A 56773-nucleotide genomic window follows, 5' to 3' on the forward strand; every position below is an offset into this window, starting at 1 on the left:
CCTGCTGCTGGTGGGGCGTATCGACGGCAATGAGGAAGTGCGGGAGCGTATCCGCCAGTGCGCCCATCCTGACCGGGTTCATTTTGCCGGCTATCGCGATGACGCGGTGGCGATCATTCGTGGCAGCGATGTGCTCGTATCAGCCTCCGAGAGCGGCGAGGGTCTGCCGCGGGTGGTGATCGAGGCCATGTGTGTCGATACACCGGTGGTCGCCACGGCAGCAGGCGGTACCGATGAGCTGGTGCTGGATGGCGAAACCGGGTTGCTGGTGGCGCAGCGTGATCCCGACGCGCTGGCCTCGGCCATAGCGCGTACCTTGAGGGACACCGCCGCGACGGCGCAGCGAGTTGCCAGCGCCCGACAGAGAATAGATGATGTATTTCATGCTGATCAGACGGTTGAAAATACACTGAACTGGTATCGGCAATTGCTGGCCGAATGACGAGAGCCACTATGTCACAGGAAACCTTCAAGCCCGCTGAAAGTTTTCAGGCGGCGCTGGATCGACACCATGCCACCTTTGCTCGCATGCGTGATTATCTGCCGCAGGCAGAGCAGCTGCTGGTGCTGACCCGCGAATGTCTGGCCTCGGGCGGCAAGGTACTGTGGCTGGGTAATGGTGGCAGCGCGGCGGACTGTCAGCACCTGGCGGCGGAGTTCATGGTGCGTTACAAGCGCGAGCGGGGGCCGTTGTCATCCATTGCATTGACCACGGACACCTCTATTCTGACTGCGCATCCGAATGATTATGCCTTCGAGACGGTGTTCGAGCGCCAGGTGCGTGGTTTGGCGCGTCCCGGTGATCTGGTGATTGGTTTGACCACATCCGGGCAAAGCGAGAACGTGAATCTGGCGCTGGCGGCGGCCAATGACGTCGGCGCCACCAGCGTGGCGCTGACCGGACGCGATGGTGGCAAGGTCAAGGATATCGCCCGGCTGTCGATCATCATTGCCTGTGACGAGACGGCGCGTATTCAGGAGGCGCACATGTTCATCGGTCACTGGCTTTGCGAAGCGCTGGATGCGGCGCTGGCGCAGGAGGCCTGACCGATGGCGGACGTGTCACACCTGAGTCGTCTGGGCGACGCCGCCGTCCTGGTGGTGGGCGATGTCATGCTGGACCGTTACTTTAACGGTGACACGCACCGGATTTCTCCGGAAGCGCCCGTGCCAGTGGTGCATGTGGCGGGCATCGAGGACAAGGCGGGCGGTGCCGCCAACGTGGCGCGCAATATTGCCCACCTGGATGGTCGGGTCGGGCTGCTGGGCCTGATCGGCGAGGACCGTGAGGGTGCGGCCCTGCGCGATATCCTGGTGGCGGAGCGCATCCACTCAGAACTGCTGAGCGACCCTGCGCTGCGCACCATCGCCAAGATGCGCATCATTTCCCGCCACCAGCAGGTGGTGCGCCTGGATATGGAAGCGCCTTTCCCGGCGGCGGCGGCGGAGCGTCTGGCCGCGCGCAGTACTGCGCTGCTGGATGATTACGATACCGTCATTATCAGCGACTACAACAAGGGCGCCCTGCGCCGCGTGGGTGACATCATCCAGGCGGCTCGTGCGGCGGGCAAGACCGTGCTGGTGGATCCCAAACAGGCGGACTTCGCGGTCTATCGTGGCGCCGATGTGATTACGCCGAACCTGTCCGAATTCCGTCTGGCGGGCGGTCTTGTCGGCAATGACACCGAAATGCTGGCCTCGGCCCGGGAGATGTTGGCTCGAGCGGAGATTGCCGCCATGCTGCTGACGCGTAGCGAGCAGGGTATGAGTCTGATCACGGCGGACAGCCATCACCATTTCCCCGCAGAGGTGCTTGAGGTCAGTGATGTGACCGGCGCTGGTGACACAGTCATCGCGACATTGGGAGCGCTGTTGAGTGCTGGGGTGCCGCTGGTCGATGCCGCCGAGCTGGCCAACCTGGCGGCGGGCATCGTGGTCGGCAAGTTGGGGGCGGCCACCGTTTCGCCGGAGGAACTGGCGGCGCGCATCAGCCGCACCCGGCATGCGGCAGGATACACGCCGACCGTGGCCCAGGCGTTGCAGCATATCGCCTTCGCCCGCGCGCAGGGTGAGCGCATCGTCTTCACTAACGGCTGTTTCGATATCCTGCATGCGGGTCATGTGCGTTATCTGGCTCAGGCCCGTGCTCTGGGTGACCGGTTGGTGGTGGGCCTGAACTGTGATGCTTCGGTTCGCCGTCTCAAGGGCGACAGCCGCCCGGTCAATACGCTGGAGGACCGCGCCGAGGTGCTGCGCGCCCTGGCCTGTGTTGATTGGGTGCTGCCGTTTGGCGATGACCTCGCCGAGCAGGACACGCCGGCGCGCCTGATTGAACAGGTGTGCCCACAGGTGCTCGCCAAGGGGGGCGACTACACGGTGGATACCATCGTGGGGGCTGATTTCGTGCGGGCGAACGGCGGTGATGTGCGCGTTCTGCCTTTGCTGGAGGGGCGCTCAAGCAGTGCAATTATCAGCAAGATGAGAGGCTGATCCGCAAGGCGCCCTGCCTAGCGCGCCGGTCTGTACCCTTGTAGCAGTAGGCGCAGGATCCGTATTTTTCGGGCAATTCGAGATGCACGGTTGCGAACCCGATCTGTCAGCGAGCGAGTCTTTTTTTCTCTGGACTGGCTCATATCAATGCGCTCGGCCTCGATAAGGCTGGTGGAGAGGTCTTCCGGGTGGGCCAGCGTATTGCTCAGTAGCATTCTGATGCTGGTGTTGCTGAAGAATGCGCCCCAATCGTCGGCGACGCGAAGCGCGCGCTTCTGTGTGGCGATAATCCTTTCTGCTGCGGGCCTTCCAACAATATAGCAGCATGTCCGGAACATATAGCGGTATGAAAATGGAGCCAGGATATAGGGCTCCTGGCTGTTGTTTCGTTTCCCGAATTGATACTTGCGGTGGCTCAGGCCTTCCTGCCCCCCGCAAATCAATATGTCATTGTCATCCAGGCGCTCAGCGAGATCCGCAAGGTGCTGAATGTCCATGTCATTGCCCAGAATGTCATCCTCGAGCACAAGGGCATGCCTTGCATCCGACGCAAGGAAGGCCTCCAGAGCGGCAATGTGGCTCAGAGAGCAACCGACTTCGGCGGGCGACATCAGGCCTCGGCCTTCCCGCAAAGAGGCAGTGACATATTTGAAGTAGCTGCCAGCATCCAGCTTTCTGCCGTCAACCGCCGAGAGATGGACGGTGTGCGGCCATGTTTCGGGGAAGCGCTCACGAAAGACATCCCTTCGAGCAGTATCCTTGTCCAGGGAGACAAGATAAATGGTCATGGGTGACGTGTTCACTGTTCTGTTTCTCTTGGTGTTGACAGGGTTACCAGAGGGCTTTCCGCCGTCCAGGCGTCGATATAACGCGAATTCTTTCCGTAGCTGTTATCAAGGACTTCGTGGGGCTTGTCCATGAGGCATGCCAGAATATGCGCGTGCAGCCTGTCGGTCCTTACTGACCCATACCGGCTGAAACGCCTTTCGGCCAGTTTGGCGATGTGGCTGGAGTATCTCAGCCAGAGCGCGGCTACGGCGTTCGCTGTGCCGGGCGTTCTTGCGCGTTTGAACAGGCTTCGGAAGAATCGAATGATCCTTCGGTGTCGGCTGCCGAGTATGTCATACCAGTCGACTGTCATGTGGGCGGGGTGCAGCGGGGCTTCGCAAGTGGACTCGATGTCCTTTCTTAATAGAAAAAGCTGGTCTTTGGATGGTTCTGAGCGGGTTCCGATCGGGTACAGATAATGGGCCATGTCAGGTGCCATGGAGCGCCTGTCCTGCAGTGGTTCGGCAAGCTTGTAAGATGCCTTGTCCCTGACAAAAAGGTGGAGGTCGTTATGTGAAGCAAAAAGCGACATACAGCGATCCAGATTTTCCTGATGCAGGAAATGTATGCTCTGAGGAAGAATGATGATGCGATTGCCCGGGAATTTTCGAACAACCTCTTCCCTCAATGTCTGATGAATCGGGTAGATGTCCCCCAGGTTGCCTCCCCCTTGCATGAGGATGACGTCATCGGGACGAATGGCATCAAAACAGGGATTGTATGCAGAGACTGTCAGCGATGGTGGCTGGGCAAACCTTCTGAGGTACGAACAGGTGCCCAGCATGATGAGTAAATCCCCGATGTTGCCGTAAACAGGGATATCCATCAGTACAAGACGATGCCCTTTAATGAGTCGATCCAGTGCCGGATCAGGTGCGCTCAGCTTCGCCATGATTGTCTGATGAGACTGAAGGGCTTCAGCACCATCCTGCAATGATATATTCATCCATTTCCTTGTGGCATAATCGGGAATTATTCTTGGATAATAAGGTAAATGCTGTGAAATTGTTGGTGACTGGAGGGGCAGGCTATATCGGGAGCCACACCGTCGCCAGTCTTCTGACGAACGGGCATGATGTTACCATTCTTGACGACCTGAGTAACAGTACGGCGTCAAGTATCAGGGGGATCGAACAGGTTTCTGGTCGTTCGCCGCACCTGGTCGTTGGTGATATACGGGATGGCGAATGCCTGGACCGTATTCTGCGAGGCGGCGACTTTGGCGGGGTCCTCCATTTTGCCGGCCTCAAGGCTGTTGGCGAAAGTGTTCGCCATCCGGCACGCTACTATTCCGTCAATGTAGGTGGTTCAATCGAGTTGCTTGCCGCCATGCGGCGCCACAACGTCAGGCGCCTGGTCTTCAGTTCTTCAGCCACGGTGTATGACACAGAAGCCGAAATGCCCCTTCAGGAGTCGTCTCCGTCAGGGCATCCGGGCCATGCCTACGGTCGCTCCAAGCAGATGGTAGAGCAAATACTGACGGATGAGGTGGGATCGGATCCCTCGCTGGCAGTAGCGGTGCTACGTTATTTCAATCCGGTAGGCGCCCACCCGGAGGCCGCACTCGGCGAAGCGCCTACGGGCACCCCGAATAATCTGGTTCCTTACATCGCTCAGGTGGCGGCTGGTATTCGCCCGTACCTCGAGGTCTACGGTGGTGACTACCCGACCCCGGATGGTACGGGGATGCGCGATTATGTCCATGTTATGGATCTGGCGCGCGGGCACGTTCTGGCGCTCGATTTTCTATGTGCCCATGGGGGGTTGCACAAATGGAATCTGGGCGCAGGCCGGGCATATAGCGTGCTGGAAGTCGTGAAGGCTTTTGAATTGGCGCGTGGCCAACAGATTCCATACCGGATTACAGGCAGGCGTCCTGGTGATGCAGCAAGTTACTGGGCTGATGTTGGCAAGGCGGCCCGGGAGCTCCGATGGACGCCGCAGTACACACTGGAGGATATGGTCAGACATGCCTGGGCGTGGCAGCAAGTGCTCGCCAGACGGGTTTGAGTGATGCCCGGCGGGATTTGGCCGCAGAGGCCTGCCTGAGAGCTGGTGCTCGGTGTTATGATGCCGTTCGCGTAATTACGACTTCTCAAGCGCATGACCCGGACGTTCCGATGCTGCATCAGCTTCTGTCAGTACTGAAAACATCCGGCGCGACGGACTCATTGAGAGGATGCATACATTGAGCCACCCCGCACCTGACTCCATTTGCATCCTGCGTCTGTCCGCCATTGGTGATGCCTGCAATGCCGCATCGGTAGTTCAGGCGATTCAGCGGCATTATCCGCAGACCCGCATCACCTGGGTGATTGGCCGTGTCGAGGCGGCGTTGCTGGGTCACCTGCCCGGAATCGAGTTCATCATCTTTGACAAGCACCGGGGCTGGCATGCCTATCGAGATCTGTACAAGACTCTGGCAGGGCGGCGCTTCGATGTGTTGTTGCATATGCAGCTGGCCTTGCGCGCCAATATCGCCAGCCTGTGTATCCGTGCGCGTCGGCGCATCGGTTTTGACCGGGCGCGCGCCAAGGAGCTGCATGGGCTGTTTATCAACGAGCGCATCGCGCCCCGGGAGGGCATGCACGTGCTGGACGGGTTTCGTCAGTTCGCCACGGCCATCGGCGTGCCGGTGGCGCCGCCAGAGTGGGCGCTGCCCGTGGCCGAGGCGGATCGCGACTGGGCGCGCGCGCAGCGGGTGGCGGGCGCCCGAGGCCACGTGATTCTGGTGCCTGCCGCCTCGGCGCTGGAGCGCAACTGGCGTGTCGAGCGCTACGCGGCGCTGGCAGCTCATGCGGTGGCTCAGGGGTTTGCGGTGTACCTGTGTGGTGGCCCCACGGATACCGAACGGCGCCTGGCGGCCGAGATCACGGCGCACAGCAGCGTGCCGCTGGTCGATCTGGTAGGGCGTAGCAGCCTGCGCCAGTTGTATGCGCTGTTGCAGCAGGCCAGTCTGGTCGTGGCGCCGGATACCGGGCCGGTGCACATGGCGGTGGCGGCGGGTACGCCGGTGATCGGGCTGTACGGCCACAGCAATCCGGATCGCACTGGCCCTTATCTGTTTCGTGAATATGTGGTGGATACCTACCACAGCGCTCTGGCTGCCCAGCGCGGCAAGACTGCGGAGCAGACGCGTTGGGGCCAGCGTGTCTACGGGGATGATCTGATGGATGCCATCACGGTGGAACAGGTCACGGCGATGTTCGACCGGGTGGTGGCGGAGCGAGGGCTATGAGCGCAGGCCAGGGTGTCCGGGCGGCCTTTCTGGATCGCGATGGCGTGATCAATGTGGATCATGGCTACGTGTACCGGCCGGAGGATGTGACCTTCATCGACGGTGTGTTCGAGGCCTGCCGGCATTTGCAGTCACTGGGCTATCGGCTGATTGTTGTCACCAATCAATCCGGCATTGCCCGGGGATATTTCACCGAAGCAGATTTTCATGCGCTGTGTGACTGGATGCGAGCACGTTTCCAGGAGCAGGGCGTGACACTGGATGCCATTTATTTCTGCCCGCATCACCCGGACAAGGGGCAGGGCGAGTATCGCCAGCAGTGTGATTGCCGCAAACCGGCGCCGGGCATGCTGTTGCAGGCGATTCGTGAGCACGGTATCGACCCGGCGCGCAGTCTGATGCTGGGCGACAAGGGGGCTGACATGCAGGCGGCGGCGGGGGCCGGTGTCGGGCGGCGCATTCTGGTGCGCTCCGGGCAGACCTTCAGCCCCGAGGATGCGGCGCTGGCCGATGAAATCTGGGACAGCGTCGGTGATGCGGTGTCGCGGGTACAGGACGAGGGCTGAGCCATGTATCGCTTGCTCTATTCCGTGCTGCTGATACTGCTGTCGCCGCTGGTGCTGGCACGCATGCTCTGGCCGCGCCGGGGCAAACCGCATTACGGGCGCCGCTGGAACGAATTGCTGGGGGGCGGCCCGGTCACGCCCCCGGGGGGGCTGTGGTTCCATGCGGTCAGCGTAGGGGAAGTGGTGGCTGCAACGCCGGTGATCCGTCGCCTGCGCGAGGCTTTTCCTGCGCAACCGATCCTGTTGACCACCACCACCACCACCGGAGCAGAAGCCGCCCGGGGATTGCTGGCCGATCCCATGATTCGCCATGCCTATGCGCCCCTTGATCTGCCCGGTGCTGTCGCCCGCTTCCTGCGCCGCCACCGTCCGACGGCCCTGCTGCTGATGGAAACTGAGCTCTGGCCCAATCAGCTCGCGGCCTGTGGTCGGCGGGGGTTGCCGGTGGTGCTGCTCAATGCGCGCTTGTCGGAGCGTTCCTGCCAGCGTTATGCGCGCTTCGCCGGTCTGTTTCGCAGCCTCAGCCAGCACCTGACCCTGCTGTTGTGCCAGCACAACGACGATGCGGCGCGATTCGCGCTTCTGGGGGTGGCGCGCGAGCGGCTGCATGTCACCGGGTCGGTGAAGTTTGACATCACGTACGACGATCAGGTGTATGCGGCGGGTGCGGCGTTGCGCCAGCAGTGGGGCGCGCAGCGACCGGTATGGATTGCGGCCAGCACGCATGCGGGCGAGGAAGAGCAGGTGCTGGCGGCCTTCGAGCAGGTTCGCGTGCAGCATCCTGAGGCCTTGCTGGTACTGGTGCCGCGCCATCCGCAGCGCTTTGATGACGTGGCCGGGATATGTCGCAGTCGCGGGCTGGCCATGGTGCGGCGCACCGAGGGGCGGCCGGTCAGTGCGGCGACGCAGGTGTATCTGGGCGACACCATGGGCGAACTGCCGGTGATGTTTGCCGCCGCCGATCTGGCATTTGTGGGCGGCAGCCTGGTGCCTGTAGGCGGGCACAATCTGCTGGAACCCGCTGCGCTGGGGCGGGCGGCGCTGACCGGGCCGCATTACTTCAATTTCAGTGATATTACGGCTCAGCTTTGCGCCCGCGGCGCGGTGCGTGAGGTCGCCGACGCAGTGATGTTGGCGCAGACGGTGTCCGCGCTGCTGGGTGACCCGGCCGCGAGGGCAGCGATGGGCGAGGCGGGGCAAGCCGTAGTGCATGCCAATCAGGGCGCTCTGGAGCGGACGCTCGCAGCCCTGACAGAGGTACTCGGGTAGGCTGTGCTCAGGCGAGAGCCTACAAGGGGAAGGTGTCGGCGTAGCCTTTCAGCAGGTGCGCCACGTCGTCATGCTGAACATGCCAGTGCGCATGCAACCCGGCTTCCTTGCGCAGCGAGCGCTGCAGTCGATCCAGATTGGCCTGTTGCCAGCGCCCGGGGGCGCGCTCACGGCACTTGTCGAAATCGATCAGCCAGACCCGGTCCTGCGCATCCAGCAGAATGTTGTGGGCATTCAGGTCTGCATGCCAGATTCCCGCAGTATGCAGCCGGGCAATGACCCGGCCTGTCTCGGCCCAGACGGCGGCTGGCAAGGGGCCTTCCTGCAGCAGCGCCACCAGATCCCGGGCATCGGGGATGCGCTCGATCATCAGCGCGGCTCGGTAGGTCAGCAGGGTGTCCGGCAGCAGTGCGGCGGCGCAGGGGCGCGGCACGGGCAGACCGGCATCACGCATCATCGCCAGCAAACGGAATTCGCGCATCGCGCGGGTGCTGGCCTCGGGCTGGCGCAGATAGCGGTCGCCCAGCAGCGGCGCCAGCAGCCCGCCGCGACGATAGTGGCGCAGCACCATGTGCCGGTCGCCATCCTGCACGAACCAGGTGGTGCCGCGTCCGGTGGCGGTGCCGGTGACGGCATCGCGGGCGTACCAGTGTTCCGGGTCGAAGCAGGCGGGTGAAAAGTCACTGAAGCAGGCCGGGTCATACAGGAAGCGGTTCCTGCCTGCCGTCAGCCGTTGCAGCGTCGCTGTGGCGGTCATGGCCGCGCTGCCTTGCGATAGGGGTTGTGGCCATCGGGCTGATGCTTGAAGCGTCGATGGACCCACAGATACTGCTCCGGTGCCTTGAGGACTTCAGCTTCGATCAGGGCGTTGATATGAGTCGCGTCGGCCTCATCGTCCCCGCTGGGGAAATCGCTCAGGGGGGCACTGAAACAGATCCGGTAGCGGCCCCCGGGCAAACGGAAGTGCGACACCATCACCACGGGCGAACCGCTCATGCGCGCGAGCCGCGATGTCGCCGTGATCGTGGCGGCGGGCACACCGAAGAAGGGCGCGAAGACGGCATGCTTGAGGCCGTAGTCCTGGTCCGGGGCGTACCAGAGCACGCCGCCGTTGCGCAATGCGCGAACCATGCCGCGAATATCCTTGCGGTCGATATAGGCTTCGGTGGTGCTACCCGCGCCCCGGCCCCGGCTGATCATGCGTTCGAGCACCGGGTTATTGTTGGGCCGGTGGACCGCGCTCAGCGGCACGTACCGGGGAATCAGGCGGCTGCCCACATCAATGGTGTTCATGTGCATGCCCACCAGCAGGACCCCTTTGCCCTGTGCCTTGGCGGCCTGGATGTGCTCCAGCCCCTCGATTTCCAGGCGAGCGTCCAGATCAATGCGGCTGTTGGCGTAGGTACCGGCGATCTCCAGCATGGTTTCGCCGGTGCTGATCACCGCCCGGCGGGCCAGATCACGACGTTCGGCCTCGGGCAGGTCAGGAAAGCACAGATCGATATTGGTGCAGGCGATATGCCGACGGTTGCCGCCGATTCGCCAGACCAGTCGGCCAAGGCCCCGGCCCAGTGCCAGCAGCGCATTCCAGGGGAGTTGCCCGATCAGCCAGATCAGGCCGACAACGCACCAGGTGCCCCAGTAACGCGGGTGGGCCAGTGAGGTGGGGCGAGGGTTCGGCTGCTTCATCAACGGGTTCCGGCATGCAAAGCCTGCAAGTGTACTGACCCGTCTGCGGGGCTGCCACTGGCCGCGTGACGACAGCGCCTGTGCTATCCTTGCGGTCCTGTCATGGATGCAGACGATGGACCGTAATGACCCGCCTTGCCTATAGCCTGCTCTGGTATCTGCTGCTGCCCGCCGTGCTCTGGCGGCTCTGGTGGCGAGGCCGTCGGCAGCCGGCGTACCGGCGTCGCTGGGGCGAGCGCCTGGCGCTGGGGCTGGGCCGCGACCGTTGCCCGGCGTCCATCTGGGTGCATGCCGTGTCGGTGGGTGAAATGCTGGCCGCTGAAGCGCTGGTGGAACAGTTGCAGCGCCGCTACCCGGACATGACGGTGGTGCTGACGACCACCTCCTATGCCGCCTCGGCGCAGGTGCGGGCACGCTTTGGTGATCGCGTGCTGCACGTCTACTGCCCCTGGGATCTGCCTGATGCCCTGCGGCGATTTTTCCGTGCCTTCAATCCGCGCCTTGTCCTGCTCATGGAAACCGAGCTGTGGCCGAACATGATTGCTTTGGCACGCCAGGAAGCGGTGCCGGTGTTGCTGGTCAACGGGCGCCTGTCGGAGCGTGCTTTCCGTGGCTACCGGCGGTTGCCGGGATTGACGGTGCCGATGGTGACCGGGTTGTCCGCCGTGCTGGTGCAATCGTCCGCCGATGCCGCCCGGTTCCGGGTGCTGGGCGCGCACCCCGAGACCATCTCGATCACCGGCAGCATCAAGTTCGATACCGATCTCACCCGTTTGCGACCCGTGTCGGAGGCCCTGCGCGCGGGCTGGGCCGGGCGCCCGGTGTGGATTGCGGCCAGCACTCACAAGGGCGAAGACGAGCAGGTGCTGGCGGCGCATCAGGCGGTGATGCGCACCTGCCCCGAGGCCCTGCTGGTGCTGGTGCCTCGCCACCCCGAGCGCTTCCCGCGTGTGGCGGCGCTGGTGACGGCAGCCGGTTACCGCATGGCCCGGCGCAGCGCGAGTGAGCCGGTCAGCGCGGTCACCCAGGTCTATCTGGGCGATACCATGGGGGACTTGCAGGCCCTGTTCGGAGCGGTGGACGTGGCGTTTGTGGGCGGCTCCCTGGTGCCTGCGGGCGGGCACAACCTGCTCGAGCCAGCGGCCTGGGGCAAGCCGGTACTCAGTGGGCCAGGGCTGGATAATTTCCGCGCCATTGCCGCCTTGCTGGACGAGGCGGGTGCCTTGACCCGGGTGGGTGATGCGCAGACGCTGGCGGCGGCGGTCAGTGCCTTGCTGGCGGATCCGGCGCGCCGTCAGCGCCAGGGCGCCGCCGCAGCGGCCGTGGTGGCCGCCAATACCGGCGCGCTGGCGCAGACGTTACGTGTGGTCAACGAGCAAGCGCAGGATCAGTTGTTGAGCGGGCTCTCGTCGCGAACCCGGTCCAGCTCCACCTGATTCATGGGTTCCAGCCAGTTATTCACCTGCTGAATGTCCTGTTCTTCCAGCACGCCAGCCAGGGCTTTCAGCCCCAGGCTGTCGATGATGTAGTCGTAGCGGGCGTTGGCGTAGTCACGGCGTGCTGCGAACAGGGTCCGCTGGGCATTGAGCACATCCACGATATTCCGCGTACCGACTTCATAACCGGCCTCGGTGGCTTCCAGTGCCGATTCTGCAGACCGGATGGCCTGGGCCCGGGCGGTGATGCGCTGGGCGTTGGCGCTGACCATGCGGTAGGTGGCCAGCGTCTGCTGGCCGACATCGCGCCAGGTCTGCTGGTAGATGTCCTGGCTGGCGGCATGGCGCAGGGCCGCCTGCTTGCGGCGGCTGTTCAGCCCGCCGCCGGCAAACAGCGGCATGTTGACCTCAATGCCGTAGGCGGTGCTGTTGATGTCCTGGCCAGTCGTGCCGAGCCCGCCCGGTAGGTCAAGGTCGGTCCTGTAGCGCTGGTGCTGCGCCACCAGATCCACGGTGGGCGCCATGGCAGCGGTTTCCTGTCGGGCCAGGTACCGGGTGGCCTCGCTCTCGTGCAGGCTGGCCAGAATGCCGGGATTCTGTTGCCGTGCCAGCTCGACCCACTGGCTGGGCTCTGCGGGTTCCGGGCCCGACAGCGGCAGTTCCTCGCGCAGCGCCGCCAGGCTTTGCCAGGTGCGCCCGGTCAGGGCTTCCAGACGGTCACGGGCAATGTCGAACTCGGACTCCAGCACGATCAGTTCCACCCGGGTCAGGTCATAGGCGGCTTCGGCCTCGTAGACATCGGTGATCGGCACCAGGCCGACATCGAAGCGCTCCCGGGTCTGTTCCAGCTGGCGGCCGATGGCACGTTCTTCGGCGCGAATCGAGGTCAGGTTCTCCCAGGCGCGCAGCACACCGAAGTACTGCTCCGACACCCGCAAAAAGAAATCCTGGCGGGCCTGCTGGAAATTGGCGGCGGCCACAGAGGTGGCGGAATCCGCCTGCTTGTAGGCATTCCAGGCGCCCGGGCGGAACAGCGGCTGAGCCAGGGTGAAGGTCAGCGTCTGGTCAGTGGAATCCTGGGAAGGGATGCCCAGGTCGGGGAATTCCCGGCGGCTTTCCAGCCAGCTGTAGGAGGCATTCAGGCTGGGCAGCAGCCCGGCCCGGCCCTGTGTCACGTTCTGTTGCTCGGCTTCCCAGGTGCGCAGCGCGGCGCTCCACTGGGAGTCCGCCTGCCAGGCAGACTCCAGCACATCGGCCAGCGTAGCGGCACGTGCGCCGACGGCGCTGTTCATGAGCACCAGTGCCACGAGGGCAGCAAATAGACGGTATGGACTGCGCATGATTCGTGTTTCCTGTTTTCAGCGACGCGCCAATGGTAGCCTCTGACCGGGGCAAAGGACATCTAATCTGCCCGACCACAAGGTCATTATCTGTACGCCTTTCAATGCCTGTTGGCGCGCCCGTTTGTTGACATTGTCTGTATACATGACCACGGCTTCGGTTGTGGCCCTTCGCGTGGCTGGCGTATAGTGAAGCAGCCGCTGAACCCCGCATTTTTCTGGAGAAAATCCGTGCCGGACGATTACCTGGGCGCCGCATCCGGCGCCATCGAGGAAGCCTGCCAACCCATTACCGGTTCCCGCAAGATCTACGTGACCGGCAGCCGTGCCGATCTGCGCGTGCCCATGCGCGAGATCGCCCAGCATCCGACCCTGCTGGCCAGTGGCGCCAGCGAGGAAAATCCGCCGTTGGCAGTGTATGACACCTCGGGCCCTTATACCGATACAACGGCGCACATCGACATACGCAAGGGGCTGGCGCCGGTGCGCGCTGCCTGGATCGCCGAGCGAGGCGATACGGAGCAACTGGAGGGACTGACGTCCGAATACGGCCGTCGTCGCGCCCGGGATGTGGCCACTGCCGGGCTGCGCTTCCCCGATGAGCGCCGCCCGTTGAAAGCCCGCGCGGGCGCCAATGTCACCCAGATGCACTATGCCCGTCAGGGTATTGTCACGCCGGAAATGGAATACATTGCCATCCGCGAGAACCAGAACCTGGCAGCAGCCCGTGCCGCCGGGCTGCCGGTGAACCAGCATCCGGGCCAGTCGCTGGGCGCGTCCATTCCTGCGGAGATCACGCCGGAGTTCGTGCGCGATGAAGTCGCCCGTGGCCGGGCAGTGATTCCAGCCAACATCAATCATCCGGAAATCGAGCCGATGATCATCGGCCGCAACTTTCTCACCAAGATCAATGCCAATATCGGCAACTCGGCGGTGACCTCGTCCATCGAGGAAGAAGTGGCGAAGATGACCTGGGCCACCCGTTGGGGCGGTGATACGGTGATGGATCTGTCCACGGGCGCCAACATCCACGAGACGCGAGAGTGGATCCTGCGCAATTCGCCCGTGCCGATCGGCACGGTGCCGATCTACCAGGCGCTGGAAAAGGTCAACGGCGTAGCCGAAGACCTGACCTGGGAGATCTTCCGCGACACCCTGATCGAGCAGGCCGAGCAGGGGGTGAGCTACTTCACCATCCATGCTGGTGTGTTGCTGCGCTACGTGCCGCTGACCGCGAAGCGCGTGACTGGCATCGTCTCACGCGGCGGCTCGATCATGGCCAAATGGTGCCTGGCGCACCACAAGGAAAGCTTCCTCTACACCCATTTCGAGGACATCTGCGAGATCATGAAGGCCTATGACGTGACCTTCAGCCTCGGTGACGGCCTGCGTCCCGGGTGTATTGCGGACGCCAACGACGAGGCCCAGTTCGCCGAACTGCGTACCCTGGGTGAACTCACCCAGGTCGCCTGGAAGCACGATGTGCAGGTGATGATCGAAGGGCCGGGCCATGTGCCCATGCACATGATCAAGGCCAACATGGAAGAGCAGTTGAAGTGGTGCCACGAGGCGCCGTTCTACACCCTGGGGCCGCTGACCATTGATATTTCGCCGGGCTACGACCACATCGCCAGCGCCATCGGTGCCGCCATGATCGGCTGGTACGGCACGGCGATGCTCTGCTACGTCACGCCGAAAGAGCACCTGGGTTTGCCGAACCGGGAAGACGTGAAAGAAGGCATTATCGCCTACAAGATCGCTGCCCACGCGGCCGACCTGGCCAAGGGGCACCCGGGCGCCCAGTTGCGCGACAATGCGCTGTCCAAGGCGCGCTTCGAGTTCCGCTGGGAGGATCAGTTCAACCTGTCCCTGGACCCTGACCGCGCCCGCGCCTACCACGACGAAACCATGCCCAAGCAAGCCCATAAGGTGGCGCATTTCTGCTCCATGTGCGGGCCCAAGTTCTGTTCCATGAAGATCAGCCAGGAAGTGCGGGACTACGCTGCGGCTCAGGAAGAGGCAGAAAGCGGCATGCAGGAGAAGGCTGACGAATTCCGCCGCAGCGGCGCGCAGTTGTACCACAAGGCGGATGGCTGAGCGGCCGGGCGCGCACGGCTTCGGCCCGCAGGATGTGGAGATCCTGTCGCGGGAGAGTCCCTTCAGGGGCTTCTTCCGGCTGGATCGCCTGCGCCTGCGGCACCGGCTGTTTGCCGGCGGCTGGAGTCGTGAGCTCACCCGTGAGCTGTTTGTCCGCACCGAGGCCGCCGGGGTGCTGCCCTGGGACCCGGTGCGCGATGAGGTGTTGCTGATCGAGCAGTTCCGCGCCGGGGCGCTGGATTACCGGGATACGCCCTGGTGCCTGGAAGTGATTGCCGGTATTGCGGATCAGCAGGGCGAGTCCCTTGAAGACATGATTCGCCGGGAAGCGCAGGAAGAGGCGGGCCTGACCCTGGAGGCGCTGATCCCGCTGCCGAGCTATCTCGTCAGCCCGGGTGGCAGCAACGAGCGCATGACGCTGTTCTTCGCCGTGACGGATCTGTCTGCAGCAGGCGGCCTGCACGGGAATGCGGCGGAAGGCGAGGATATCCGGGTGCTGCGTGTGCCGCTGGCGGAGATCCCGGCGTTGATGGAGGCCGGCCGGCTGGACAATGCCCCGTGCCTGATTGCCCTGCAGTGGCTGCAGCTCCATCATGCCGCGCTGCGGCGCCAGTACCTGTCCGTGCACGACACTTGCCCTGACTCGCCCCTTGCAGGCGGCCCCCGGGAGAACAGATGAGCACTATGACCCGGCGCCAACGGTATCGCGTCGATCTGCGCGAGATGATGGTGCAGTGCGAGACCAATTACCTGCACCTGATGCGGTTGATGCCGCTGCTGCAGGAGCGGGACGCCGTGCACCTGACCCTGCCGGCGTCAGACCAGTCGCCGCGAGGCGTGGCGGTGCGGGTGCTGGAGCGCTGCCGTTATACCACGGTGCTGGAACTCGAGCCCGAGCGCCTGCATGCCCTGCTGCCGGTGCCCGCCCTCACGATACGGCTCTACCATGATGCACGCAGCGCCGAGGTGACCGGCGCGCGCCCCTGGCAGCGGGTGCCCGCCCGGCACGACTATCCAAATCCGGGCATGCACCAGCAGGACGAGAAGCTGCAATGGAATCGCCACCTGGCGGAATGGTTGCGCCATGTGAACGATCACGGTGGACTCCGGCCTGAGACCCGGAGCACGCGTCAGCAAGCCTGAATCCACCCGGTGGGGGCCGGGTGTGTGGGCTGGTCGCTGGAAATCGGCGCGAGCTTTGGTTTATAAGAAGGCTGAACGAAAAGGGAGCGGGGATATTGACGCACGTGGGTGAAAACAGGCCCCTGCGCGTGGTGCAGTTATCAGACTGTCACCTGTTCGCGGACGAAGCCGGCAAGTTGCTGGGTCTGGAGACACAAGACAGCCTTGAGCGGGTGCTGGCGCTGGTCCGTGCCGAGCAGCCGCACATGGATCTGTTGCTGGCTACCGGGGATCTGTCACAGGATGCCTCGCCGGAATCCTATCGTCGTCTGCGCCGGACCCTGGACGAGAAGCTGGCGCCGCTTGCGGCGCCGATCTACTGGCTGGAGGGCAACCACGACAAGCCGGCCCCGATGCTGTCTGCCTTGCAGGCTGACCCGTCCCATGTCAGCCCCTGCGTGGCCCGTTTTGGTAACTGGACCTTCGTGATGCTGGATTCGACCATTCCCGGTGAAGTGCCCGGTGAGTTGTTCGAGGCCGATCTGGCGTTCCTGGATCAGGCGCTGGCGGCCGCGGGCGAGGACCATGTCATGGTCTGCCTGCATCACCATCCGATTCCCATGGGCTGCGCCTGGCTGGACACCCAGGTGGTGGCCAGCGCGGACCGTTTCTTTGCCGTGCTCGACCGCTACCCCCGGGTGCGGGCGGTGATCTGGGGCCACGTACACCAGGAGTACGCGGGTGAGCGTCACGGCGTGGCCCTGTACTCGGTACCTTCCACCTGTGTGCAGTTCAAACCCGGCAGCGAGGATTTCGCTGTGGACGATACCGCCCCCGGTTACCGCTGGTTCGATCTTTATGCCGATGGTCGTATCGAGACACAGGTGTCCCGTGTCGAAGGCGTGCACTTCGAGGTGGACTTTTCGGTCAAGGGTTACTAGTGTCCGTGGCACCCCTCGCGGGGAGCTGATGCCACCGCACAGGAAACCCGATTATGGCCACCTCATCGCCATCACTGGTCTATATCCACGGCTTCAACAGTTCGCCGGCGTCGCTCAAGGCGCGCCTGCTGGTGGACTGGTTTCGCCGTCATGGCGCCGAAGACCGGATTCATGTGCCCGCGCTGCCGCCGGAACCCAAGCGGGCCATGGCGGTGCTGGAAAGTACCCTCGCCGGGGCCGGGCCTGCCGCGTTGGTGGGGTCCTCCCTGGGCGGCTTCTATGCCACCTGGCTGGCGGCACACCATGACCTGAAAGCCGTACTGATCAATCCCGCCGTGCGTCCCTGGGCCTTGCTGGGGGACTATGTGGGCGACATGGCCAACTACCATACCGGCGAGCCGTTTCACCTGGAGCAACACTGGGTGGATGAGCTGCGTGCCTATGAAGTGCCGCAGGTGGATGACCCGGAGCGTTTGCTGGTGCTGATGCAGACTGGCGACGACACGCTGGACTGGCGTGACACCTGGGACTTTTACGAAGACTGCCATCTGTACCGCGGATTGGGCGGTAGCCACGGATTTGATGACTTCGACGCCTTTATTCCGCTAGTGTTGCGGTTCTGTGGCATTGCCCTGAACTCCTGAGCAGGACATACATGAGCAACAATTATACAGCCGAGAATATCGAGGTCCTTTCGGGCCTGGACCCGGTGCGCAAACGCCCGGGCATGTACACCGACACTACCCGCCCCAACCATCTGGCCCAGGAAGTCATCGACAACAGCGTTGATGAAGCCCTGGCGGGTCATGCCCGCAGCGTCAAGGTGGTGCTCTACAAGGACGGTTCGGTATCGGTGGAAGACGACGGCCGCGGCATGCCCGTGGATATGCACCCGCAGCTGAAGAAACCCGGCGTGGAGGTCATCCTGTCCACGCTGCATTCCGGCGGCAAGTTCTCGAACAAGAACTATCAGTTCTCCGGTGGTTTGCACGGTGTCGGTGTGTCGGTGGTGAATGCGCTGTCGCGGCAACTGGAAATCACCGTGCGTCGCGACGGTCAGGTGCATCGCATGACCTTCGCCCATGGCGAAAAAACCAGCGATCTCGAAGTGATCGACACCTGCGGCAAGCGCAATACCGGCACGCGTCTGCATTTCTGGCCCGATGAACGCTATTTTGATTCGCCAAAAATTGCCGTGCCCCGACTGCGCCACCTGCTGCGCGCCAAGGCCGTGCTGTGCCCCGGTCTGGCGGTCACACTGGAAGACCAGATCAACGGCGAGAACGAAACCTGGCAGTACGCCGATGGCCTGGTGGAATACCTGGATGACGCCACGCGGGGCTGGGAAAAGCTGCCCGAGGCGCCCTTTACCGGCGTCATGCGGGGCGACACCGAAGCGGTAGACTGGGCGGTGCTGTGGTTGCCGGAAGGGGGCGAACTGGTGACCGAGTCCTACGTCAACCTGATTCCCACCCCGCAAGGAGGCACCCACGTCAACGGCCTGCGTGCCGGCTTGCTGGATGCCATGCGCGAGTACTGCGAATTCCGAAACCTGTTGCCGCGTGGCGTCAAACTGTCGCCAGAAGATATCTGGGATCGCGCCTGTCACGTACTCAGCGTCAAGATGCAGGACCCGCAATTTGCCGGGCAGACCAAAGAGCGCCTCAGTTCACGCGCGACGGCGGCGTTTGTTTCCGGTGTCGTCAAGGATGCCTTCAGCTTGTGGCTGAATCAGCACACGGACGAAGCGGGGCGACTGGCGGAGCTGTGCATCAGCAATGCCAACCGGCGCATGCGTGCGGCCAAGAAAGTGGCGCGCAAGAAGATCACCAGCGGCCCGGCGTTGCCTGGCAAGCTGGCGGACTGCGCCAGTGATGATCCGGCACGTACCGAGCTGTTCCTGGTGGAAGGGGATTCTGCAGGCGGTTCGGCCAAACAGGCCCGCAGCCGCGAGTTCCAGGCCATCATGCCGCTGCGCGGCAAGATTCTGAATTCCTGGGAAGTGGACTCCTCGGAAGTGCTCGCCTCGCAGGAAATTCATGACATCGCCGTGGCGCTGGGGATCGAACCCGGTTCGGACGACCTCAACGGTTTGCGTTACGGCAAGGTCTGCATTCTGGCCGACGCCGACTCTGACGGGCTGCACATCGCCACGCTGTTGTGCGCCCTGTTTGTGCGGCATTTTCCGACGCTGGTGCGTGAGGGACATGTGTTCGTGGCCATGCCACCGCTGTACCGCATTGATGTGGGCAAGGATGTCTACTACGCGCTGGACAAGGATGAGCGCCAGGGCATTCTGGATCGCATCACCGCCGAGAAGAAACGCGGCAAGGTGCAGGTGACGCGCTTCAAGGGGCTTGGTGAAATGAATCCGTTGCAGCTGCGTGAAACCACCATGGCGCCGGATACCCGCCGCCTGGTGCAACTGTCCATCGATGGGACCGACGATACCCATCAGATCATGGACATGCTGCTGTCGAAAAAACGGGCCGGGGACCGCAAGACCTGGCTGGAAGAAAAGGGCAATCTGGCCGAGATATAAGCCTCGGTAGCGAGTAATCCATGGCAGACGATTTCGAAAAAGTATCCCTCAAGGACTACACCGAGAAGGCATATCTGGACTACTCCATGTATGTCATTCTCGATCGGGCCTTGCCGCATATCGGTGATGGTCTGAAGCCGGTGCAGCGACGCATTGTCTATGCAATGAGCGAGCTGGGCCTGAAGAATACCTCCAAGTACAAGAAGTCCGCGCGTACCGTGGGTGATGTGCTGGGCAAATACCACCCGCATGGTGATTCGGCCTGTTATGAGGCCATGGTATTGATGGCGCAGCCATTCAGTTACCGCTATCCGCTGGTGGATGGGCAAGGTAACTGGGGCTCCACCGACGATCCCAAATCTTTTGCCGCCATGCGTTACACCGAGTCGCGCCTGGCGCCTTATGCAGAGGTGCTGCTGGCCGAACTGGGTCAGGGCACGGTGGAGTGGGTGCCGAACTTCGATGGCACCATGGATGAGCCCAAACTGCTGCCGGCGCGGTTGCCCAATGTGTTGCTCAACGGCACCACGGGTATTGCTGTGGGCATGAGTACGGATATTCCGCCGCACAACCTGCGCGAAGTGGCGAGCGCCTGTATTCATTTGCTGAAAGACCCCGGCGCGTCGCTGGATGATCTGATGGAGCATATCCAGGGGCCGGATTTCCCCACCCAGGCGGAAATCATCACGCCGCGTAACGACATCATCCGCATGTATGCCGAGGGCAAGGGCTCGGTCAAGCAGCGGGCGGTGTGGGAACGCGAGGAAGGCGACATCGTCATCACTGCGCTGCCGTACCAGGTATCCGGCGCCAAGGTGCTGGAACAGATTGCCGATCAGATGCAGAAGAAGAAGCTGCCGATGGTCAGCGATCTGCGCGATGAGTCCGACCATGAGAACCCGACGCGACTGATTATTACACCGCGCTCCAGCCGGATTGATGTCGAGCAGTTGATGGGGCATCTGTTTGCCACCACCGACCTGGAAAAGAACTACCGCATCAACCTGAACATGATCGGCATCGATGGTCGCCCCCGGGTGAAGTCGCTGGACACCATTCTCAATGAATGGCTCCAGTACCGCATGATCACCGTGCGCCGCCGGTTGCAGCATCGCCTCGACAAGGTGCTGGATCGCCTGCATATCCTGGAAGGTCTGCTGGTGGCCTTCCTGAATATCGATGAAGTGATTCGCATCATCCGTTATGAAGATGAGCCCAAGGCCGTGCTGATGGAACGCTTCGGCATTTCCGACCGGCAGGCCGAAGCGATCCTGGAACTGAAACTGCGTCACCTCGCCAAGCTGGAAGAAATGAAGATTCGCGGCGAGCAGGATGAGTTGCAGAAAGAGCGCGAAGGGCTGGAAGCCACGCTGGGCTCCATGACGAAGATGAAAAATCTGGTGGCGCGCGAGTTGAAGCAGGATGCCGAGACTTTCGGGGACGCGCGTCGCTCGCCTCTGGTATCGCGCGCCGAAGCCCGGGCGCTGGATGAAACCGAGCTGGTATCGGCCGATCCGGTCACGGTGGTGTTGTCAGAGAAGGGCTGGGTGCGTGCCGCCAAAGGGCATGATGTGGATGCGGTGGCCCTGAGTTACAAGACCGGTGACGGCTTCCTGTCTGCGGCACAGGGCAAGTCGAATCAGGCGGTCTGCTTTCTCGATAGCACGGGCCGCAGTTATTCGTTGCCCGCACATACCTTGCCGTCGGCACGTGGTCAGGGCGAACCGCTGTCTGGCCGGCTCAACCCGCCCAGCGGGGCGAGTTTTGTCGCGGCACTGATGGGCCAGGACACGTCGGCCTGGTTGCTGGCCAGCGACGCCGGTTACGGCTTTATTGCCAGGCTGGGTGATATGCAGGCGAACAAGAAGGCGGGCAAGACCGTGCTGACCGTGCCCAAGGGCGCGCGCGTGCTGGCGCCGCAGCCGGTACGCCGTGTCGAGGACGACCTGATTGCAGTCCTGTCCAACGAAGGGCGCCTGCTGGTGTTCCCGGTGAGTGAGCTGCCGGAGATGCCGCGAGGCAAGGGCAACAAGATGATGTCGATCCCGTCGGCGCGGGTGCAGGAGCGGCTGGAGTTTGTGGTGGCAGCGCAGGTGCTGGCGCCGGCGGATACGCTGCTGATCTATGCAGGCAAGCGGCACATCGGTTTGCGAGCGTCGGACCTGGAGCATTACTTCGGTGAGCGGGGTCGGCGTGGTGCCAAGTTGCCACGTGGTTTCCAGAATGTGGACCGCATGGCGGTAGAGCGCAAGGACGACTGAACAAGGAGTGAAACCTGCCGGGCTTCGCGGTGCTCAGCCCGGCAGGTTTCTACTCAGGCAGAACCTGCCTCAGAAGCGGTAGCTCAACTGCGCAGATAACCCGTGCACATCGGTACTGAACGTACCGCTGTACCCGGGCCGCAGGGCCGCAGGGCCGGTGCTGTCTTCCTGTTCCACGGCCGCGTCACTCTCCCACAGATAGGCATAGCCCAGATCCAGTGTCAGGTCCGGATTCGGTGACCAGCCGGCGCCGATGGCCAGCACCTTGCGGTGACCGTAGGGCACGCGCACGCTGCGGTCCTGGCTGGTGGCCGGTGATTCATCCAGTGCAAACCCGGCGCGCAAGATCCACTGTTCGTCGAGCTGATAGGACGCGCCGAACGACACCGCCAGCGTGTCGCGGAAGCGGATTTCTTCAGACGTTACGGCCAGTGCGCCCTGGGCGCCCTCATTTTCCACATCGATACGCTGCAAGCGGCTCCAGCGGGTCCATACTGCGCCACCATGCAGCGTCCAGCGCTCGTCCAGCGCATGGCTGACCGAGGCGGCCACATGCTCTGGTGTGGTGAAATCCAGCTGCGCGTCGTAGCGGCCGTTGACCAGGCCGAAAGCGGCTGCGGCAGGGTCCATGTCTTCCAGCGTGGTGTGGCCTTCGAGGGTGTAATCCACCTTGGAATAGTAGGTGAGGCCTACCGTGGTGCCGTCGAGGACGTCGGCCATCACGCCCAGGTTGTAGCCGTAACCGTAGTCGTCACCTTCGCTGGTCAGTGTAGCGTCCGTCAGATTGGTGCCGCCCGAGATCGTGGCGTTGCTGAAATTATTGCTCAGCGTGCCGTCGATGCGATTGAAAGTAATCCCCGCACCGACGGAAATACGATCATTGAAGCGATAGCTGATGGTGGGCTGCACGGTGATGACACGGACTTCGGTCTCCAGCCCCTGGTAGCGGCCCTGGAAGGTGTCTTCGTAATCCGCATGGCCGCCAAACGGGGCATAGGCACCAATGCCGAAGTGCCAGTTGTCGTCGATCGGCGTGACGTAATAGCCGAACGGAATGGTCGAGGTGGGCACCATGTTGCCCTGATTGGTGCCGGGCGCGTCGCCTTGTGCGTCCTTGATATCGACATTCGGTGCCAGCACGGCGAGGCCGCCGCTGACCTGGGCACGGTTGAGGCGCGACATGCCGGCCGGGTTGCCGTACAGGGTGCTGGCGTCCAGTGCGGAGGACGCTCGGCCCGCATAGGCGGTGCCCATGCCGCTGGCGCTTTGCTCATTCAGCGACAGGCCGCCAGCGAGACTCTGGCCACTGGCCAGGATCAGGGCGCCGGTCAGCGCGGACAGGGAAAAAGGATAAATTCTGGACATAAGGCTCTCCCAGCGCCTGCCTGCGAGCAGGCGCACTTCTGGTCATTATCTAGAGACGACATCGCGAGATACCGCGAAAAAAATGTCGATGTGACGTGCAGAAACAGGCTGCACAAGAATCACAAGGCACTCCGGCCTTAAAACGTTGTAGCGCTCCAGCATGGCATTGTTCTACGACTCAGTCCCTGAGTGTTTCACATTGTAACCGACCAAGCGCATGACCGGGCGGTTTCCTGAGGGGTAACTGTAAAAAACAGGGAAATGTGAACCGTGTCTGACTTACCGGAACGCGTCGATTTCGCTGCGGCCGAGCGCGCGCCAATGGCCTTCCGGCAATTCGGCATCCAGCTCGACCGCCCCGATGGCCTCGCGGTGCAACGCCACCACGTGGTTGCCCACGGCGGCCAGCATGCGTTTCACCTGGTGATAGCGGCCCTCGCTGATGGTCAGGCTCAGCCGGGTGTCATTCAGCGGTGTGACCACGGCAGGCCGGGTCGGGGTGGGGTCATCGCGCAGCACAACGCCGGCAGCGAGCTGCGCCAGTGCTTCGGCGGTCAGTGGCCGTGCGGTATCCACGCGGTAGCGCTTCGGGCAATGGCTGTTGGGGGAGGTGATGCGATGCGACCACTGGCCATCGCTGGTCAGCAGCACCAGCCCGGTGGTGTCCAGATCCAGCCGCCCGGCACTGTGCAGGTCGCGGCGCAGCGCAGCGGGGATCAGGTCGAGCACGGTGCGATGGCCCGGATCGTCGGTGGAGCAGACGACCCCGGCGGGCTTGTGCAGCATCAGATACTGATGCCCGGGCAGTGTCAGGGGGGCATCATCCAGATACACGGTTTCACCAGAGAGCTTCAGGTTGGCGCGCACGCGCGGCTGGCCGTCCACGCGCACCGCGCCGCGGCGAATCAGATCCCGCACCTGACTGCGGGTCAGGCCGGTGGCATGGGCAACGAAGTAATCCAGACGCATGGCGCGGAGTGTAATCTCTGCATGACCAGGTGTCTGCTCACGACGTCATCAAGGGTCATTGTGGCGGGTAAAGGGGGAGCGGTAGTCTCTGTGCACGCGCGACGCGCCAAACCTGATCAGGAGAGAGACCCATGGCCACTGCCTACATTGTTGATGCTGTTCGTACCGCCGGGGGGCGCCGCAACGGACGCCTGAGCCGCAAGCATCCCGCCGATCTGGGCGGTATCGTGATCGATGCGCTGCTGGACCGCACCGGCGTGCCGCCGGAAAAGATCGACGATGTCATCTATGGCTGCGTCAGCCAGATCGGGCCCCAGACCTTCAACATTGCCCGCACGTCGATTCTCAGCTCGAAGCTGCCGGAATCCGTGCCCGGCGTGTCCATTGACCGTCAGTGTGGTTCGTCCCAGCAGTCCATTCACTTCGCCGCGCAGGCCGTGCTCTCCGGCACCCAGGACCTGATCATTGCGGGCGGGGTGGAATCGATGAGCCAGGTGCCTATTGGCGCGCCACTGACCGTAGCCAAGGAGCTGGGCAACCCGTTTACCGGCGAAATCGGCAAGCGCTATCCGGGTGAAACCTTCAGCCAGTTCGTCGGTGCCGAGCGCATGGCGAGCAAGTACGGCGTGACCCGCGAAGAGCTGGCGAAATTCGCCTACGCCAGCCACGTCAATGGTGCGGCTGCCACCAAAGCGGGCAAGTTCAAGGAAGAGATCGTGCCCATCGAGGTGGATATCGAGGGCGAGAAACTGGTGCATGACACCGACGAAGGCATTCGCTGGGAACCGGACTACGAGGCCATGCTGAGCCTTGAGCCGCTGCAACCCGGCGGTGTGATTTCAGCGGCCTTCGCCAGCCAGATTTGCGACGGCGCTTCGGCGGTGCTGATCGCCAGCGAGGCGGCGGTGAAGGAATATGGTCTCAAGCCGCTGGCGAAGATCCACACCATGGCGGTAGTGGGCAGTGATCCGACGATGGTGCTTGAAGGGCCGATCCCGGCCACCGAGAAGGTGCTCAAACAGGCGGGCATGACCATTGACCAGATCGACCTGTACGAAGTGAACGAAGCCTTCGGCTCGGTGCCGCTGGCCTGGGCCAAGGCTATCGGGGCTGATCTGGACAAGCTCAACGTCAACGGCGGCGCCCAGGCGCTGGGGCATCCGCTGGGCGCCACCGGCACCAAGCTGATGGCCACGCTGGTGCATGAACTGCGTCGTCGCGGTGGCCGCTATGGCCTTCTGGCCATCTGCGAGGGGCTCGGCACGGCCAATGCCACCATTATCGAGGTGGTATAAGGTCCCCGGATCGAGAGATTGTTTCAGGAAGGACTGAGCCCATGACCGTTGCATTGCCGCTCGCCGCTGCGCACCCCCTGCGCAGTGGCACCGTGACCACGCCGCAAGGCATTGAACTGTGCTACGACGAGCGTGGCCCGGAGGATGGCACGCCGCTGTTGTTTGTCATGGGCCTGTCAGCCCAGATGGTGTTCTGGCCCGCGCCGCTGCTGGATGATCTGGCGGCGCGCGGGTTTCGCGTGATTCGCTTCGATAACCGCGACGTCGGCTTGTCCACGAAGCTGCGCGGTGCCATCCGGCACTCGCCTGCTGCCGCCATCGCCCGCGCCACCCTGGGCCTCAAGGTGCATGCGCCCTATACGTTGCACGATATGGTGGACGATACCTGCGCCGTGCTGGATACCCTCGAGATCGAACGTGCCCACCTGATCGGCGTGTCCATGGGCGGCATGATCAGCCAGTTGATGGCGGCTACCCGGGCGCAGCGGGTGGCCAGCCTGACCTCGATCATGTCCGGCACCAACAGCCGCTGGTTGCCACCGCCGAAACCGGCCGCGCTGAAGACTCTGGTGGCGCCGCGTGTGCGTATCGAGAACCGCGAGCAATACATCGCCTTCGGCCACGAGATGATGAAACGGATTGGCGGCACCCTTGATCCGGGCGCGCAACTGGTCGAGCAGATGTTCGGCGAAAGCTGGGAGCGCGGTCTCTACCCGCGCGGTATTCGCCAGCAGTTCTTTGCCATCCTGGCCACCGGCGACCTGACGCGCTATGTGAAAACGATCCGCTGCCCCGCCACGATCATCCACGGTGCCGAAGACCCGCTGATCCGGCCCGCTGGCGGCAAGGCCTCGGCAAAGCATATCCCCGGCGCCCGCCTGCACATGATTCCGGGCATGGGCCACGACCTGCCGGAAAGCGTGCTGCCGCAGATCGCCGACCTGATCGAGGACACCGCCGGCAGGGTTTCCGCCTGACCGCTCACTCAAGCCGGGGCGGTTGTCCGTAGCGGCGCCGCTCTGCGATCCACTCCACCTGTGTCTGGGCGGCGCGTTCGCCATCCATGGCGTCAAGGATCTCGAAGTAATTCTGACGAAAGCGATCCGCCATCACCGTTTCGCGCGGGTTGATGCGCACCGCGTAAACCGTTTGCACGTTCTGGTGATCGAAGGCGCGCCACTGTTGTTCGTCTTTCAGCAGGCTGTAGCGATGGCCTTCCAGGGCCGCGATCAGACGCTCACTGTCGAAGCTGCGGGCCCGTTCAACGGCGTCGCGCCATTGGTAAACGATGCTGTAGGCCGAGGCGGCCGACGTGGACGGGTAGGTCTCGTAGCGTTCGGCAAAGGCATTCACAAAGGCCTGTCCGCGCGGGTAGTCGTAGTGGAAGGGTACATTCCAGGTCCAGGGCGAGGCGCCCAGCACCCCGGCCATGATGCCCGGGCCGGCCTGCTCCACCATGCTCAGGGTCAGGTTGGGCACCACGATCTGCATGCGCCGGGTCAGGCCCATTTCATGGGCAATGCGCATCGCGGTCACCATCTGGTTGCCGAACAGCACCATCACCAGCACCTCGGCTTCGCTCTCGGCCGCTTCGGTCAGTGCGGCCTGGATCTGCCGATAGCGACCGCCGGGGAAGGGGATCATGGTGCGACCATGATCCCCTTCGCTTTCGGTGTCGGTGAAACGGCGCATCGACGCTTCGGTGGTGTGGCCCCAGGTGTAATCGGCAGTGATGTAGAAATAGCGCTGGTCGGCAAAGTGCTCGCGCAGATGTTGCCCCAGCACCCGTGAGGACATCCAGGCGTTGTAGCACTCGCGGAACATATAGCGGTGGCCGTCCTTGCCGGTGGTGTCATTGGAGTAGGTGAGGGTGCCGAAATAGAGCAGGCCCCGCTGGCGGGCGCGCTGACCGGCGGCCACGGCGACCGCGCTGGAGGAGCCACCGAACAGCATGCGCGCGCCCTGGTCGGCCAACTGGTCCACATTGTCGGCGGCCTGGGCCGGGCGTGAGGCGGTGTCGGCTTCCAGCAGCGTAATGGGGCGCCCCAGCACGCCACCCGCGGCATTGATTTCATCGATGGCCATCAGCGCGCCGCGCATCTGCATCAGGCCTTCCTGGCTGTATTCGCCGCTACGTGGGTAATTGATGCCGATGGCCACCGGCGGGGCGGCGCTGACGGTCAGTGAGGCAAGCAAGGTCACGCCGGCACACAGCAGTGTCGACAGACCATGGCGGGCATGGCGCATGGTGATTTCCCCCGTTCTTGTTGTATCCATGCTCAACAAGTACCACGCGCGCTCCCGGCGTCAGTATTAGTCGTTGGTAGGGGGATCAGGACGAGGATCAGGTCAGTATCAGGCGATATCGCCGGGGAAGGCCAACACCTCGCGGATACTGGTGGCGCCCAGTTGGCACATCAGCAGGCGGTCCAGACCGAGGGCGACACCGGCACAGTCGGGCAGGCCTTGCGCCAGTGCCGCCAGCAGATGAGGGTCGCCTTGCATGCTCGGCAGGGCCGCCGCGTCACGTCGTTGCTGATCTGCGTCGAAGCGCCGCGCCTGTTCGGCCGCGTCGGTCAGTTCGTGATACCCGTTGGCCAGTTCCATGGCGCCGTAATAGATCTCGAAGCGCTCGGCGACGAGCTCGCCGTCGTGGTCCGGGGTGGTGCGCGCCAGCGCTGCGGCCCAGCCGGGGTAGTGGCTGATCACCGTCAGTGTATGGGCGGGCAGGGCGGCCTCGATGCGCGTGGCCATCAGGTAATCCACCAGCGCGGCGCGGTCCAGATGCGCAGGCAATTCCTCTGCGCTGGCACGGTACAGCGCATCCAGCGAGGCCTGCACAGGGTCCAGGCCGGTCACCGCCTGGAACAGATCACGGAACCGATGTTGCTGTACCGGGGGCTGACGGAGCTGCGCCGCCAGCAGGGTCACCGTTTCGTCGATCAGCGCTTGCAGGTCAAAGCCGGGGCGATACCACTCCAGCAAGGTGAACTCCGGGTTGTGGCGTTGCCCGGCTTCGCCGTCACGGAAGGCGTGGCTGATCTGATAGAGCGGGCCACAGCCGGCGGCCAGTAGCCGCTTCATATGGTATTCCGGCGAGGATTGCAGGTAGCCATAGCCCGGGACGGCGATGCAGGGAATATGCGGATCGGTCACGCCGTGGGCGGCCAGCACCGGGGTGCTGACTTCCATCACCTCGCGTGCGGCAAAAAAGGCGCGGACGGCCGCATACAACTGCGCCCGGGCCTTGAGAGCCCGGGCGCTGCCAGTGGGTCGCCAGCGGTCGTCGGTCATCAGCCCTTGACGCGGTTGACGTACTCGCCGGTGCGGGTATCGACCTTGACCACTTCGCCGGTCTGCACAAACAATGGCACCCGTACGGTGGCGCCGGTGGACAGCTTGGCGGGCTTGCCGCCCGTGCCCGCAGTGTCGCCCTTGAGGCCGGGGTCAGTCTCGACGATTTCCAGCTCGACGAAATTCGGCGGCAGCACGGCCAGCGGCGCGCCGTTGTACAGGGTCACGGTGCACAGGTCTTCTTCCTTGAGCCATTGAATGGCGTCGCGCACGGCGGATTCATCGGCGGGCAGCTGCTCGAAAGATTCGGGGTTCATGAAGTGCCAGAACTCGCCATCGCTGTAGAGGTACTGCATCTCCACATCCATGACGTCAGCGCCTTCAAGGCTCTCGCCGGACTTGAAGGTGCGCTCCCAGATCTTGCCGGAACGCAGATTGCGCAGCTTGACGCGATTGAAGGCCTGGCCCTTGCCGGGCTTGACGAATTCGTTCTCGACGATGGCGCAGGGATCGCCGTCCAGCATCACTTTCAGGCCGGACTTGAATTCGTTGGTAGAATAGCTCGCCATGTAGACACCCACAGTGAAACGCGAATAAGGGCGGCAATGATAACGCAGCAGAGGCAGACTTGGCAGACCATGACGACAAGCCAGTGGCGCGGGGCGGTATGACCGCTGAAGACGCCCGCCGTATCCGGCTCCAGGCCGAGGTGTCGCCGTCCTGGGAGCAGGCTCAGGCCGATACCATCACGGCGGTGACAGAACTGCTGGCGGGACTGGGGCTGGTGGCCGCAGACCTGCCGGCGTCGTTACGCGCTGCGGCCGATTTCCCGCTGCGCGTGCCGCGCAGCTATGCCGCCCGCATCCTGCCGGGCGACCCCGATGACCCGTTGCTGCGTCAGGTGCTGGCAGCGCCGGAGGAGGTAGAGGCGGTACCGGGTTACACCCCGGACCCGTTGGCGGAAGCGGCGCACACCCCGGTGCCGGGCGTGCTGCACAAGTACCACGGGCGTGTGCTGCTGGTGGTGACCGGTGCCTGCGCCGTACATTGCCGCTACTGTTTTCGGCGGCATTTTCCCTACAACGACCATATGCCTACCCCGCAGCGGCTGTCGCAGGCGCTGGACTGGCTGGCGGCGCAGCCGGATGTCAGCGAGGTGATTCTCTCCGGCGGTGACCCGTTGAGCCTGAGTGACCGCCGCCTGCTCGGGCTGCTGGATGCATTGGCTGGCATGCCCCATCTGCGTCGGTTGCGTATCCACAGCCGTCTGCCGGTGGTGATTCCGGGGCGCATGACGCCCCGGTTGGTGCAGGCGCTGGCTGACCCGCGCTGGCAGAGTGTGCTGGTGTTGCATGCCAATCATGCCCGCGAACTGGCGGCTGGCCTGGGGGATGAGCTGGCACCACTGCGGCGCGCGGGGGTCACACTGCTGAATCAGGCCGTTTTGCTGCGAGGGGTGAACGACAGCCTGGCGGATCAGGTGGCGCTGAGTGAGGCCCTGTTTGCGGCCGGGGTGCTGCCTTACTACCTGCATCAACTGGACCGCGTGGCGGGTGCGGCGCATTTTGCGGTGCCCGACAGCGACGCGTTGGCGCTACAGCAGGCGTTGCGTGGTCGCCTGCCCGGGTATCTGGTGCCGCGGCTGGTCCGCGAAGTCGCCGGGGATGCCGCCAAGACGCCGCTGCATGAGGCGTTATAAGCGGTTCTGGCACCTTGGTCATAAAATCGTCAATTCGTTTACAACTTGTGCACCAGTACCTTAGAGTCGGAGACGTGGAGCACAAAAAAGCCATAAGCATAAGAACACGATAGCACCGCAACGGGCGCCTCTCTCAAGGGGTGCCGATTTGGGACAGTCGGGGATACTGGCATGCAATCTGACGCAGAGCGCATTCGCCTCAAGCTGCCTGAGCAGGACCTCACAGCATTGACGCTGGGCCATGCTCAACCACGCAAGCTGCAGGCCTGGGTAGAGCAGCTGCCGCTCATGAACATGGGCGAGACCTCGCGCCAGCTCTATCAATATATTCAGGAACTCAATCGTCTGCGCATCGACACGCGCACCCGTTTCCAGTTACTGGAAATCCTGCGGCCGGTGCTGCTGCATGTCACCGACAGCCTCGGCAAGCATTATCTGCGTCAGTCACTCGTGCTGCCGGAGAAGGCGCGCCGTGTTGCCAGCCTTGCCCAGGCCTTGCAGGGGCATCTGGCCAACGGCTACAAGCTGGTGATAGCGCGCGGTTTGCGCAAGGCCGAGGATCGCGAGGTGCGCGATGCCCTGGCCATCGCCCTGCACCGCGCCATCACGGCAATGGGCGATACCTTGCTGCGCTGTTATCAACTCTATTTCCCGACGCCGCGCCATGTGTGGCTGGAGCTGCACCAGTTGTTCCTGCTGGCCGAGCGGCATGAGCTGGAGGATCGCGTTGTCAGCGACCCGCTGTTGTCTGAAGGTGCGGCGGACACCACGGTCGCCCAGGCCTATATCCGCAGCCTGTTGCTGGCCACGGCAAAACCGAACCAGTTGCGGCAGCAGGAGCTGGCGACGGTCTACGCACTCGCGCGTGCCGGCGCTGTGCTCGTGGACGTCCGATCTGCGGCCGGGGAAGACGATCTGTTCGTGTTCGATCTGCAAGTGGACCGGCCACCGACCTATCGCACCCATGTGTCCGTGGCGCGTGGCAGCTGCCGCTACATCGATGCCCAGCGGCTGGTGGCGGAACTGGGGCGTGACGGGTCGGAGGGTGCCGCTGTGCTGGCGCGGCCAGCCGGGCTGTCGGAATCCCTGACGGTGCATCTGCGTCAGGCCTGGGGGGCGCTGACCGAACGCACCTTTTCGCGTGTTGCCCAGCGTGTCTCTCTGGATATCTGTTTCGGCCTGGGTGCACTGCATCATTTTTCTTCGGAGGGTGCCGATTTCGCCACCCAGATAGGCGCGGCCCGGTTGCGGGTTCTGGAGGGCGACGGCAGCAATCCCTTCTCCGGCCAGGTGCGCCGTGCCTCTTCGGCCGGTATGCAGCCGTCGCTGCGCGAGGAGGACCCCTGGAGCCAGGCCCCGGATGCCGGTGACTATCGCATGGCCGACAGCACGGACATCGAAAGCATTGATCTGTCCGGTATCACCGCTGCCGTCCAGGCACGCCAGGGCGATGGCGGGCGTGTCGCCTTCACCAGCCACCGCTGTGAAACAGTGAATGTCAGCCCCGGAGGCTATTGTCTGGCCTGGGAGGGGGAAACACCGCCCCAACTGCGTACTGGCGAGCTGGTGGGTGTGCGTGAGCAGGATCACCATGAGTGGACGGTGGGTGTGGTCCGCTGGGTGAAGCAATTGAGCCATCAGGCGGCCCAGTTCGGGCTGGAGTTGCTGGCGCCCCGCGCCTTGCCCGCCGCGGCCCGCGTGCTGAAGAAGACCGGTGACCCGTCCGAGTTCATGCGTGTGCTGGTGCTGCCGGCGCTTCAGGCCATTGGCCAGGATGCGACCCTCCTGGTACCCGCCGTGGGGTTTCACAGTAACGCCCGGCTGGAAATCATCCGCCAGGGCGTGACAGAGCGAGTGCTGCTGACGCGGCGCCTGACCGGCACCGCCAGTTTCAGTCAGTTCGAGTTTCGCGGCCAGGAACAGAGCCAGCGAGGCGGGGCCGGACAGGACGACGCTGCGGGCGATGACTTCAAGTCGATCTGGTCTTCACTCTGACCGGGGCGTGATTTGTGTCACAATTCCAGTGTGATCACTGAAAGGCCCCGCTCCCCCGCTTGATTCCCGGCAGGCACCGGGCAAAATGAGCCGCGCGCCACGACGCTTCGAGATCCTGCATGACCTACAAACTGGATACCATTCGGCTACTGATCGCCCACGACTCCCAGGACGATGCAGAACAACTGATGAACGCCCTGCGTAATGCAGGCCGGGCCACCCGGGCGGAACTGGTGCTCGGAGAGGATGATCTGTTGCGTGCCCTGAAGTCCGGCAGCTGGGAGCTATTGCTGTGCCGCCCGGCCTTCGGTGGCTGCACGCTGGATCAGACCATGGCGCACATGCAGCGCCTGGGCAAGGCGGTGCCCACCATTGCGCTGGTGGACGAGTTTGATCAGGACGCGCTGCTGGCGGCCATGCAGGCGGGCGCCCGTGCCATGGCGCCCGTGGCCAATCGAGACCTGATCATGCTGCTGGTGGATCAGCAGTTGCAGCATCTGCAATTGCGCAAGGAGCGTCAGCAGCTCGAACTCGCCCTGCGTGATGCAGAGAAACGGTTGTCGGTCCTGATGGACCAGAGCCGCGACGCCATCGCCTACGTCGTGGACGGCATGCATATCCACGCCAACGATACCTATCTCGAAATGTTCGGCTACGACAGCGCCGATGATCTGGCCGGGGTGCCGATCATGGATATGGTGTCTGCCGCCGACCATGAAAAACTCAAGAAACTGCTGCGCAGCCGCGCCCAGGATGAGAGCCAGACCAACGAACTGGAATGCCGTGGTGTGAATACCGGCGGCGACGAGTTCGATGCCACCTTTGTATTTTCCCCCTCTACCTATGACGGTGAAACCTGCACCCAGATCGTGATTCGCAGTGCTGCGGTGGACGAATCCGCGCTGCAGGAAAAACTGGATGAAATGAGCCGCATGGACCAGGTCACCGGCCTGTACAACCGGGGCTGGCTGATGGAGCAGCTGGATGCGGCCTTGTCCGAGGCGGTGAAGCAGGGCCAGATGAGCGCCGTGCTTTATCTGCGTGTGGACCAGTTCGAGCAGCACCAGAGTGTGGTCGGTATCGAAGGGGCCGACGAGGCCCTGGGGCTGGTGGCGGAAGCGCTGCGCGGTGCGATTCAGGGGCCGGTGCCATTGGCCCGGGTGGGCGATGAGGAATTCGCCTTGCTGCTGCCGGTGGATGACCGTGATGTGGCGCGCGACCAGGCCGAGGCCTTGCGCAAGGTGATCGAAACCCTGATGCCGGCCGTGCAGGGCAGAACATTGCATCTGACCGCCAGTATCGGTGTGGCCTTCGTCCAGGAAGACAGCCGCAACAGCCAGGCGGTCATGACCAAGGCGCTGGATTGCTGCAACAAGGCGCAGAAGGCGAATAATCAGCAGGGCAACAACGTGCATGTGCACGACCCGATGGATGACGTGGCCGCCGGCTCGTCGGAAGCGGTGCTGTTGTCGATCCGCCATGCGCTGGAAAACAACAGCTTCCGGCTGATGTACCAGCCGCTGATGAACCTGTCGGACGAAGGCGATCACCTGTTCGAGGTGTTTGTCCATTTGCCACAGAAGGATGGCGAAGACCTGAAGCCGGACGCCTTCATGCCGGTGGCCGCAGAGCACGGGCTGGCGGGCAAGATCGACCGCTGGGTGACGCTGCATGCCATGCGCGCGGCGGCGTCGCAACAGGGGCGGGTCAGTCTGCTCATCAACCTAAGTGGGCATTCGCTGCAGGAAACCGATCTGGCGCCGTGGATTGGCAAGGCCATCAAGGCGGCGCGCTTCGACGGCAGTCGGCTGCTGTTCCAGCTCTCCGAAGCGGACGCCAACAGTTTCCTCAAGCAGGCGCAGGTCTTTGTCGAGCAGATTGCGGTGCTCGGTTGCGGCCTGTCGATCAGCCGTTTTGCCGGCGGCATCAACCCGTTCAAGCTGTTCGAGCATCTGCCAGCGGCCATGGTCAAGTTCGACGGCAGCTTCACCCAGGAGCTGAGCAAGGCGGAGAGCAAACAGAAGTTTGCCGACCTGATCAGCACGGCCAGTGGTCAGGGCCGCAAGGTGGTGGTCGGTTTTGTGGAATCGGCCCAGCAGATGCAGGTGCTCTGGACCCTGAACGGCATCAACTACCTGCAGGGATATTACCTGCAGGCGCCGGGTCCGGAGATGCAGATCAACGAAGAAAGCTGAGCCGCTGGCTCAGCCCTCCCGGGGAAGCTGGAAACCGGCGGCCAGCAGCTCCGCCTGATCGCGGTCGCGTACGCCGATCAGGTACAGGATGCCGTCCAGTCCCAGCGTCGAAATCGCCTGCTCGGCACTTTCCTTGACCAGCGGCTTGGCGCGGAATGCAATGCCCAGCCCGGCGATGCCCAGCATCGGCAGATCATTGGCGCCGTCGCCCACCGCAATCACCTGTTCCAGACTGATGCCCTCGTGGGCGGCAATCTCGCGCAGCAGTTCTGCCTTGCGCTGGCCGTTGACGATGGCGCCCACGACGCGGCCGGTCACCTGGCCATTCTCGATTTCCAGCTCGTTGGCATGCACATGGTCAATGCCGAGCTTGGCTTTCAGGTAATTGCCGAACCAGGTAAAGCCGCCGCTGAGAATGGCGGTGCGGTAGCCCAGGGCTTTCAGCGTACCGATCAGTCGCTCGGCGCCCTCGGTGAGGCGAATACGCTGCTGCACCCGTTGCAGGGCGTCGGCGTCCAGACCTTTCAATAGCGCCACGCGTTCGCGGAAGCTGTCGTTGAAATCCAGTTCTCCGCGCATGGCGCGTTCGGTGATGGCTTCTACCTGCTCGCCGACACCCGCTTCCCGCGCCAGTTCGTCGATCACTTCAGACTCGATCAGGGTGGAATCCATATCGAACACGACGAGGCGACGATTGCGGCGGAAGGCGCTGTCTTTCTGGAACGCGATATCCAGATTCTGTTCGTTGGCGATACGCAGGAACGCGGCGCGCATGGCTTCCGGATTGCTCGGTCGTCCGCGCACGGAAATCTCCACGCAGGCGCGGGCATCTTCGTCGGGGCGTTCCTCGCCCTCCAGATGCACGCGGCCGGACAAACGATTGATGCTGTCGATATTCAGCGCGTTGTCCGCCACCACCGCCGTCACTTCGCCCAGTTGCGCCGCCGTAATGCGGCGCGACAGCAGGGTGATGATGTAGCGGTCCTTGCCCTGGCCCGCGACCCATTCATCGTAGCGGTCATGATCGATCGGCAGAAAGCGCACAGACACTTTCAGTTTGTGTGCTTCAAACAACAGATCCTTGAGCAACGCCGACGATTCGGCCGTGGCCGGGACCTCCACCAGGATGCCCAGCGACAGGGTGTCGTGGATCACGGCCTGGCCGATATCCAGAATATTCAGATGGTACTGGGCGAGGATGCGGGTGAAAGCCGCTGTCAGGCCGGGGCGGTCGCCACCGGACACCTGGATAAGAATGATATCGCGCAACGGAGCGGTCCCCTGAAACAGTGTGAGCCTCTGCAATGGCGTCTATTGTGAGTGATTTGTCGGGCAATGGCGAGGCCGTGGGCGCGTCCCCGGGTTATACTGCGCGCCTGTCATACCGAATCAGAGACTGAATGAAATCGACTGCCTGGGCGCGCTGGCGTGCCCGCCTCAATCACGAGCGTCCGCTGTTGCGGGAACTGGCCGTGCTGCTGTTGGCCTGCCTGATGGTGGGGATCTATTTTCTCGAGCATCTGGATGCGCGTCTGGCGCAGAGCCGCATCAGTCATCTGGAGGCCCTGGCGCGGCAGACCGCGCATGCGGCCGGGGACTATATCGTTGGCGGCAATCTGGTCAGCCTGAATGTCATCGCCCGGCAGACCGGCTCGCTGGCGCCGGTGGCGCGGGTGCAGCTGGAAGATGCCGGAGGGCGGGTGCTGGCCAGTCACGGTGACGAGACGCACGGCCCGCAGGTGTCGCAGCCGGTCCGGCTGGGCGATCAGGGGATCGTCGGCAACGTGACCCTGTGGAGTGCTTCCCAGCAAGCGACGCGCCAGCAGGTGGAAGCCGGTTTCGTGCTCATCGTGCTGTGCCTGCTGGGGCTGCGCGTGGTGGCAACACTGGTTTATCGGCGCCTGAACGGCGAGCCGCTCTGGGCCGCGCCCGAGGAGGTCGCGTCCGAGGCGGCGGTGCCGGGCGTGGCGAGCGAGGCCAGTGAAACCGGAGAGGCAACGGAGACACCTCCGCTGGCGGTTTTGCACCTCACTGTGGTCAATCTGGTGCACTGGCAAGCGCGCTATACCGAGGAGCGCTGGCGCAGCATGCTGGCGCCCTATGATGCCCTGCTGCGTACGGTGACCGGCCTGTACGGCGCGCGCCGGGAATCCGGGCTGGCGGACGGCGCTGTGCTGTCGTTTGCCGCCGATGCGGAAACGGTCCTGCCGCGCGAGGCGGCGTTCCACGGCGTTTGCGCCGGGATGCTGTTCCTGCGTGTGGCGCGCCGTCTGGGTGAGCAACGCAAGGAAGCGGGCGAACCGGCGCTGGAGTTCAAGGCGCTGGTTACCACCGATGTGAACGGCCTGGGCAGCAGCGCCTGTTGTGAGGCGGGTACGCCGGGGCGGGTGCATGTGCCGGAGAACGAGCTGGTGGCGCTGGAGCTGGACACGCGCTCACTGTATCGCCCCGAGCAGGCGCTGACGGTGCAGCGTGGCGAGGACGACAGCTTCCGGCTGCAGCCCCTGGAGCAACTGGCGCAGCGCTACCAGAAACTGATCAACGACCAGGCCGCGCGGATCCACGCGCACTGAGGTCGGCCGGTGATCGCTCAGGCGCGCTGCTGTTGTCCGGGGGGTGGGGCCGTGTCGCCGAACAGATAGCGCCGGGTCGCGTCCGCCACCTGCCCCGCCAGGCCGGGGATGCCCTGGTGGCCGAACAGGCGATTGAACTCCAGCAGCATCGGTGTGCCCTCGACCATGGCGATGTCGAAGCCGGCATGGTCGATATCCAGATACTGGCTCAGACTGAGTACGAAGTCGGTGGCGACAGACGGCACCGGCAGTTCCAGCCGGACCACGCCGCCGCGTGACACGTTGTTGTGGAAGTCGGCGCCTTCGCGCCAGTAGGCCGCCACGATCTCACGCCCCACCACGACGATACGCAGGTCCCGCTCTATGGGCAGGCGCTGCTGCACATAGAGCACCTCGTTCTGCTGCGCGTAGGCCTCGAATTGCGCCGCATTGTCGATCAGATAGACGCCCAGCCCCTGGCTGGCACGCACTACCTTGGCCACGAAGGGCAAGGGCCAGCGTTGCAGGACATCACGAACATTTTCCGGTGTGCTGGCGAGGATTTCCGTGTGCGGGACATGCTCCGGGCAGGCCACCTGAAAGGCGCGTGTCATCTCCACCTTGTCGTGGCCCAGATGGTAGGTCACCGGGCTGGGGAAGATACGTTGGCGCAGCACATAGTGCAGGGTGTTGAGCTGCCAGTACCCGGGAAACAGCAGGCAATCTGCCGCGCGGATGTCCGCCAGATGCCGGTTCATCAGCTCCGGTTTGATATAGCGCACGCCGGGCAGGCCCAGCGTGCGAAACGGATCGAAGGTAATCAGCCGCATGGCAACCCGGACACTCCGCCGGGAGATAGTCGATGGCGCCGCCAGTGTCGGGCCGGTACGCCATCGTCGTCAACAGAATTCGCGCGCCGCGCAGACCCTGATTCAGCTGACCTTGCCGAGGGCCTGCCCCATGCGTACCGGGGTGTCTTCGCCCAGGCCGTCAGCCCATTGGCAACGCCCCTCCGGGAACAGCATGACCACGGTAGAGCCGAGCAGGAAGCGGCCCAGTTCGTCACCTTTTTCCAGCCGGATCGGTGTGCTGCGGTCATAGCGGGTGCGGGTAATGGTACTCGGCTGCGGGGTCACCTGACCGGCAAACACGGTTTCGATTCCGGCCACGATCATGGCACCCACCAGCACCACGGCGACGGGGCCCTGATCGGTGTCGAAAATGCAGACGGCACGTTCGTTGCGCGCGAACAGGCCGGGCACCTGGCGCGTGGTGGCCTGATTGACCGAGAACAGCCGCCCGGGCACATAGATCATTTCCCGCAGGGTGCCGCTGACGGGCATGTGCACGCGATGATAATCCCTGGGCGACAGGTAGACGGTGGCGAAATGGCCGTTGACGAATTCACTGGCCAGCTCGGCGTCACCGCCCAGCAGCTCGAAGGCGGAATAGTAGTGCCCCTTGGCCTGCAGCACGTCACTGCCGCGCAACTGGCCGATCTGGCTGATCCCGCCATCTGCCGGGCAGGCGATGCTGTCCACAGCGGGGTCGATGGGACGCGCGCCGGGTTTCAGGGCGCGGGTGAAGAACGCATTGAAGCTCGCAAAGGCGTCGGCGTCCTCGATCTCGGCTTCTTCCAGCGTGATGCCGAAGCGCTTGCTGAACAGGCGAATGAAGGTGGTCTTGATCCACGGTACTTCACTGCGGGCCAGCAGGCCGACGCCGCGCGACAGCAGATGATGCGGCAGGATGTACTGCAACAGCACGAACAGACGTTCAAGGAAAGAAACTTTCACGCAGGCATGTCCTTTTCAGCAGGCGTATCCGGATGGTTGCCCCATTCGGACCAGGAGCCGGGGTAGCCCCGGATATTGTCGAACCCGAGAACGCGCCCCACCAGCCAGGCCAGGCTGGAGCGGTGATGGGTCTGGCAGTAGGCAATCACTTCCTTGTCGCCCGTGATGCCCTGGTCGGCGAGGTCGCGGCGCAGTGCATCCGGCTCGCGCAGCCGCAGGTTGCGCGCCTTGTCCATGGCATCGGTCCATTCGAAATGCACCGCGCCGGGGATATGGCCGCTTTTCGGCGCGTAGGCACGGGTGCCTTCATATTCTTCCAGCGAGCGTGCATCCCACAGCACCACATCGGCATCGCGATGGCGCTTGAGCACATAGTCGATATCGACGGTGGGTTGCAGATTGATCTCGCCCAGGCGGTACAGCGACGGGCGTGGTAACACCGGCTGGCTGTCAGTGGGCAACCCGGCCGCCAGCCAGGCGTGGATGCCGCCGTTGAGATAGCTGTAACGGGTATGGCCAGCGATCTCCAGCAGCCACAGCAAGCGGGCGGCCCAGCCGCCGCCTTCGTCGTCGCAGGCCACCACATGGGTGTCCGGCGTCAGACCGATGTCGCAGAACAGGGCTTCCAGTTCGTCGGGTGGGGGAATCAGGCCGCTGACCGGCGGCGCGCCGTGTTGCAGGCGGCGAAAATCAAGATGGATGGCGCCGGGAATGTGGGCTTGCTGATAGATCTGCGTCTTGCCGAGATCCACGATCAGCAGCCGCGCATCGCCGAGGCGGGCATTGAGGTCTTCCGGTTCAAGCAGCAGCGGCATGTCGCTGGGCTGGCTGGTCGTGGCGCGGGTCATGGCGAGAGGTCCTGACAATCACGGGCGGGCTCCGATTCTACCGAAAGCCCGCCCGGATTGCAGGAGGTGTCAGTGCATGGGGTTATTCGCGCAGGCGCTTGAGGCTGATGCGTTCAGCCTCGATCTGTGCGCGGGTGTAGGGCACCCGATGCCAGTTGCCGTCCGCATAGGCCTGGGTGTAATCCGCGTAATGCGGGCTGGCCGGATCCGTGGACTGGGACGGTGCCAGCAGCGTGTAGGCGCGCACCGGTTCACCCTCGGGGAAATCCACCACATGCATGTAGGTGTTGCGCAGCACGGTGAAATAGCCTTCGCCGCCTTCGCCACCGTAATGCGGGATGGTGTGCCCGGCCTTCGGATACGGGCGCAGATCGCCCAGCTGCGCATCGAAGTCGACGCCACTGTTTGCCACATCGACCACGGCCTGGGCAAAGGCGCTGTTCAGGGCGTCGATGACATCACTGTCGGCGGTGTTCAGGTCGGCCGGGGTGTCTACCGCATTGCCCGCATCAAACGGTGTGGCAAACAGCCCTTCGATGCTGCGGATGCGTTGCCATACAGCGGTCCAGACGTGGGCACCGCGGGCATCGGCGCTGCCGGTGTTGTCCCAGGCGCTCAGCGCCGCACAAGCCGCTTGTTCGTCATCGCTCGGGTCGCCATTGCCACAGACCACATTCAGCAGGTCCTCCTTGAGCAGTTCGGCGCTCAGGTTGCGGCTGTTGAGGACGATCTCGCGAAGGGTGTCGCTGGTGGCCTTGTCGCCGCCGAGCCCATCGCTGCCGTCCAGGCGTTCGCGTGCAAGGATGTGGCCCATACGGGTACGCAGGCTCTGCTGGTAGTCCTCCCGGCCGATGATGCCGGCATAGCCGGTCAGCGGTTCGTCCGGATTGCTCAGCCAGTAGCTGTCATTCATGTTGGCCACATAATCGTTGCGCAACAGGTAGGGCAGGTTGTCCGGGCCAAAGGCGCCGGGCTGGGCGGAGTCCTCATCGGTCAGCCAGTCGCAGTTGGATGTCCAGCCTTGCAGCAGCGGCAGGCCGGGCACCATTTGCAGCACCGCCGGGCCGAGGGTCGGCACCAGGCAGGCATCGCGATGGGCGTCCGGTACGTTCGGCACGGCGGTGATGTCGGAGTACAGGGCCCGGTCATCGTGTCGTGATACGGCCGCCGTGTTGACCCAGGGAATGGCGACATGGGTTTTGGCGATATCCAGGAATTCTTCCAGCGAGGCTGCCTGGCCCCACTCGAAGAAGTTGCGGAAGGTGCGGGTGTTTTCCAGATTCACATCACGCAGGGTGAAGGCCATGTTGTTGGCGCCCCAGGCGGGCAGGCCCAGGCCAGCCAGATTGATCATCGGGCCGTAGTGGGAGCGATACAGCGTGCGGGTTTCGGTGGCGAGGCTGTCGTCTTCCTGCTTCACCTGGATACTGATCTCAACCGCTTCCATGTCACGGGGGGCACCATCGAACACATACTGTGTCGCATCGTTTTCGTTCAGCATCAGGCCGTAAAGTGTGAAACGCCGGGCGGTGGACACGGTGTGCGCCCAGGCGATGTCGTCGTTGAAACCCATCAGCACCATCGGCGTGCCCATGATGGTGGCGCCGGAAATATCCATGCTGCCCGGCAGGGTCAGCTGCACCTGATAAAAGCGGTCCACGCCATCCAGATACCAGTGCGGGTTGGCGAAGTTCAGGGCACTGCCCTCGGTGGCGTCGGTGCCGAAGGAATAGGTGTTGCTGCCGATGCCGGCCTTCTGGCCCACCGCCACGCGGTCGGCGTCCAGGGTGGGTTCGCTCAGCGGCATGCTCAGCCCTTCGCCACCGGCGGGCGGTGCGGCCGTGGCGATTTCACTGACCCAGTTGGCGGCGCTGGCGGCCAGATTCAGGGCTACCAGGCGACGGAATACATCCTGCTCGTCGATCTCGGCCAGCCATTCGGCGTCGCGGCAGCTCTGGTGGCGTCCGGCATGCTCGCCGCCCTGGACCTCACGGACATAGCGGCTGAACCCGGCGGCAAAGCCGCGCGACAGGTCGCGCAGGTCCTGGGGCTGGTCATCGCGATAGGTGTTGACCACGTCATCGTTGACGACGAAGCGGAAGAAGTAATCCGCGTTGCGGTTGTTGGGGGTGCCGAAGGTGCCGCCGGACGAGGCCGCGGCCGTGGGCCCGAAATAGCGCGAACGCTCGCCACGGAAGGTCACGTAGGCATCGGCGAGGGTGCAGAGATTGTCTTCGGCAATGGCGTAGCCGTGGCCATAACCCAGCCCGGCATAGTTGTCGGCGGTGATATGCGGCACGCCATAGGTGGTGCGCTCGATCGTGGCGCTGTACTGGGTGCCGCTGCGCGAGCTTGAGCTGCCGCCACAGGCGGTCAGGGTGACGGCCCCGGCAAACAGGCAGGCCACAGGTAGCGCGCTCCGGCCGAGGTTCAACAGCATGGTTCTGTCCACGGATTTCTCCCGGTTCTTGTTTTAGGCAACCGGAGACTAGAAAGGTGCCCGGGTCGGGCACTTGAACGAAAGTGCTAAGCAGACAGATTTTGCTGGCCATGCCCGCAAAATCCTTTTTTCGGACTACAGGTGTACGCCGTTATTCGTAGCGCTGTCTGGCGTCCTCATCGAGTGTATCGGCGATGCGGAAGAAGTTGTCCAGGCGTTCCTGGCTGATGGCACCGGAGGCTGCCGCCTCGATCAGGGCACAACCCGGCTCGTGCCGATGGGAGCAGTTGCGGAAACGGCAGTGGCCGGCCAGTGGCGCCAGGTCCACGTAGCCACTGAGCAGTTCTTCTTCATCGATATGCCAGAGGCCGAACTCGCGGATGCCAGGGGAGTCGATCAGGTTTCCCCCGGCGGGCAGGTGCAACAGCTGGGCGGTGGTGGTGGTGTGCTGGCCCAGACCGGAGACATCCGAAAGCACATTGGTGGCGATGTCCGCATCGGGCAGCAGGGCGTTGACCAGGGAGGATTTGCCCACACCGGACTGGCCGACAAACACGCTGGTATGGCCGTCCAGCGCCGCGCTGAGCGCTGCCAGGCCCGCCTCGTGGGCCGTGCCGGTATCGGTGGCCGAGGCTTCGATGACCGGGTAACCCAGGTTGCGGTAGATATCGCACAGTGCGGTCAGCGCCGCGCGATTGTCGTCGGTAATCAGATCAGCCTTGTTGAGCACCAGTGCCGGGCGAATGCCGGACAGCTCGGCGGCGACCAGGTAGCGATCCAGCAGTTGGCTGGACGGCGTCGGCGCAGGCGCAAACACGATCAGCATCAAGTCCACATTGGCCGCCACCGGCTTCAGCTTGCCATAATTGTCTGGCCGCTTGAGCACGCTGGTGCGCGGCACGATGGCCGTGACAACGCCGTCTCCCGGCCCCTGCGCAGGTTGCCAGAGCACCTGGTCACCGACCACCAGCTGCTCCAGGTTGGCACGGAAATGGCAGCGCTGGCGGACACCGTCGGTGCCGCTGATCTCGACCTTTCTGCCATAGTGCGCGGTGACCAGCCCTGGCCGGGCGTCGCCCAGCTCGGCGGCGACATCGGCGTCCAGCTGCGCCTGGCGCTTCTGCGAACGGGCGACGCGCTCGGCCTGGATCTTTTCGATGCGCCAGCGTTGACGGCGGTTGAGATGGCGTTTGCTCATGCGATGGATGACACGCTACGTCCGGGGAACAGGGCTGCTACTATACCGGCCAGTATCAGGCAAACGCTAACAGGGAGATGAAGGATGTCGGACTCGATGACAGGGAAGACGGTGCTGATTACCGGCGCCAACAGCGGGATTGGCCTGGTGACGGCCTCGGTGTTGGCGGGCATGGGCGCACGGGTGGTGCTGGCCTGCCGCCGGGCGGAGGCCGCAAAACAGGCCATGGCGGAGATCCGCCAGCGCTACCCCGATGCGCGGCTGGAGACCGTTTCGCTGGATCTGGCCTCGTTGCAACGGGTGCGGCATGCGGCAGCCGAGGTGCGTGAGCGCTTCCGGCGCATTGACGTGCTGATCAACAACGCTGGCCTGGCCAGCATGCAGCGCGAAGTGACCGTGGACGGTTTTGAAAAGACCTTTGCCACCAATCATCTTGGCCCCTTCTTGTTCACGCATCTGCTGCAGTCGGTCATCACCCCGGGCAGCGGGCGTATCATTAACGTGGCCTCCGAAGCGCATCGCATGGGGCGCATGCACTGGGATGACCTGCAACTGGAACAGGGCTACTGGGTGATGAAGGCCTATGCACAGTCAAAGCTGGCCAATATCCTGTTCACCCGCGCCCTGGCACGCCGCCTGGCAGACACCGGCATTACCGTGAACGCCCTGCACCCCGGTGCGGTCTCCACCCATATCTGGCCTGAGCGTACCTGGTACGAGCGCGCCTTCAGCCGGCTGCTGAAGCTGTTCCTGATCAGCCCCGAAAAAGGCGCGCGCACGACCATCTGGCTGGCGTCCGGTGTGGAAGGTGGGCGTAGCCAGGGCGGCTATTTCGAAGGCTGCAAGGCCCGTAAACCCTCGGCCCGCGGGCGCAATGACGACGACGCGGAACGCCTGTGGGAAATTTCCGCTGCACTGACAGGAACCGACGCATGAGTGACCGCAAGGAAAACCTGATCTGGATCGACCTGGAAATGACCGGACTGAATCCGGACCAGGACCGGATCATCGAGATCGCCACCATCGTGACCGACAAGCAGCTCAATGTGCTGGCGGAGGGGCCCGTGATTGCCGTGCATCAGCCGGATGACGTGATGGGGGGCATGGATGAATGGAATACCACCACGCACACCGCTTCGGGGCTGGTGGAGCGGGTCCGGCAGAGTACCCGGGATGAGCGTGCTGCGGAGGCAGCGACCCTGGATTTTCTGCAGGACTGGGTAGAGCGTGGCATGTCACCCATGTGCGGCAACAGCATTTGCCAGGACCGCCGTTTCCTGTGGCGTTACATGCCAGGGCTGGAAGGCTGGTTTCACTACCGCAATCTGGATGTGTCCACCATCAAGGAACTGACACGGCGCTGGGCGCCGGAGTTGCTGTCCGGGGTGAAGAAGGACAGCAAGCACCAGGCGCTGGATGACATCCGTGATTCCATTGAAGAAATGCGTTACTACCGCAAGCAGGTGTTCTCGATCTGATCCTTGCCCTTTAGCGCTTGCCCGTTAGCGCGAGACGAGCAGTGGCACCTCGGCGCTGCGGAGCAGGCTGCTGGTGGTGCTGCCGACGAAGAACTGGCGCAGGGCCGAGTGGCCAAAGGCGCCCATCACGATCATGTCGATGTCGTTATCCCGCTGGTAGCTGCGCAGGGCGCTGTCCACATGGCCTTGCAGCAGGCTGGCCTGTACCGACAGGCCCGCGCCGCGCAACTGATTCGTGGCTTCTTCCAGCAGGTTCCGGTTTCGGGCATTGTCCTCGCCCACGGTGACCAGATGGCAATCGAGCCCCATGAACAGCGGGCTGCTCGCAATCAATGCCAGCCCCTTGCGTGTGGTCTCGCTGCCGTCATACGCCATCAGGATGCGCCGCGGCGCGCGGAAGCTGGCGGGCGTGAGCAGGATCGGCTTGTGCAGGGTGCGGATGACACGTTCCACGTTGTTGCCCACATGGGCGCCGACGCTGTCGCCGTCTTCGCCCTGGCGGCCCATGACCAGAATGCGGATCTCGCCTTCCATGTCCGCCAGGGTATCCACCAGATCGCCGTGGCGCTGGCGCGTCGTGCTCTGGGAGAAACCCGTTTCGGCCACGCGTTGTTGTGCGGCCTCCAGCATCAGTCGCCCCTGTTCCAGCGCCATGCGGCTGCGCCGGGCATCCAGCTCGGCCATTTCCTCCAGCAGTTTCTGGCTGCCGCCGAGGCTGATACGGCCGGTGAAGTTCTTTTCCGAGGGGAACTGCTTGCGATCCAGCACATGCAGCAGACTGAGCGGCGCGCCGGTGCGGCTGGCCGCCCAGGCGGCGTAATCGCATACCGCCGGGCTGGCGCTGGAGCCATCAATACAGGCCATGATCTGTGACATGAACATACTCCTCAGTGGGCGCTCAGACGCTTCAGTGCATCGGGCTTGTCATGGACGCCGAACTTGTCCACCAGCGTAGCACTGGCTTCGTTCAGGCCGACAATCTCGACCTCGGCACCCTCGCGGCGGAACTTGATCACTACCTTGTCCAGTGCACTGATGGCGGTGATGTCCCAGAAATGGGCGCTGTGCAGATCAATCACTACCCTGCTCACCGCTTCACGGAAATCAAAGGCAGCAACGAACTCTTCCGCCGAGCTGAAGAACACCTGACCGATAACCCGATACTCGCGCACCTGGCCGGATTCATCCAGTGTCGAGTTGATATACATCAGGCGACCGACCTTGTTGGCGAAGAACAGTGTGCTGAGCAAGACGCCTGCCAGCACGCCGATGGCAAGGTTATGGGTCAGCACCACGATGGTGACGGTGGCGATCATGACGATATTGCTGCTCATCGGGTGCGCGTGCAGATTGGTGAGCGAGCTCCAACTGAATGTGCCGATGGAGACCATGACCATGACGGCTACCAGAGCCGCCATGGGAATCTGCGAGACCCATTCGCCCAGGAAGACCACCATCATCAGCAGCACGACCCCGGCCACCAGACAGGACAGGCGCCCGCGCCCGCCGGACTGCACGTTGATGACAGACTGGCCGATCATGGCGCAGCCTGCCATGCCGCCGAAGAAGCCGGTCACGATATTGGCGACACCCTGGCCCTTGCTCTCGCGCTGCTTGTCACTTTCCGTATCGGTCAGATCATCAACGATATTGGCGGTCATCAGGGATTCAAGCAGACCGACCACGGTGAGCGACAGGACCGTGGGCAGGATGATCATCAGGGTTTCAAGATTCAGCGGGACATCCGGGAAGAGGAAATAGGGCAGGCTGTCTGGCAGCGCGCCAGTGTCGCCCACGTTGCGAATTTCCAGACCGAAATACATGGCGATGGCCGTCATCACCAGAATGCACACCAGCGGGGACGGCACGATACGGGTGAACAAGGGCAGGATATAGATGATGCCCAGACCGGCGATCACCATGGCGTACACCGCCCAATGCATGAATTCGATAACGGGTATGTTGATGCTGGTGTCGCCCACCTGCATGGGCTGCCAGGAGAGGGTGCCCAGTTCCTTCAGCTGCGCCATGAAGATCAGGATCGCCAGGGCGTTTACAAAGCCGGTCATCACCGATCTGGAAACAAATCGCATGACCCGGTGGATGCCGAGCTGGCCCAGAATCAGCTGGAAAACACCGGTGAGGATGGTGGCCGCCAGCAGATATTGCAGGCCATGCTGGTCCACCAGGTTGACCATCAGCAGCGCCATGGCGCCGGTCGCGGCAGAGATCATGCCGGGGCGGCCGCCAATGATGGCGGTAATCACGGCAATGCAGAAGGAGGCATACAGCCCCACTTTGGGTGGCACGCCAGCCAGCACGGAGAAGGCAATGGCTTCAGGGATCAGCGCAAGCGCCACGACGATGCCGGCGAGCAGATCGCCGCGCACATTGAAAAACCAGGTGTTCTTCAGTGATTGAAGCATGGACAGTTTCCAGACAGCGATTTCAGATAACCAATAAGGATGGCCACGGTACGCGCAGTACGTGACGGGATGAGAGCGTGAACAGAATTCGTGCCCGGAGGGCAGGTCGGTGTCCCGCAGGAGCGCGCGCTAGGGTGGCGTCAGCGCCATCGGGGATAAGGAAACGTTGCAGATCATCAGCGTTGGTCAAGCCAGGAAAGCGCGCGAGTCTAGCAGGCCGGGGGGCGGATGAACACCGCAGCCCCCCGCTTGTCGGTCAAGGCGACCGGGCCCGGGGTCAGGCGCTGCGCTGCATCTGTGCCATGGTCTGTGTCCCCAGAATGATCATGCGCACCATGGTGACGAGTTGGTCGATGATTTCCGGATGCTTGTCTTCCGGTTGGTCCATGGCGGTGGCGCCCATGGTGAACACCAGCCGGGTGATGGCTCTGGCCACCACCTCGGGACGATGGATGCCGGTGTGACGTTCTTCGGCCAGTCGCACCAGATCCCGGCACAGCTCTTCCTCGAAATAGCAGAGCTGGGTCTCTACGGCCCCCTTGAAGGCATCGGACCCCACGGTGCCCTCGCGCAACAGCAGATGCAGGTGCTTCTGGTCGCCGCGCAACTGCTCCATGAAGGCCTCGATGGAGCTTTGCACCACGCTGCGTTCTGCCACGGCCCGGGTGCGGGCCTCACCGATGATCTGCCGCAACGCCTCGCCCGCCTGGTTGATCAGCGCCACGGCCAGCTCGTCCACATCGCGGAAATGCCGGTAAAAGCTGTTCGGCGCGATCCCGGCGGCGCGGGCCACCTCGCGCAGGCTCAGGGTAGAGACGCTGCGATGCGGGCCCACCAGGGTCAGGGCGGCGGCAATCAGGTCTTCCCGTGAAATCACAGCACGCCGCCCTGCATGGGGGCGGCTGGTGTCGGGGCTGGCGTCCTTGACGGTCGAACTCATCCGGGGGCTCTCTGCGGGTCGATGCTGGTGCGGCCATGATAGCCCATGAAACGCAGGACGGCTGTATAGACTGATATATATACATGTGTATAATAACGCCGAATTCATGATCGAGACCCCGTACCATGCCCGCCACCGGTGCCCTGAAACGCCTGATGACCCCGCTGATCAACCCGGCGGCCTTTGACTTCTGGGTCGGCCAGGTCAGCCCGTTGCTGGCCTGGGAGCGGCCGCTGGCGCGTATCGTGGCGCGCGAGGTCAGCGCCCGCGACACCGTGACCCTGGTGCTCAAGCCGAATCGCCACGTGGCGCCGGTCCTGCCCGGCCAGCATGTGCCGGTGACGGTTGAAGTGGGGGGGCGGCGACTGACCCGGCAATACAGCCCCACGCAGACCGGCAAGCGCCTGGCGATCACCGTGAAACGCGTGCCCGGCGGCGCCGTCAGCACGCACCTGACCCGCGATGCCCGGGTGGGGGATGTGCTGGAACTGGGCGCGCCCTTCGGCACGATGCGGGACGATCCGGCGGTGTCGGCGTGGCTGTTTGCGGCGGCGGGCAGCGGCATTACCCCGTTGATGAGCCTGCTGCGCGCCCAGGCGGCGCGGGGCCAGGTCAACACCACCTTGCTGTACTGGGCCAGAACGCGCGCTGACCTGTGCTTTTTGCCCGAGCTTCAGCAGATGGCGCGTGACTGGCCCGGCATGACGTTGATACCGGTGCTGACCCGCGAAGCCGTTCTGGCCTCAGGTGAGGCGTCCGGCCGACCTGAGGCGGCGCTGCTGGCGCGCCATGTGCCGGATCTGGCAGACCGTCATGTCTACGCCTGCGGCCCGGCGGGGTTTGTTGCACAACTGGAACAGCTCACGGGCGACACGGCCCGCAGCGTTCTGGGTGAGGCCTTTACCCCGCCCGAGCGCGTCAGTGTGGTGGGCGCGCCGGTGCAGGTGACGCTGGCTCGCAGTGGTCGCGTGCTGGAGATTCCTGCTGGCGAAGCCCTGTTGCCTGCGCTGGAAGCTCAGGGGGAAACGCCTGCCTTCGGCTGTCGCATGGGGGTGTGCCACACCTGTGCCTGCCAGCGCCTGGACGGGACCAGCGAAGACCTGTTCAACGGCCGTCAACACAGCGAACCCGGCATGCTGCGCCTGTGCGTCAGCGCCGCCCGAAGCCACCTGACACTGGATCTGTAAATGACTGCGCAACAGCCTGCTCCGACATCCCTGTCTCCGGTCGCACGCGGCAATATTGCCCGGCGCCCCCTGACGCGCGCCGAGGTCGAGGCCTTCGGTACCGAACTGGATGCCCTGCGTGATCGCACTCTGGCCGACATCGGTGAAGCGGATGCGCGCTATATCAAGCGCATCTACGCGGCGGTGCGTTACACCGAAGCGCTGGGGCGCGGGCTGCTGTTCTTCGGCCTGTTCCCGCCTGCCTGGGTGCTGGGCACACTGCTGCTGGGCGTGTCCAAGATCCTGGAAAACATGGAACTGGGCCATAACGTGATGCATGGCCAGTACGACTGGATGAACGACCCGCGCTTCGACGGCAAGACCTATGAATGGGATGTGGTGGGCACCAGCGACAGTTGGCGCAAGACGCATAACTTCCAGCATCACACCTATACCAACGTCAAGGGCATGGACGACGACATCGGTTATGGACTGCTGCGCCTGTTTCCCGAGCAGCGCTGGCGCCCCTTTTATCTGTTTCAGCCGATCATTGCTGTGATTTTTGCGCTGATGTTCCAGTGGGGGGTGGCCATCCAGGATCTGCGCCTGGGTCGTTACTTCGCGGGCAAGATGACCCGTGAGGAACTGGCCGAGCAGTTCCGCCCGGTGGGCCGCAAGATGCGTCGCCAGTTGCTCAAGGATTATGTCTTCTTCCCGCTGCTGGCCGGGCCATTCTTCCTGCCGGTGCTGCTGGGCAACCTGGTGGCCAATGGCCTGCGTAATCTGTGGACCTACATGATCATTTTCTGCGGCCACTTTACGGCCAACGTCGAAGTGTTCCCGAAAGAGATGGTAGAGAACGAAACGCGTGGCGAATGGTATCTGCGCCAGTTGCGCGGCTCCTCCAACCTGCGTGGCGGCAAGCTGTTTCATATCATGTCCGGCAACCTGAGCCACCAGATCGAGCACCACTTGTTCCCGGACATTCCTGCGCGTCGCTATGCCGAGCTGTCCAGGGATGTGCGCGCCATTTGCGACCGCTACGGCATCTACTACAACACCGGCTCACTGGCCTCGCAGTTTGGTCAGGTGGTGTGGCGTATCCTGCGTTACGCCTTCCCGAGCAAACCGGTGAAGCTGGCGGGCAAGACGCTGGTGGCGGACTGACCCCGGTCGATACGTTTTATGCGGGGCGCTGTTGCAGCCGGTGCAGCGCCCAGCGTACATGGCGCACCACCATGGCAGACGGAAAGTCCAGGCGCGCCTGCAACGCCGTGATGGCGGCGGCGCTGGCCGGGCCGTTCCCCAATCCCACGGCAAGATTTCTCAGCCAGCCTTCGTAGCCTGTGCGGCGAATGGGTGATCCGGCGGTGTTTTCCAGAAAAGTGGCTTCGTCCCAGTTGAACAGTGTCACCAGATCCGCCTGATCCAGGGCGTGGCGTGGCTGGAAGTCGGCTTCGCCGGTGTGCTGCGCGAAACGATTCCAGGGGCACATCAGCTGACAGTCGTCACAGCCGAAAACACGATTGCCCATCAGCGGTCGCAGTTCCTCAGGAATATCACCGCGGTTCTCGATGGTGAGATAGCTGATGCAGCGGCGCGCATCCAGTTGATAGGGCGCCACGATGGCATCGGTGGGGCAGACGGTGATGCAGGCCTTGCACTGGCCGCAGTGATCCTCCACGGGCGCATCCACCGGCAACGCCAGGTCGGTATAGATCTCGCCAAGAAAAAACCAGCTGCCCGCTTCGCGATTCAGGATCAGCGTGTGCTTGCCCTGCCAGCCAAGCCCGGCTTTGGCGGCCAGCGGTTTCTCCATGACGGGGGCGCTGTCGACGAAGGCGCGGCCCAGGTGTGAGGTCGGTGCGGCCTCACGAATCTGCTGGGCCAGTCGTGCCAGTCGTTTGCGAATCACCTTGTGGTAATCGCGCCCCAGTGCGTAGCGTGAGACATAGGCTTTTTCCGGTTGTTTCAGCCGCTGCACCGGGCGCGTATCCGGCGGCAGGTAATCCATGCGCACGGAAATCACCCGCAGTGTGCCGGGTTCCAGCTCGGCCGGGCGGCTGCGCTTGTGGCCGTGCGCCTGCATCCAGTCCATGTCGCCGTGGTAGCCCTTGGCCAGCCAGTCCTGCAGGCGTGCCTCGGCCGCGCTGAGCTCCGTGTCGGCGATGCCCGCCTGCTGGAAGCCCAACTCGCGGGCCCAGCGCTTGATGTCGCGGGCCAGTTCAACGAGCGTTGTGTCGGTGGTCGGGTCAGTCATCGAAGTCGCGTATACTCGCGGTACTGGTCTGCAGCACAGGAAAGCGTCGCCGTCATGCTAGCACAGCTCCCCCGTACCCCTGATCCGCACTGGTCGCGCCTGGACAGCGCCGATGGCACCCGGGCGCTGGACCGGTATGCCATCGAGCAGGCCGGCATCGCCGGTGAAACCCTGATGCAACGCGCGGGTGAAGCGGCCTTTGCGCTGCTGCGCCAGCGCTGGCCCGAGGCCCGGCGTCTTCTGATCTGCTGTGGCGGTGGCAATAACGGCGGCGACGGCTATGTGGTGGCGGCCCTGGCGCGCCAGGCGGGCCTGTCGCCCATGCTGCTGGCGATGACGCCGCGCGATGCGCTCAAGGGCGATGCCCGCACCATGGCTGACCGCGCCGCAGAGGTGCCGCAGGTCAATCTGGCGTCGCTGCCCGCCGCCCTGCGCGGCGCGGACCTGGTGGTGGATGCCCTGCTCGGTACCGGCGCCGACAAGCCGGTGCGTGAGCCACTGGCGGCGGTGATCGACGCCATCAATGCCAGTGCCCGCCCGGTGCTGGCGCTGGATCTGCCCAGCGGCCTGCATGCGGACAGTGGTCGTCCCCTGGGTGTGGCGGTGCGCGCCAGCGCCACCATTACCTTTATCGGCGTCAAGCAGGGGTTGCTGACGGGGGCCGGGCTGGATCATGCCGGTGCGCTCTCGTTCAATCATCTCGGCGTGCCGCTATCGGTGTATCAGCGTGTGCCACCGGCGGCGCTCTGCCCGAACCCCTCCTGGTTGCCTGCTCTGTTGCCGCCGCGTCTGCGTGCCGGGCACAAGGGGTTGTATGGCCATGTCCTGGTGATCGGTGGCGATCACGGTTACGCCGGGGCCGCGATGATGGCCGCCCAGGCCGCGCTGCGTTGCGGGGCCGGTCTGGTGTCGGTGGCCACCCGCGCGCAGCATGTGTCGGCCTTCCTGACCCGCCAGCCGGAGTTGATGGTGCGGGGGGTGGACACCCGTGACGACCTGCAGCCGTTGCTCGACAAGGCCAGCGTCCTGGTGGTGGGGCCCGGCCTGGGTCAGGACAAGTGGGGGCAAGTGATGCTGGACGCTGCCCTGGCCTCGGGGTTGCCGGCCGTGCTGGATGCCGATGCCATCAACCTGCTGGCCGGGCACAGCGAGCGGCCGCAGCGTGCCGATCTGGTATGGACCCCGCACCCCGGTGAGGCGGCACGTTTGCTGGGGCAATCCGCTGCCAGCGTGCAACAGGACCGTTTTGCGGCGCTGGACGCCCTGTGTCAGCACACTGGCGGTACGGTGCTGCTCAAGGGCGTGGGCACCCTGATCAACCATGCCGACGCAAGGCAGCCGCCGGTGCTCATTCGCCAGGGTAATCCCGGCATGGCCAGTGGCGGCATGGGCGATGTGCTCAGCGGTATCATCGGTGCCCTGCTGGGGCAGGGGCTGAGTCCGCGTGAGGCCGCCGCCGGGGGCGGCTTGCTGCACGCCCTGGCGGGCGATCAGGTGGCGGCCCGGCAAGGCGAGCGCGGCATGGCGGCGACGGATCTGCTGGCGGAGTTGCCAGCACTGATCAACGACCAGACCCACGGGCAGGGTGCAGCATGATGTCGACATCAGCGCCGACAGAAGAACAGTATCTGGCCGATGACGCAGCGACCGAAGCACTGGGCGCTGCACTGGCTCGGGAATTTGCGCGCGGCGGCGTGGTCTTTCTGGAAGGCGACCTCGGTGCGGGCAAGACCACGCTGGTACGTGGCTGGTTGCGCGCACTGGGGCATTCGGGGGCGGTCAAGAGCCCGACTTACACCATTGTGGAACCCTATGAGCTGGGCGGGCTTGATGTCTATCATTTCGACCTGTATCGCCTGGCCGATCCGGAGGAGCTGGAATTGATGGGCGTGCGCGATTATTTTGCTCCCGGCAGCCTGTGCCTGGTGGAGTGGCCGCAGCGCGGTGACGGCATGTTGCCGGTGCCGGATCTGACCGTGCAGTTGCGGGTCGCGTTGCCCGGTCGCCATGCACACCTGATTCGTACAACATGATACAGTCGCCACAGAAAGGTAAAGCAGGACGGTTCATGCCAGCGCAGTCGATGACCAGACCGCAAGACAGAGTGCATGCCGGTGCCCTGATGCAGCGTGCCGCGGGTGGACTGTCCCTTGCATTGACCCTGTTGTTTTCCCTGTTTGCATCGGCCTGGGCCAGTGCCCAGAACATCGAATCCGTGCGTTTGCATCGTGCCCCGGACCACACCCGTATCGTGTTCGACCTCAAGGGTCCGGTGGATCACAAGATCGACCGCCTGAGCAATCCCGACCGGATCGTCGTTGACCTCACCGACGCCCGGCTGGATTTCGACATGAACAGCCTGTCGTTGTCGCGCAGCCCCATCAATGGCATTCGGGTGGGGCGCCATGAGGCCATGACCCGCGTGGTGTTCGACCTGAATGACAGCGTCCGCCCGCGCAGTAACCTGCTCAAGCCGATCGACCCCCACGGCTGGCGTCTGGTGATCGACCTGTTCGATACCGATCCCGAGCCGGTACGCAGCATGGAAAAGATCGTCGAGCAGCAGGAAGGTCCGCGCCCCATGATTGTGGCCATCGACCCCGGTCATGGTGGTGAGGACCCTGGCGCCATCGGCCCCGGCGGTGTGCGCGAAAAAGATGTGGTATTGCAGATAGCCCGGCGCGTCTACCGACTGATGGATGCCGCACCGGGGATACAGCCGGTGCTGGTGCGTGATGGTGATTATTATGTGCCGCTGGCGGAGCGCCGCCGCATTGCCTCCGAGCAGCATGGTGCGGATGTGTTCATTTCCCTGCATGCGGACGCGTTTACCGACCCGCGTGCCAATGGCGCCTCGGTCTTTGCGCTGTCAAACCGTGGCGCCACCAGTGCCCGCGCGGCCTATCTGGCGCGCATGGCCAACGATTCGGACCGCGTGGCCGGGGTCTATGAGGAAGAAAAGGACAATAGCGGCCTGATGGGCGTGCTGGCGGACATGACGCTCAGCGGTTCCATGGCCCACAGCCTGTACATGGGCAAGGAACTGATCGAGGAGATGGGCAGCTTCACCCGCTTGCACGGCAACCGCAGGCAGGTGGAACAGGCCAACTTTGCGGTGCTGCGCGAACCGAGCATGGTCTCGGTGCTGGTGGAAACCGGCTTTATTTCCAACCCGGAAGAAGCGCGCAAATTGCAGACCGCCGAGCACCAGGACCGTATCGCGCGCGCCATCCTCAACGGCGTGCGCCGTTATTTTGAACATCACCCGGCCCCGGGGAGCTGGTTTGCCGAGCAACGCCGCAATGGCGGCGGCAGTGTGGCCAGTCACCGCATCCAGCCCGGTGAAACCCTGTCTGCCATTGCCCGCCGTTACAGCGTCACCGAGGCCGCCTTGCGCGATGCCAACAACATCAGTGGTGACCTGATTCGCGTGGGCCAGGAACTGAAGATCCCATGACACGTATCAATCAGCTCGACCCCCGCCTGGCCAACCAGATTGCCGCCGGGGAGGTGGTCGAGCGGCCCGCGTCCGTTCTGAAAGAACTGCTGGAAAATGCACTGGATGCCACCGCCAGCAATATCGTGGTGGATGTCGAGCAAGGTGGTGTGCGTCTGGTACGGGTGCGCGACGATGGGGGCGGTATCGAACGCGATGACCTGCCTCTGGCGTTGTCACGTCATGCCACCAGCAAGATCCGCGCCGTGGAAGATCTGGAAGCCATTGGCAGTCTGGGTTTTCGCGGTGAAGCGTTGGCGGCCATCAGTTCGGTGTCTCGCCTGACGCTGACCAGTAACGCGGGCGACAGCGAAGAGGGTGCTGCCTGGCAGGTGCAGGTGGCCGGTCGTGATATGGCTCCGGAGGTGAGCCCTGCCGCGCATCCGCAGGGCACGACCGTGGAAATGCGCGACCTGTTTTTCAATACGCCGGCACGACGCCGTTTCTTGCGCACTGAAAAAACCGAGTTCGGCCATCTGGAAGAAGTCTTTCGTCGTATCGCCTTGAGTGAATTCGATACCGGCTTCCGTCTGTCGCATAACCAGAAGCCGGTGCACCAGTTGCCGCCCGCCAGGGATGCTGCCAGCCGCGCTCAGCGGGTGGCGCGCCTGTGCGGCAGCGCGTTCATGGAACAGGCGGTGGCGGTGGATATGGAAGCGGCGGGTCTGCGCCTGCATGGCTGGCTCGGCTTGCCGACCTTCTCCCGTGCCCAGGCCGATCTGCAATATTTTTACGTCAATGGCCGGGTGATTCGCGACAAGGTGGTCAATCATGCCGTGCGGCAGGCCTACCGCGATGTGATGTACCACGGCCGCCACCCGGCCTATGTGCTGTTCCTGGAACTGGACCCGGCGCTGGTGGACGTGAACGTGCACCCGACCAAGCACGAAGTGCGTTTTCGCGAACAGCGCATGGTGCATGATTTCCTGTTCCGCTCGCTGCACCGCGCCATCGCCGAGATGCGCCCCGGTGAGGGACCGGTACCGCAGGCGCGCGCTGTTGAGGCGCCACTGGAGGCGGGCGCCGACACCGCTCAGGCACCCCGACAGGGCAATATGATGCTGGCGCCACCACGTGCCGCGTCACACGCGCCGCAGCAGGACGGCCACGCCCAGTCTCAGGCCTACGCCAGTCTGTTCAGCACCCGTAACGATCTGGAGCGGCAGGTCAGTGACACGCTGGCGGGCTGGCCTGCAGCGGCGCCCGATCAGGCCGCTGCCAGCCCCCTCCCGGACAGTCGCGATGACGGCATGCCCCCGCTGGGTTTTGCCCTGGCGCATCTGCACGGCATCTACATTCTTGCCCAGAACGCCGAGGGTCTGGTGCTGGTGGACACCCATGCCGCCCATGAACGCATTACTTACGAAGGTCTGAAGCGTGCCTGGGGCGAAGCGCGCGTGCGCGCCCAGCCACTGCTGGTGCCGCTCTCCATGGCGGTGTCTACCCGCGAAGCGGATTTTGCCGAACACCAGCCCGATACGTTTGCCCGCCTCGGCTTCACCGTGGAGCGTGCCGGCCCGGAAACCCTGGTGGTGCGGGAAA

49 protein-coding genes (2 of these 49 only partly in view) are annotated in these 56773 nt (G+C 63.7%); 29 read left to right on the top strand and 20 right to left on the bottom strand.

Annotation, left to right across the window (positions count from 1 at the left end; genetic code table 11):
• The 3 genes in view from DKW65_RS01540 to hldE are tightly spaced (at most 11 nt apart) and all read left to right on the top strand, a layout consistent with a single transcriptional unit that may run on beyond the window.
• Positions 1 to 442: the 3' portion of a glycosyltransferase family 4 protein gene (locus tag DKW65_RS01540; protein WP_162925646.1), read on the top strand. Its footprint begins 644 nt before the window's first position; only the last 442 of its 1086 coding nucleotides appear in the window; its start codon lies off the left edge, out of view; it ends in the stop codon at positions 440 to 442.
• An 11-nt stretch (positions 443 to 453) separates the two neighbouring features.
• Positions 454 to 1047 carry a D-sedoheptulose-7-phosphate isomerase gene (locus DKW65_RS01545; RefSeq protein WP_111655601.1) on the top strand — a complete coding sequence of 198 codons (594 nt, stop codon included), beginning with the start codon at positions 454 to 456 and terminating at the stop codon, positions 1045 to 1047.
• A gap of 3 nt (positions 1048 to 1050) precedes the next feature.
• Positions 1051 to 2490: a bifunctional D-glycero-beta-D-manno-heptose-7-phosphate kinase/D-glycero-beta-D-manno-heptose 1-phosphate adenylyltransferase HldE gene (gene hldE, locus DKW65_RS01550; RefSeq protein ID WP_111655602.1), complete on the top strand. Its 1440-nt coding sequence runs from the start codon at positions 1051 to 1053 to the stop codon at positions 2488 to 2490.
• Between the two features lie 17 nt (positions 2491 to 2507).
• On the opposite strand, the gene DKW65_RS01555 is transcribed toward hldE, so the two are convergent.
• Together DKW65_RS01555 and DKW65_RS01560 are read right to left on the bottom strand one after the other, a co-directional pair.
• A complete protein-coding gene (locus tag DKW65_RS01555) occupies positions 2508 to 3278 on the bottom strand; it encodes a glycosyltransferase family 25 protein (protein ID WP_111655603.1) in 771 nt (256 codons plus the stop codon).
• A gap of 11 nt (positions 3279 to 3289) precedes the next feature.
• The gene (locus DKW65_RS01560) at positions 3290 to 4264 is read right to left on the bottom strand and encodes a polysaccharide pyruvyl transferase family protein (protein WP_111655604.1); all 975 of its coding nucleotides are present in this window, start codon (positions 4262 to 4264) and stop codon (positions 3290 to 3292) included.
• A 32-nt stretch (positions 4265 to 4296) separates the two neighbouring features.
• Here DKW65_RS01560 and galE point away from each other — a divergent pair, with 32 nt between their 5' ends.
• From galE to waaA (DKW65_RS01580), 4 genes are all read left to right on the top strand, one after another.
• Entirely contained in the window at positions 4297 to 5328 is a 1032-nt protein-coding gene (galE, locus tag DKW65_RS01565; protein ID WP_245932366.1) for a UDP-glucose 4-epimerase GalE, read from the top strand.
• Positions 5329 to 5506: 178 nt separating this feature from the next.
• Positions 5507 to 6556 carry a glycosyltransferase family 9 protein gene (locus DKW65_RS01570; RefSeq protein ID WP_245932367.1) on the top strand — a complete coding sequence of 350 codons (1050 nt, stop codon included), beginning with the start codon at positions 5507 to 5509 and terminating at the stop codon, positions 6554 to 6556.
• Positions 6553 to 7122 (top strand): D-glycero-beta-D-manno-heptose 1,7-bisphosphate 7-phosphatase, encoded by a 570-nt coding sequence (gene gmhB / locus DKW65_RS01575; protein WP_111655607.1) that lies wholly within the window; start codon positions 6553 to 6555, stop codon positions 7120 to 7122. The genes DKW65_RS01570 and gmhB overlap by 4 nt, the downstream gene beginning before the upstream one ends.
• A gap of 3 nt (positions 7123 to 7125) precedes the next feature.
• Positions 7126 to 8391 carry a lipid IV(A) 3-deoxy-D-manno-octulosonic acid transferase gene (gene waaA / locus DKW65_RS01580; RefSeq protein WP_111655608.1) on the top strand — a complete coding sequence of 422 codons (1266 nt, stop codon included), beginning with the start codon at positions 7126 to 7128 and terminating at the stop codon, positions 8389 to 8391.
• Positions 8392 to 8410: 19 nt separating this feature from the next.
• Here waaA (DKW65_RS01580) and DKW65_RS01585 read toward each other — a convergent pair whose 3' ends face one another.
• Together DKW65_RS01585 and lpxL are read right to left on the bottom strand one after the other, a co-directional pair.
• Positions 8411 to 9148 carry a 3-deoxy-D-manno-octulosonic acid kinase gene (locus DKW65_RS01585; RefSeq protein ID WP_111655609.1) on the bottom strand — a complete coding sequence of 246 codons (738 nt, stop codon included), beginning with the start codon at positions 9146 to 9148 and terminating at the stop codon, positions 8411 to 8413.
• Positions 9145 to 10080: an LpxL/LpxP family Kdo(2)-lipid IV(A) lauroyl/palmitoleoyl acyltransferase gene (lpxL, locus tag DKW65_RS01590; protein WP_111655610.1), complete on the bottom strand. Its 936-nt coding sequence runs from the start codon at positions 10078 to 10080 to the stop codon at positions 9145 to 9147. The genes DKW65_RS01585 and lpxL overlap by 4 nt, the downstream gene beginning before the upstream one ends.
• A 125-nt stretch (positions 10081 to 10205) precedes the next feature.
• Between lpxL and waaA (DKW65_RS01595) the strand changes: the two genes are divergently transcribed.
• Positions 10206 to 11516, top strand: a complete 1311-nt coding sequence (waaA, locus tag DKW65_RS01595; protein ID WP_111655611.1) for a lipid IV(A) 3-deoxy-D-manno-octulosonic acid transferase — start codon at positions 10206 to 10208, stop codon at positions 11514 to 11516.
• Here the strand turns inward: waaA (DKW65_RS01595) and DKW65_RS01600 are convergent.
• Positions 11468 to 12856, bottom strand: a complete 1389-nt coding sequence (locus DKW65_RS01600; protein WP_111655612.1) for a TolC family outer membrane protein — start codon at positions 12854 to 12856, stop codon at positions 11468 to 11470. The two genes, waaA (DKW65_RS01595) and DKW65_RS01600, sit on opposite strands and share 49 nt — an antisense overlap.
• A 231-nt stretch (positions 12857 to 13087) precedes the next feature.
• On the opposite strand from DKW65_RS01600, the gene thiC reads away from it, so the two are divergent.
• The 7 genes from thiC (at position 13088) to parC (ending at position 21819) form a co-directional block, all read left to right on the top strand.
• Entirely contained in the window at positions 13088 to 14953 is a 1866-nt protein-coding gene (thiC, locus tag DKW65_RS01605) for a phosphomethylpyrimidine synthase ThiC (RefSeq protein WP_111655613.1), read from the top strand.
• The gene (locus DKW65_RS01610) at positions 14946 to 15632 is read left to right on the top strand and encodes an NUDIX domain-containing protein (RefSeq protein ID WP_111655614.1); all 687 of its coding nucleotides are present in this window, start codon (positions 14946 to 14948) and stop codon (positions 15630 to 15632) included. The genes thiC and DKW65_RS01610 overlap by 8 nt, the downstream gene beginning before the upstream one ends.
• Positions 15629 to 16096, top strand: a complete 468-nt coding sequence (locus DKW65_RS01615; protein WP_245932368.1) for a DUF1249 domain-containing protein — start codon at positions 15629 to 15631, stop codon at positions 16094 to 16096. The genes DKW65_RS01610 and DKW65_RS01615 overlap by 4 nt, the downstream gene beginning before the upstream one ends.
• Positions 16097 to 16200: 104 nt before the next feature.
• A complete protein-coding gene (cpdA, locus tag DKW65_RS01620) occupies positions 16201 to 17016 on the top strand; it encodes a 3',5'-cyclic-AMP phosphodiesterase (RefSeq protein WP_342767575.1) in 816 nt (271 codons plus the stop codon).
• A 53-nt stretch (positions 17017 to 17069) separates the two neighbouring features.
• Positions 17070 to 17660 (top strand): YqiA/YcfP family alpha/beta fold hydrolase, encoded by a 591-nt coding sequence (locus DKW65_RS01625; protein WP_111655616.1) that lies wholly within the window; start codon positions 17070 to 17072, stop codon positions 17658 to 17660.
• 11 nt (positions 17661 to 17671) lie between these two features.
• Positions 17672 to 19558, top strand: coding sequence for a DNA topoisomerase IV subunit B (gene parE, locus DKW65_RS01630; protein ID WP_111655617.1), 1887 nt, complete (start codon positions 17672 to 17674; stop codon positions 19556 to 19558).
• 20 nt (positions 19559 to 19578) lie between these two features.
• Complete coding sequence (gene parC / locus DKW65_RS01635) at positions 19579 to 21819, top strand: DNA topoisomerase IV subunit A (protein WP_111655618.1); 2241 nt, start codon at positions 19579 to 19581, stop codon at positions 21817 to 21819.
• Between the two features lie 69 nt (positions 21820 to 21888).
• On the opposite strand, the gene DKW65_RS01640 is transcribed toward parC, so the two are convergent.
• Positions 21889 to 23184, bottom strand: a complete 1296-nt coding sequence (locus tag DKW65_RS01640) for an OmpP1/FadL family transporter (RefSeq protein WP_111655619.1) — start codon at positions 23182 to 23184, stop codon at positions 21889 to 21891.
• Positions 23185 to 23463: 279 nt separating this feature from the next.
• A complete protein-coding gene (locus DKW65_RS01645; protein WP_111655620.1) occupies positions 23464 to 24153 on the bottom strand; it encodes a pseudouridine synthase in 690 nt (229 codons plus the stop codon).
• A gap of 131 nt (positions 24154 to 24284) precedes the next feature.
• On the opposite strand from DKW65_RS01645, the gene DKW65_RS01650 reads away from it, so the two are divergent.
• Positions 24285 to 25448, top strand: coding sequence for an acetyl-CoA C-acyltransferase (locus DKW65_RS01650; protein WP_111655621.1), 1164 nt, complete (start codon positions 24285 to 24287; stop codon positions 25446 to 25448).
• Between the two features lie 41 nt (positions 25449 to 25489).
• The gene (locus DKW65_RS01655) at positions 25490 to 26425 is read left to right on the top strand and encodes an alpha/beta fold hydrolase (RefSeq protein WP_245932369.1); all 936 of its coding nucleotides are present in this window, start codon (positions 25490 to 25492) and stop codon (positions 26423 to 26425) included.
• 4 nt (positions 26426 to 26429) lie between these two features.
• Here the strand turns inward: DKW65_RS01655 and DKW65_RS01660 are convergent, their stop codons facing one another.
• The 3 genes from DKW65_RS01660 to efp form a co-directional block, all read right to left on the bottom strand.
• Positions 26430 to 27725: a substrate-binding protein gene (locus DKW65_RS01660; RefSeq protein WP_245932370.1), complete on the bottom strand. Its 1296-nt coding sequence runs from the start codon at positions 27723 to 27725 to the stop codon at positions 26430 to 26432.
• Between the two features lie 78 nt (positions 27726 to 27803).
• Positions 27804 to 28742: an EF-P lysine aminoacylase EpmA gene (gene epmA, locus DKW65_RS01665; RefSeq protein ID WP_111655623.1), complete on the bottom strand. Its 939-nt coding sequence runs from the start codon at positions 28740 to 28742 to the stop codon at positions 27804 to 27806.
• Positions 28742 to 29311 carry an elongation factor P gene (efp, locus tag DKW65_RS01670; RefSeq protein WP_111655624.1) on the bottom strand — a complete coding sequence of 190 codons (570 nt, stop codon included), beginning with the start codon at positions 29309 to 29311 and terminating at the stop codon, positions 28742 to 28744. Before efp ends, epmA begins: the two co-directional genes overlap by 1 nt.
• 59 nt (positions 29312 to 29370) lie before the next feature.
• On the opposite strand from efp, the gene epmB reads away from it, so the two are divergent.
• The 3 genes from epmB (at position 29371) to DKW65_RS01685 (ending at position 34631) form a co-directional block, all read left to right on the top strand.
• Positions 29371 to 30441, top strand: coding sequence for an EF-P beta-lysylation protein EpmB (epmB, locus tag DKW65_RS01675; protein ID WP_245932371.1), 1071 nt, complete (start codon positions 29371 to 29373; stop codon positions 30439 to 30441).
• Between the two features lie 171 nt (positions 30442 to 30612).
• A complete protein-coding gene (locus DKW65_RS01680) occupies positions 30613 to 32436 on the top strand; it encodes a hypothetical protein (protein WP_211315721.1) in 1824 nt (607 codons plus the stop codon).
• A 119-nt stretch (positions 32437 to 32555) separates the two neighbouring features.
• The gene (locus DKW65_RS01685; protein WP_111655626.1) at positions 32556 to 34631 is read left to right on the top strand and encodes an EAL domain-containing protein; all 2076 of its coding nucleotides are present in this window, start codon (positions 32556 to 32558) and stop codon (positions 34629 to 34631) included.
• Positions 34632 to 34640: 9 nt separating this feature from the next.
• Here the strand turns inward: DKW65_RS01685 and serB are convergent, their stop codons facing one another.
• Entirely contained in the window at positions 34641 to 35900 is a 1260-nt protein-coding gene (gene serB / locus DKW65_RS01690; protein ID WP_111655627.1) for a phosphoserine phosphatase SerB, read from the bottom strand.
• A gap of 131 nt (positions 35901 to 36031) precedes the next feature.
• Here serB and DKW65_RS15790 point away from each other — a divergent pair, with 131 nt between their 5' ends.
• Positions 36032 to 37204 (top strand): hypothetical protein, encoded by a 1173-nt coding sequence (locus tag DKW65_RS15790; RefSeq protein ID WP_162925647.1) that lies wholly within the window; start codon positions 36032 to 36034, stop codon positions 37202 to 37204.
• A 17-nt stretch (positions 37205 to 37221) separates the two neighbouring features.
• Here DKW65_RS15790 and DKW65_RS01700 read toward each other — a convergent pair whose 3' ends face one another.
• The 5 genes from DKW65_RS01700 to rsgA form a co-directional block, all read right to left on the bottom strand.
• Positions 37222 to 38013 carry an ATP-grasp domain-containing protein gene (locus DKW65_RS01700; RefSeq protein ID WP_111655628.1) on the bottom strand — a complete coding sequence of 264 codons (792 nt, stop codon included), beginning with the start codon at positions 38011 to 38013 and terminating at the stop codon, positions 37222 to 37224.
• A gap of 102 nt (positions 38014 to 38115) precedes the next feature.
• Positions 38116 to 38979, bottom strand: a complete 864-nt coding sequence (gene asd, locus DKW65_RS01705; RefSeq protein WP_111655629.1) for an archaetidylserine decarboxylase — start codon at positions 38977 to 38979, stop codon at positions 38116 to 38118.
• On the bottom strand, positions 38976 to 39827 hold the full coding sequence (locus DKW65_RS01710; protein WP_111655630.1) for a sulfurtransferase: 852 nt from the start codon (positions 39825 to 39827) through the stop codon (positions 38976 to 38978). The genes asd and DKW65_RS01710 overlap by 4 nt, the downstream gene beginning before the upstream one ends.
• A gap of 82 nt (positions 39828 to 39909) precedes the next feature.
• Positions 39910 to 42279, bottom strand: a complete 2370-nt coding sequence (locus tag DKW65_RS01715) for a penicillin acylase family protein (RefSeq protein WP_245932372.1) — start codon at positions 42277 to 42279, stop codon at positions 39910 to 39912.
• Positions 42280 to 42418: 139 nt separating this feature from the next.
• Positions 42419 to 43465, bottom strand: a complete 1047-nt coding sequence (rsgA, locus tag DKW65_RS01720; RefSeq protein WP_111655632.1) for a small ribosomal subunit biogenesis GTPase RsgA — start codon at positions 43463 to 43465, stop codon at positions 42419 to 42421.
• 96 nt (positions 43466 to 43561) lie between these two features.
• On the opposite strand from rsgA, the gene DKW65_RS01725 reads away from it, so the two are divergent.
• Both DKW65_RS01725 and orn read left to right on the top strand, forming a co-directional pair.
• Positions 43562 to 44401 carry an SDR family oxidoreductase gene (locus DKW65_RS01725; protein ID WP_111655633.1) on the top strand — a complete coding sequence of 280 codons (840 nt, stop codon included), beginning with the start codon at positions 43562 to 43564 and terminating at the stop codon, positions 44399 to 44401.
• Positions 44398 to 44943 (top strand): oligoribonuclease, encoded by a 546-nt coding sequence (orn, locus tag DKW65_RS01730; protein WP_111655634.1) that lies wholly within the window; start codon positions 44398 to 44400, stop codon positions 44941 to 44943. The genes DKW65_RS01725 and orn overlap by 4 nt, the downstream gene beginning before the upstream one ends.
• A gap of 24 nt (positions 44944 to 44967) precedes the next feature.
• Here orn and DKW65_RS01735 read toward each other — a convergent pair whose 3' ends face one another.
• The 3 genes from DKW65_RS01735 to fabR all read right to left on the bottom strand — a co-directional run bounded on the left by DKW65_RS01735 (position 44968) and on the right by fabR (position 48309).
• The gene (locus DKW65_RS01735) at positions 44968 to 45819 is read right to left on the bottom strand and encodes a universal stress protein (RefSeq protein ID WP_111657475.1); all 852 of its coding nucleotides are present in this window, start codon (positions 45817 to 45819) and stop codon (positions 44968 to 44970) included.
• A gap of 11 nt (positions 45820 to 45830) precedes the next feature.
• Positions 45831 to 47369 (bottom strand): SulP family inorganic anion transporter, encoded by a 1539-nt coding sequence (locus tag DKW65_RS01740; RefSeq protein ID WP_111655635.1) that lies wholly within the window; start codon positions 47367 to 47369, stop codon positions 45831 to 45833.
• 277 nt (positions 47370 to 47646) lie between these two features.
• Entirely contained in the window at positions 47647 to 48309 is a 663-nt protein-coding gene (gene fabR / locus DKW65_RS01745) for an HTH-type transcriptional repressor FabR (RefSeq protein ID WP_111655636.1), read from the bottom strand.
• 125 nt (positions 48310 to 48434) lie between these two features.
• On the opposite strand from fabR, the gene DKW65_RS01750 reads away from it, so the two are divergent.
• Both DKW65_RS01750 and DKW65_RS01755 read left to right on the top strand, forming a co-directional pair.
• A complete protein-coding gene (locus tag DKW65_RS01750; RefSeq protein WP_111655637.1) occupies positions 48435 to 49496 on the top strand; it encodes a flavin reductase family protein in 1062 nt (353 codons plus the stop codon).
• The gene (locus DKW65_RS01755) at positions 49497 to 50642 is read left to right on the top strand and encodes a fatty acid desaturase family protein (protein WP_111655638.1); all 1146 of its coding nucleotides are present in this window, start codon (positions 49497 to 49499) and stop codon (positions 50640 to 50642) included.
• Between the two features lie 16 nt (positions 50643 to 50658).
• On the opposite strand, the gene queG is transcribed toward DKW65_RS01755, so the two are convergent.
• Complete coding sequence (queG, locus tag DKW65_RS01760; RefSeq protein WP_111655639.1) at positions 50659 to 51735, bottom strand: tRNA epoxyqueuosine(34) reductase QueG; 1077 nt, start codon at positions 51733 to 51735, stop codon at positions 50659 to 50661.
• Between the two features lie 54 nt (positions 51736 to 51789).
• On the opposite strand from queG, the gene DKW65_RS01765 reads away from it, so the two are divergent.
• The 4 genes in view from DKW65_RS01765 to mutL are tightly spaced (at most 35 nt apart) and all read left to right on the top strand, a layout consistent with a single transcriptional unit that may run on beyond the window.
• Positions 51790 to 53331: an NAD(P)H-hydrate dehydratase gene (locus DKW65_RS01765; RefSeq protein ID WP_111655640.1), complete on the top strand. Its 1542-nt coding sequence runs from the start codon at positions 51790 to 51792 to the stop codon at positions 53329 to 53331.
• Positions 53328 to 53768: a tRNA (adenosine(37)-N6)-threonylcarbamoyltransferase complex ATPase subunit type 1 TsaE gene (tsaE, locus tag DKW65_RS01770; RefSeq protein WP_170124531.1), complete on the top strand. Its 441-nt coding sequence runs from the start codon at positions 53328 to 53330 to the stop codon at positions 53766 to 53768. The genes DKW65_RS01765 and tsaE overlap by 4 nt, the downstream gene beginning before the upstream one ends.
• Before the next feature lie 35 nt (positions 53769 to 53803).
• On the top strand, positions 53804 to 55192 hold the full coding sequence (locus DKW65_RS01775; protein ID WP_245932373.1) for an N-acetylmuramoyl-L-alanine amidase: 1389 nt from the start codon (positions 53804 to 53806) through the stop codon (positions 55190 to 55192).
• On the top strand, positions 55189 to 56773 hold the 5' portion of the coding sequence (mutL, locus tag DKW65_RS01780; RefSeq protein WP_111655641.1) for a DNA mismatch repair endonuclease MutL. It continues 293 nt past the right edge of the window; only the first 1585 of its 1878 coding nucleotides appear in the window; the start codon lies at positions 55189 to 55191; its stop codon lies beyond the right edge, outside the window. The genes DKW65_RS01775 and mutL overlap by 4 nt, the downstream gene beginning before the upstream one ends.

This window comes from Isoalcanivorax indicus, assembly GCF_003259185.1.
GTDB classification, from domain to species: domain Bacteria; phylum Pseudomonadota; class Gammaproteobacteria; order Pseudomonadales; family Alcanivoracaceae; genus Isoalcanivorax; species Isoalcanivorax indicus.

What these genes read in the sequence shown, in the direction of transcription:
- DKW65_RS01640 (WP_111655619.1), bottom strand. Translation starts at nt 23,184, where the DNA reads ATGTCCAGAATTTATCCTTTTTCCCTGTCCGCGCTGACCGGCGCCCTG.
- gmhB (WP_111655607.1), top strand. Translation starts at nt 6,553, where the DNA reads ATGAGCGCAGGCCAGGGTGTCCGGGCGGCCTTTCTGGATCGCGATGGC.
- DKW65_RS01710 (WP_111655630.1), bottom strand. Translation starts at nt 39,827, where the DNA reads ATGACCCGCGCCACGACCAGCCAGCCCAGCGACATGCCGCTGCTGCTT.
- tsaE (WP_170124531.1), top strand. Translation starts at nt 53,328, where the DNA reads ATGATGTCGACATCAGCGCCGACAGAAGAACAGTATCTGGCCGATGAC.
- DKW65_RS01655 (WP_245932369.1), top strand. Translation starts at nt 25,490, where the DNA reads ATGACCGTTGCATTGCCGCTCGCCGCTGCGCACCCCCTGCGCAGTGGC.
- DKW65_RS01545 (WP_111655601.1), top strand. Translation starts at nt 454, where the DNA reads ATGTCACAGGAAACCTTCAAGCCCGCTGAAAGTTTTCAGGCGGCGCTG.
- lpxL (WP_111655610.1), bottom strand. Translation starts at nt 10,080, where the DNA reads ATGAAGCAGCCGAACCCTCGCCCCACCTCACTGGCCCACCCGCGTTAC.
- hldE (WP_111655602.1), top strand. Translation starts at nt 1,051, where the DNA reads ATGGCGGACGTGTCACACCTGAGTCGTCTGGGCGACGCCGCCGTCCTG.
- DKW65_RS01650 (WP_111655621.1), top strand. Translation starts at nt 24,285, where the DNA reads ATGGCCACTGCCTACATTGTTGATGCTGTTCGTACCGCCGGGGGGCGC.
- DKW65_RS01750 (WP_111655637.1), top strand. Translation starts at nt 48,435, where the DNA reads ATGCCCGCCACCGGTGCCCTGAAACGCCTGATGACCCCGCTGATCAAC.
- DKW65_RS01660 (WP_245932370.1), bottom strand. Translation starts at nt 27,725, where the DNA reads ATGGATACAACAAGAACGGGGGAAATCACCATGCGCCATGCCCGCCAT.
- DKW65_RS01765 (WP_111655640.1), top strand. Translation starts at nt 51,790, where the DNA reads ATGCTAGCACAGCTCCCCCGTACCCCTGATCCGCACTGGTCGCGCCTG.
- queG (WP_111655639.1), bottom strand. Translation starts at nt 51,735, where the DNA reads ATGACTGACCCGACCACCGACACAACGCTCGTTGAACTGGCCCGCGAC.
- parC (WP_111655618.1), top strand. Translation starts at nt 19,579, where the DNA reads ATGGCAGACGATTTCGAAAAAGTATCCCTCAAGGACTACACCGAGAAG.
- fabR (WP_111655636.1), bottom strand. Translation starts at nt 48,309, where the DNA reads ATGAGTTCGACCGTCAAGGACGCCAGCCCCGACACCAGCCGCCCCCAT.
- DKW65_RS01735 (WP_111657475.1), bottom strand. Translation starts at nt 45,819, where the DNA reads ATGTCACAGATCATGGCCTGTATTGATGGCTCCAGCGCCAGCCCGGCG.
- DKW65_RS15790 (WP_162925647.1), top strand. Translation starts at nt 36,032, where the DNA reads ATGAAATCGACTGCCTGGGCGCGCTGGCGTGCCCGCCTCAATCACGAG.
- DKW65_RS01600 (WP_111655612.1), bottom strand. Translation starts at nt 12,856, where the DNA reads ATGCGCAGTCCATACCGTCTATTTGCTGCCCTCGTGGCACTGGTGCTC.
- DKW65_RS01615 (WP_245932368.1), top strand. Translation starts at nt 15,629, where the DNA reads ATGAGCACTATGACCCGGCGCCAACGGTATCGCGTCGATCTGCGCGAG.
- DKW65_RS01685 (WP_111655626.1), top strand. Translation starts at nt 32,556, where the DNA reads ATGACCTACAAACTGGATACCATTCGGCTACTGATCGCCCACGACTCC.
- DKW65_RS01725 (WP_111655633.1), top strand. Translation starts at nt 43,562, where the DNA reads ATGACAGGGAAGACGGTGCTGATTACCGGCGCCAACAGCGGGATTGGC.
- efp (WP_111655624.1), bottom strand. Translation starts at nt 29,311, where the DNA reads ATGGCGAGCTATTCTACCAACGAATTCAAGTCCGGCCTGAAAGTGATG.
- DKW65_RS01610 (WP_111655614.1), top strand. Translation starts at nt 14,946, where the DNA reads ATGGCTGAGCGGCCGGGCGCGCACGGCTTCGGCCCGCAGGATGTGGAG.
- waaA (WP_111655611.1), top strand. Translation starts at nt 10,206, where the DNA reads ATGACCCGCCTTGCCTATAGCCTGCTCTGGTATCTGCTGCTGCCCGCC.
- rsgA (WP_111655632.1), bottom strand. Translation starts at nt 43,465, where the DNA reads ATGAGCAAACGCCATCTCAACCGCCGTCAACGCTGGCGCATCGAAAAG.
- parE (WP_111655617.1), top strand. Translation starts at nt 17,672, where the DNA reads ATGAGCAACAATTATACAGCCGAGAATATCGAGGTCCTTTCGGGCCTG.
- DKW65_RS01560 (WP_111655604.1), bottom strand. Translation starts at nt 4,264, where the DNA reads ATGAATATATCATTGCAGGATGGTGCTGAAGCCCTTCAGTCTCATCAG.
- waaA (WP_111655608.1), top strand. Translation starts at nt 7,126, where the DNA reads ATGTATCGCTTGCTCTATTCCGTGCTGCTGATACTGCTGTCGCCGCTG.
- DKW65_RS01555 (WP_111655603.1), bottom strand. Translation starts at nt 3,278, where the DNA reads ATGACCATTTATCTTGTCTCCCTGGACAAGGATACTGCTCGAAGGGAT.
- DKW65_RS01700 (WP_111655628.1), bottom strand. Translation starts at nt 38,013, where the DNA reads ATGCGGCTGATTACCTTCGATCCGTTTCGCACGCTGGGCCTGCCCGGC.
- DKW65_RS01775 (WP_245932373.1), top strand. Translation starts at nt 53,804, where the DNA reads ATGCCAGCGCAGTCGATGACCAGACCGCAAGACAGAGTGCATGCCGGT.
- DKW65_RS01645 (WP_111655620.1), bottom strand. Translation starts at nt 24,153, where the DNA reads ATGCGTCTGGATTACTTCGTTGCCCATGCCACCGGCCTGACCCGCAGT.
- orn (WP_111655634.1), top strand. Translation starts at nt 44,398, where the DNA reads ATGAGTGACCGCAAGGAAAACCTGATCTGGATCGACCTGGAAATGACC.
- DKW65_RS01680 (WP_211315721.1), top strand. Translation starts at nt 30,613, where the DNA reads ATGCAATCTGACGCAGAGCGCATTCGCCTCAAGCTGCCTGAGCAGGAC.
- DKW65_RS01740 (WP_111655635.1), bottom strand. Translation starts at nt 47,369, where the DNA reads ATGCTTCAATCACTGAAGAACACCTGGTTTTTCAATGTGCGCGGCGAT.
- DKW65_RS01755 (WP_111655638.1), top strand. Translation starts at nt 49,497, where the DNA reads ATGACTGCGCAACAGCCTGCTCCGACATCCCTGTCTCCGGTCGCACGC.
- DKW65_RS01585 (WP_111655609.1), bottom strand. Translation starts at nt 9,148, where the DNA reads ATGACCGCCACAGCGACGCTGCAACGGCTGACGGCAGGCAGGAACCGC.
- DKW65_RS01625 (WP_111655616.1), top strand. Translation starts at nt 17,070, where the DNA reads ATGGCCACCTCATCGCCATCACTGGTCTATATCCACGGCTTCAACAGT.
- epmA (WP_111655623.1), bottom strand. Translation starts at nt 28,742, where the DNA reads ATGACCGACGACCGCTGGCGACCCACTGGCAGCGCCCGGGCTCTCAAG.